The sequence below is a fragment of the Haloarcula sp. CBA1115 genome, assembly GCF_000827835.1.
Lineage (GTDB): Archaea > Halobacteriota > Halobacteria > Halobacteriales > Haloarculaceae > Haloarcula > Haloarcula hispanica.
Map to the genome: position 1 here is coordinate 1 of NZ_CP010529.1, position 57,671 is coordinate 57,671.

The window sequence follows — 57,671 nt, forward strand, 5'->3', positions numbered from 1 at the left end:
CTTTGGTCTGTTAGTGCTCGTGGGCTTAACGTCTCGTTACCTCGACGCGCACACCCCGAGTCTATCGACCGCGTCTTCTACGCGGGACCTCTGCGGTGTCTCTTTTCCAAGTGGGTTTCGAGCTTAGATGCGTTCAGCTCTTACCCCGTGTGGCGTGGCTACCCGGCACGTGCTCTCTCGAACAACCGGTACACCAGTGGCCACCAACCGTAGTTCCTCTCGTACTATACGGTCGTTCTTGTCAGACACCATAACACACCCAGTAGATAGCAGCCGACCTGTCTCACGACGGTCTAAACCCAGCTCACGACCTCCTTTAATAGGCGAACAACCTCACCCTTGCCCGCTTCTGCACGGGCAGGATGGAGGGAACCGACATCGAGGTAGCAAGCCACTCGGTCGATATGTGCTCTTGCGAGTGACGACTCTGTTATCCCTAGGGTAGCTTTTCTGTCATCAATTGCCCGCATCAAGCAGGCTAATTGGTTCGCTAGACCACGCTTTCGCGTCAGCGTTCCTCGTTGGGAAGAACACTGTCAAGCTATCTTTTGCTCTTGCACTCTTCGCCGGGTCTCTGTCCCGGCTGAGATAGCCATAGGGCGCGCTCGATATCTTTTCGAGCGCGTACCGCCCCAGTCAAACTGCCCGGCTATCGGTGTCCTCCTCCCGGAGTGAGAGTCGCAGTCACCGACGGGTAGTATTTCACTGTTGACTCGGTGGCCCGCTAGCGCGGGTACCTGTGTAGTGTCTCCTACCTATGCTGCACATCGGCGACCACGTCTCAGCGACAGCCTGCAGTAAAGCTCCATAGGGTCTTCGCTTCCCCCTGGGTGTCTCCAGACTCCGCACTGGAATGTACAGTTCACCGGGCCCAACGTTGGGACAGTGAAGCTCTGGTTAATCCATTCATGCAAGCCGCTACTGATGCGGCAAGGTACTACGCTACCTTAAGAGGGTCATAGTTACCCCCGCCGTTGACAGGTCCTTCGTCCTCTTGTACGAGGTGTTCAGATACCTGCACTGGGCAGGATTCAGTGACCGTACGAGTCCTTGCGGATTTGCGGTCACCTATGTTGTTACTAGACAGTCCGAGCTTCCGAGTCACTGCGACCTGCTCCGTTCCGGAGCAGGCATCCCTTCTTCCGAAGGTACGGGACTAACTTGCCGAATTCCCTAACGTTGGTTGCTCCCGACAGGCCTTGGCTTTCGCCGCCATGGACACCTGTGTCGGTTCTCGGTACGGACATCATGCTCGTCTTTTCATGGGCCCCAGGTTGAATCACGTTTCCCTATACCGCCGTTCGTCCGCTTCCTGCCATTACGGCTTCCACGGAGTTGGACGGTTCGACCGGGCGAATGCCCGGCGTGATCGACCCCAGGGCGTCAACTTTCACTGCATGATGGCACGGGAATATTAACCCGTTTCCCATTTCGTCTCAGTCGAGTTGCGGTGAGACTTAGGACCGGCTAACCCTCAGCTGATCAGCAGTGCTGAGGAACCCTTATCCATTAGGCCGTCGGGGTTCTCACCCGACTATCGCTGCTACTATGGCCAGGATTTTCGTCACTAATCGGTCCACAGGAGCTCTCGCCCCTGCTTCCACCCAATTAGAGCGCCAATCTACTCGATCACCCTGTAACGGGTGCGGACAGGTCTCGGTGGTGGATTTGAGTCCCGATCATTTTGGGCGCCTCAAACCTCGGCCGGTAAGCTGTTACGCTTTTCTTAGAGGGTAGCTGCTTCTAAGCTCACCTCCCGGCTGTCTAGGGCTCGAGACCACCTTCAGAGGATTACACTTAATCCACACTTGGGGACCTTAACCTATCTCTGGGTTGTTCCCCTCCTGGTACACAGGCTTACCCCGCGCACCGGAATCCCCGCGTCAAACAGCGTCTGTAGGTTTGGAGTTTGACAGGTGTGCCGACTCCTCTCGGAGGCGGACACACCAATCGGTCGCTCTACCCCACAGACTACCTCGGCGGAGGTCATGCTTCGACATGTTTCGATTGGAACCAGCTGTTGCCGGACTCGATGGGCCTTTCACCCCTACACATAGATCACGAGAGGGTATTGTAGGACACCAACTCTAACAGACTTCCACGTGCCTTTCGGCACGCTTCATCTTGTCCATGCGTAGATCGTCCGGATTCGGGTCGTGTCCACATGGCTCCCCGCGCTTGAACACGGCGGCCCTCGGGCAAAGCCCTGCGGCCATGTCGGTTTCCCTGTGCCTCCCCGGATGCTCCGGTTAGACTTGCCATACAGACACACTCCCTGGCTCGTTTTTCAAAACGTACGACAGAACATCGGCTTCCTGTAAGTCTTACTGGACGCTCGCGCGTCGGTCATTCGTTACAGGACCTTGTATGCCCTGTCGCTCGATCGCCAACTGATTTCATGCTCTATTTCGCCTCCCTTCTGAGGGTACTTTGCAGCGTTCGTTCACACTACTTGTTCACTATCGGTCTCAGGTTGTGTTTAGCCTTCGCAGTCGATGCCTGCGTTATTCGCGAGGGATATCCAACCCCCGCTACTCTGGCACTACCGCACAGCGTACTGGTCTTCAGTACGGGGTTGTCACCCTGTATCACGCTCTATTCCAAGAGACTTCGTGAAGACGGTCGGCTGATGAGAGGTAGCCCTGACACCACATTGCCCGTGAGGGCTTCGGTTTGGGCTGTATCGCGTTCACTCGCGGTTACTAACGACATCACGTTGCGTTTTCTTTTCCTCCCGATACTGAGATGTTTCAGTTCTCGGGGTTCCTCATTGCGCGAAGCAATTGTTAGAGAGATTCTCATTCGGAAATCTGTGGTTCTTCGCCTCCGTGCGGCTCCCCACAGCTTATCGCAGCTTGGCACGTCCTTCATCAGCGCCTGAGCCGAGCAATCCACCAGCTGGCATAGTAGCCAACGTCGTTGTGACTCGTTCAACTGAACGAGTCCAGTGGACGCCTGGATCGCACGTACACACGGTTTCATACTCGCCCCCAAGGTGGAGATGGTGGGCGAATCGACCCTTCCCAGGCGCGGTTTCACCCGACCTGGTGCATCTGTCGTCGTATCACAGTCGAACGCCGTCCCACACTTAAGGGGACGGATTCGAAGCGATACGGAGTACGGACCCGTCGGGAGTTGCACCCGACATCCCCGTGAGGGGATATCCGCCTCGGATAGGTCTTTGTGAGCCCAGCGGGCCCATGCAGTAGTCGGCGCTTGCCGACTCGCGGTGACTTGTGGTCACCAGTCAATGTAGGTGGGTCAGGCCAGAGGCCTGATCCCGGTCAGTAGGAGGTGATCCAGCCGCAGATTCCTCTACGGCTACCTTGTTACGACTTAAGCCCCCTTGCGGAGCCCAGATTCGACCGTCGCATGACGGCCTCATCCGGACCCCACTCGGGTGCTTTGACGGGCGGTGTGTGCAAGGAGCAGGGACGTATTCACCGCGCGCTTCTGACACGCGATTACTACCGAATCCAGCTTCATGCGGGCGGGTTTCAGCCCGCAATCCGAACTACGACTCCGTTTGGAGATTAGCTTCGCCTCTCGGCGTCGCATCCCACTGTCAGAGCCATTGTAGCCCGCGTGTTGCCCGGTCCATTCGGGGCATACTGACCTACCGTTGCCCATTCCTTCCTCCGCTTTAGCAGCGGCAGTCCTCCTAGTGTACCCAACCACCACAAGGGTGTTGCTGGCAACTAGAAGTGTGGGTCTCGCTCGTTGCCTGACTTAACAGGACGCCTCACGGTACGAGCTGACGGCGGCCATGCACCTCCTCTCAGTAGCGTCGAGTAAAGTCGTCAACCTGACTGTCATTACTACTGTCGGGACCGGTGAGATTTCCGGCGTTGAGTCCAATTAAACCGCAGGCTCCTCCGGTTGTGGTGCTCCCCCGCCAATTCCTTTAAGTTTCATCCTTGCGGACGTACTTCCCAGGCGGCTCGCTTATCGTCTTCACTACGGCACATCACGTGCTCATGGCGCGTGACATACCTAGCGAGCATTGTTTACAGCCAGGACTACCCGGGTATCTAATCCGGTTCGAGACCCTGGCTTTCGTCCCTCACTGTCGGGTCCGGTCTCTCAACGTGGTTTCCCCATTGGTGGTCCGTCCAGGATTACAGGATTTCACTCCTACCCCGGACGTACCCGTTGAGTCTCTCGGCCCCAAGCTGTGTAGTTTCCACCGGACGCCGACCAGTTGAGCTGGTCGATTTCCCAATGGACTTACACAGCAAGCTACGGACGCTTTAGGCCCAATAATATCGGCCATCACTTGGACTGCCGGTATTACCGCGGCGGCTGGCACCGGTCTTGCCCAGTCCTTGTTCCTGTACCACCTTACGGTACAGAAAAGCGAGGGCTATATGCCCTCACACTCGGAGTCCCCCTATCGCACTGTCGTGCAGTGTAAAGGTTTCGCGCCTGCTGCGCCCCGTAGGGCCCGGTATCTTGTCTCAGATACCGTCTCCAGGCTCTTGCTCTCACAACCTGTACCGATTATCGGCATGGTGGGCCGTTACCCCACCATCTACCTAATCGGCCGCAGCCACATCCTACAGCGCCGGAACGTTTCTAACTCTCGACACTCCAGTCTGAGAGTTATATCCGCTATTGGCCTCAGTTTCCCGAGGTTATTGCGGTCTGTAGGGTAGTTTGGCCACGTGTTACTGAGCTATATGCTACGAGTCTAAACTCGTGCAACTAGCATGGCTAAATCGGACTCCGATAGCAATGGCCTCCGGCAGGATCAACCGGAATGTGCTGATATACATCAGCGGCGGAAGTGGTTGCACTCCGTCGGAAGCTAACACACTGGTTCCTACACCAGTGTTGACTACTGCATGGGTCCGTGGGCTCACATCAGATTCCATCTTGACGGCGGACCGCAGGGGTGGAATCCTCATACACGAACACAAAGCCTCAGTGGCCTCGCGTTCTAAGCGAGTGACCCAGGCCACCACGACGGTGGCGTTGGGGTGTCGTTCCGAGAGCGCTGCCCGGCGCGACCTTCGCATTACATCCGATGGGAGGGGAGTATATAAATGGACGGTCTCGAATCCACCGTGTTTAGGCACCACACAGAACATGTGTCGCATACACACTAGAGAAATAGCCACATTGTCTAATCCAATACAACAATCATGTCATTCAAGTAGTATATTGAGCACATAGCTGGCGACGATGAGAAATCCTCGCGAGATCGGGTTACGCTGGCTCATGAAGATGTTGCGTTTTACGACCCGAACTACTACCAGATACAACTCATTCGAACTGCTGAGAGCGTTCTCTCATCACTTGGATTTGACCGGACGGACATCCAGCCACATTACAGAAACTCGAGATACGACCCTGAGCGAGTGGTCATAGTCCAAGAGAGAGCTACCAGTCCTGCAATACACCGTTAGTTCATGTGAAGACATACCGAAACACACCACTGTTTCCGGAGCTACACACCACTGTTTCCGGAGCTACACACCACTGTTTCCGGAGCTACACACCACCATTTCCGAAGCTATTGGTGAAAGCGTGATTCAGTAATTCGAAAGATTTGCTTGCAGCATATTCATATCCGATAGATGGTCACGGACACGCCGTTCGCTGACGCTATCGGCGTCGAGCCGGTCGCAAATTTTGAGGTACCGGTCGTAAAGGTCACGAGAACGGATAGGAACTTCGTCAAGCGCCTGTTGATATGCAAGCGCACACAAGACAGCGTGTCCCTGTGTCGTGAGTTCTTGCATACCCCCGTAGAGCTGGTTCTTTTCGAGTTCATCCTCACACCCTGTCTCAGAGCGTTACTGCTTCGAAAATGCGTCCGCCGAAAACCCGGCGACGAAGCGCTCAAAATCATCCTTGAAACAGCGCTATGACGCCACCAACAATCGCTTACCCAAGAGCATTATTTATTTGAAACAACCCGACGTCCGAGCAGTCGTCCGCCATACCGCTGCCCGAACTGCAGAGGCGACCGGTGACACCGACTTCGAGAGAGTCCGTCTAATCGGTGAACGAAATCAGTCTATGAAATCCTTCTCATAGATCTGAAAAATTGATGCGAACTCAGGTCTGGCTCTGATAGAGAAGAACTAAAATGGCAAGTCCGATAAAGAAGTCCGGGAGAAACACGAACGCGCCGATGTTTGGGCGAGGTCGGAAGCCGAAGACATTGTGTACTACTGGATTTGACGTACCCGCGTATAGGAGCAGTGCGAGGCTTAGCACAAGCAGGCTTGCTGTGTACTTGTTCGGAAGGTCGCGATAAAGCTGCATGTAGATGGCTGCGAGTGCCACCAGTAACACGAGGTTTAGGGTTGTAAAGAAAACCTCCATCCGAATGAGCAGTTCAACTTGGGAGGACAGCGCCCTCGACGGAGGGCCATGGGATGGAACTGATGTGAAGAGTGCGACTAAGAGTGCGATACCACTCGCGGCAGTCGCACTCGCTACTGTCGTTCCAAGTGGACTCTTGATCCAGTTACGAATCATCATCAACTCCGGCCTGTTCCGCCACGTCTTCCATGATGTCGAGGTTGTTCATCATTCGGTCTGAGAGAAAGTACATCTGCCCGTAATTGTCGCCCTCCGTGGTCACGATATTGCTCTCTTCGAGGACTTCGAGGTGGTGCTGCACTGTTTTGTAGTTCAAATCTAGGTCATTCGACAATTGGTTGGTGTTTCGTGGCTGGTCGTTGAGTGCGCGGAGGATACGAAGCCGATTGCGGCCTCCACGAGACCCACCAATGAGCCACCAGAGCAACTGCCGCATCTATTGAGTATTCATTTGGTCGGTGCAAATACATTCTGTCTCGGTCCGAACGATACTATACCCCGAATTAGTCACTGATCCAGGAGACAATTCGATCAGCGATTTCACCGTTATTGTCGTCTTGCATCATGAGATGTGTATTTCCGGATATCCCTTCATCCGGAAGGCTAAGTAGCGTCGATGCGGGACTTGTCTCTCCTGCGAACTCTGCAGTTGTCTGGGTCGCTTCCTTGCGACCAGTCTGTCCGCGCTCGTCGACATAATCGCCATACACACCCATAAACGGTGCATCACCACCCATCTCCGCTACAGTTTGCGGGTCAGTCGGCGCACCGACCGGCTCAACTGCGATGATCCGTTCAACGAGGTCTGGCACAGCTTGTGCAACCGTGAATCCGGAACTACCGCCCGCTGAGTGAACGAGCAGCACTGCCGGACCAACACGATCGAGAAGCGCCTCTAGGGCGGCAGTCTCTTGGGATGGTGTGAACCGGCTCCCACCGCCACCTCCAGTAGTCGACCCAGTCTGGGTTCCAGCTGTGGTCTCAGTGGAATCCGCAGGTGTGGAGTTCTGGTCGCTGCCACGTCCACCCGTCTGGCTTCCACTTTGTCTACCGCCACCTCCGCCACCAGTGCTAACGTATGCGGGGAATGACGCAACGAGTTGGTCGACCGACTCGACCGGGTATCGAACGTCCTCGTATGGGTCACCGGCTTCAGGTCCGAACCCCCACGTCGGCCAGGCTCGATCGATAGACCACCGGGAGAGTGACGCAGAGTCAGAGTTCTGGAGGGCAGCAGTGTCTAAGCCACCTGAATCGACGTTTCGAGGCGGGTTAAATACATACACTGGATGGCCAGCTTCGGCAAAGTACTCCACCCAGCCGCGTCGACCGTCAGGTGTCGTCCGGTAAATGTACGGTGACAACCCAAGGCCGGGCACCATTACGACGGGTGACTTGTCGGTGGCTGTTTCGGGCTGTGTATATACGACTTCAGCACGTCCGTCGATGACCGTACTACTGCTTGTATTTGCGTTGCCGACGTAGAAATTACCGAACGTCGGAGAGTCGTCATTCTGTTGTTCAGATTGCGGAGAGGCCTCAGAAGCGGACTGTGTATTGGTGTTCGGTCCGCTGTTGTCGGTTGTGCTATTGCACCCTGCGATAGTCGCAGCAAGTGCGACCCCAGTTGCGCGAAGAAACGCTTTCCGAGAGATACCCGATGACATACAGATCGTACTGGCCGGGGATCTGACTTAGTCGATTGCCGAAATCGGCCACAGGTTAGGCACAAATTCATTCCAGTTCATGCAGAACGCCCGATATTGACAGATGATAGTACGTTGAGGTAACTACTGTGTCGCTCAGAGCATATACATTGAGAGCACCGGTCTCAACTTCTGGCTCAGTTGTGATGTTGAGACTACAGCGAGTTTAGCAGGGCTGTGAAGCGTGAATTTGACCGATTCGGTCAGCGGAAACTGCCCAAATGGCTCTCCAAGCGGCCATTCTTGTCACACACCCATCCATATGGACAAATTTTCTAGACTTCCAGCAGCGTAGCCACTCAGACGGCGCGCTAACCCGAACAGAGTACCTCACTACCCGATCCCGGTTTCCTTCTTCAGTAGCGTCAGCGTGTTGTCCGCTGTAATCACCGGTGAGTGCTCATACTCGCCAGTCAATCCGGCTTGGACGAGGAGATCGATAGCGCGCCAGATCCAGTACGCTTCATTCCGTACGCAGGGCAAACAGGGGATTGCCAGTAGTGCCAGTTGCTCGATAACGAAGTCACATACATACTCAGAATCCACCTCGCGCTCTGAATCGATTCGATAGCCGTGCGAAAATTCGATGGTTGGACGCGAACGCCTTACTAAGCCTGTCTCAACCCTCTATCTGCAATGGCAGAATGCAACGACCGCCACGCCGAAGATAGCGGTTCTAAACAGAGGGGTAGCTAATTATGCGCGTTCCTGTCCCGAAGAACAAACTCGTCGCATTCACTCTCGTCGGTGCGCTCCTCACAGCTGGTGTCGCTGGGGCCCTTGCTCTGCCCGGCGGCGGCCTCGCACAGGCTGGCGAGCAACCTAACTCACCAGATACGCCTGCGTCAGACGACTCACAACAGGTTACTGCGGATGCGCCGACGCCGAATCAGGAGTTCACCCCAGCAGCCCAGACACAGTCCGGATACGAGGACGAAGAACACGAGGAGTATGAAGAGGGCGACGAGGATGAAGACGAAGAGGAACACGGGGACGAAGAACATGAGGAAGAACACGAAGAGGAAGAGTGACCGAGATGACGGGTCCGCTCGCATCGGTCTATGAACGGTTCGGGAACACCTACCGCGAGTTCGAGTGTTGTGACACGACGTTTCGGATTCAGGCGATGGGAATTCGGGACGAGGCTGGGGCAACTGCGGCCCGAAAAACGGCTGAATCACTCGAAGCCCAGCTGAACACCTTCGATGCGACGAGTGCCGTCAACCAGCTCAACCGTGAAGGAGAAGTCAGGAACGAACACGTTGTCCGAATCGTTCGCCGTGGAATCGAATACAACGACCGAACCGGCGGGGTGTTCGATATTCACCAGGGCCGCGTCGGACAAGGCCTCAAAACGTTCTTGCGTGGTGACAGTGAGACACTGCCAACAGAGTTTGATACCGGAACTGACGATTCGCATGCGACGATCACGTTCTCGGCGCCACGCGAGGAAGCTGAGGACGCTGAGGCCCCCAGCGAGGACGAAGATACCGAGACTGACGTACTGTTCGAGGAGTTGCGCGAGTGGCATGCTTCAGGCGATGGACGCTTCGAGTGTGAACTACTCGGAGGTCGATACAACCAAATCGAGGGAGCAGGTTGTCAAAACGATTGGCGTTCAACCGTCGAATCCAACGAGTGATGCTCCCCAACCCGATTCATCTGAACGCTCCAAGACGAATTGTCGTCGCACAACCCACTGAGCAGTACATTCATTTCAATTCAGCATCAAATAGTTTCTCATGCCTGTCAACGTTCTCATCGCCTTCGACGGCTCCCCGCTTTCAGAGCGGGCGCTCACATACGCTATCGAGACCTTCCCGGACGCTCCCATCACCTCGATTTACGTTATCAATCCTCTCGACTCCGTTATCGATGTGGAGGCTGGCGGCTTACCAGTTGCCGAGGACTGGTACGACAATGCCAAAGAACGAGCAACCAGAATCCACGCGACGGCCACGGACCTCGCGGCGGAACGTGATACCGAACTCGTTACCGTCACGGAAGTCGGAAAACCGGCACGAGCAATCCTCGAATACGCTGACGACCACGATGTCAATCAGATCGTCATGGGCAGCCACGGCCGCTCAGGAATCGACCGTGCACTTCTCGGGAGCGTTGCCGAGACAGTTACCCGCCGAGCGCGAATCCCGGTAACGATCATCAGCTGAAGCATTCGGACCGGGGGGCAGACGAGAATCCACCGTGTGAAACACCCGCTTCGTACGCAGTCAGACAGAAACACAATGACAGACCGACAATACAAAACCATAGTACATAGGGAGATCGCGTGACCGTTACTGAGTCGCCTCCGCTATCGACCTGTACCATCCAGATCGAACGACGAGGCGGTCGCGGCGAAGGGGGTGCGCGCGCTCTCGAACGCTACCTTGGAGACACACCCGGTGTCCACGATGTCGACGTCTCGTTCCGAACGGGGAACGTTCGAATCACCTACGACGAGAGCGTCACCTCGGGGGTGCAACTTCGAGAAGCGGTCCGCGACCGCAACGTCTCGATCGAGAACGAGCGCGACACGGCCCCCGACGAGGTGACCACACGCTCGGAACTCAGGCAGGAGGCCGTATTTGTCGGTCTAACCTTGCTCGGGATGGTAACCGGCCTCGCGACAGGATGGCTTAATGGCCCGCCACTCCTCATGTGGGGCGGCTACGGCGTCGCGTACGTCTTCGGCGGGTGGTACGGACTCAAAGGGGCCATCGAGACGCTCCGCCACCGTGCGGTCGACATCGACCTGTTGATGATCGTCGCCGCGCTCGGGGCGCTCTCGATCGGAGCACCCTTCGAGGGTGCGATGCTTCTCTTCCTGTTCTCGCTGTCGAACACGCTCCAACACTACGCAATCGGCCGCTCGCGGCGGGCGATCAAGTCGCTCGTCGAGATGCGACCGGACGAAGCGCAGGTCCTTCGTGACGGTGAGGAGGTCACAGTACCCATCGATGACGTCGATGTCGGTGACGTGTTCGTCGTCCGCCCCGGTGACAAGATTGCACTCGACGGCGTCGTCACGTCCGGCGAGGGAACGGTCGACCAGGCCTCGCTCACCGGCGAATCCGTCCCGGTACCGAAGGAACCCGACGACGAGGTGTTCGGCGGCACGATCAACGAGAGCGGGAGCCTTGAAATCGAAGTCACTCGGCAGGCCCACGAATCGGCGATCAGCCGCCTTATCACCATGGTCGAAGAAGCCCAGAGCGAGAAAGCCCCGACACAGCGGCTCATCGACCGGCTCGAACAACCGTACGTCCTCGGGGTGTTCGGGCTCACAATCGCAGCTATCGCAATTCCACTCGCGCTCGGAAGTGAGTTCACGGGGACGTTCTACCGCGCGATGACGCTCATGGTCGCCGCCTCGCCGTGTGCGGTCATCATCTCGACGCCCGCGGCAGTCCTCTCAGCAATCGCCTCCGGTGGCAGGCAGGGCGTGCTGTTCAAGGGAGGCGAACACGTCGAGACAGCAGCGAATATCGACGCAGTCGCCTTCGACAAGACCGGCACACTCACACAGGGCGACACGCAGTTGACCGACGTATTCGTCCGTGATAGTGCGGGGGACGAGACACTAACCGAGGACTCGCTTCTCTCGCTCGCGGCCGCAGTGCAGGCCCGCTCGGAGCATCACCTCGCTCGTGCGACCGTGGCGGCGGCAGACGAACGATCACTCGACACACCCGACGCCGCACGGTTTCAGTCGGTAGCCGGGAAGGGGGTTCGAGCTGACGTCGGCGAGGAAACCATCCATATCGGGAACCGGAGCTACTTCCAGACAGTTCTCGGAGACGAATCAGTCGACGGTCTCAAACCCGGCCTCAGCCGGCTCGAAACCTTAGAGGAAGAGGGAAAAACGAGCGTCCTCGTTGCCCGAGAGAGTCACGTCGACATCAGCGTCTTGGGGTGGCTTGCGTTCACCGATACCGTTCGCCCTGACGCGGCCGAGATGATCGACAAGCTCCGATCGCTCGGCGTGGAGCATATCGTCATGCTGACGGGCGATAACGAGCGCGTCGCACAGCGCATTGCCGACGAGGTCGGCATCGACGAAGTCCAGGCGGAACTGCTACCGGAAGAGAAAGTGGCGACTATCGAAGAGCTGGTCGAACAACACGAGAACGTAGCGATGGTCGGTGACGGTGTTAACGATGCCCCAGCCCTCGCCACAGCGACCCTCGGCATCGCGATGGGGGGTGCAGGGACTGATGTCGCGCTCGATACTGCTGATGTGGTACTGATGGGCGATGATCTCAGCAAGATTCCCTACGTACTCGGCCTCGGCCGCAGGACTCGCCGAACACTCACCATCAATCTCGCCATCGCCTTCGGCGCGATTGCACTCATGGTCGGTACGATCCTCCTCCGTGGAATCCCGCTCCCGCTTGCCGTAGTCGGACACGAGGGGTCAACGGTTCTCGTCTCGCTAAACGGCCTTCGGTTGCTCGGCTTTCGTGGATGAGAAATTGGCCGGTGGGCAAGAGACAGTCATCAACACAGAGGGCGAGTGAACAATCGAAAACGCCTGCATTCGATGGACATTATTACTTCAAAAGGAGTCTTAACCAACAGCCAATTGTAGCCGATCTTGTTGTTGGTTAATCCGGATCACGACAGAATCAGAACGAGTCTAGCGTCGTCGATGTCTCATCTGTAGCAAACAACTCCGCTAACCGCTCGTCCTCTTGAAGTACTTCCTGTGCCAAATCCGCGCGAATCGAAAATTCGTACTCATAGTATGAGCCGCCTTTGGGGCCCTTATTCTGTTCGTCTACGTCTAGGAACCCTTTCAACGTCAACTGTGACAACCGGTCATGAATCGTTCTGTCAGTCCGCACATCCGCATCGATACGCTTTGCAGCCATTACATACCGCTCGTAAATTCGGTTACGCTTGGACGGCGTTTCATCCTCCCGCTCCAACAGTAATAGGGAGTAGAGAGTCAGTTTGCTCTGTGTTGGCAAGCGAGTTAATTCGTCGCGAACTTTATCGCGCTCAACAATCTCGTCTGCCTGTCGCACATGCGCTTCGGTGATGACATCGGACTCCTTATCTCGTGCCAGATCTCCAGCCTTATACAATCGCTTCAGCGCCTGTCGGGCACTTCCAGAGTCTTGTGCGGCAAACGCTGCACACAACGGAATCACATCGCCCGCCAAAATGTCAGACTGTAACTCATAACTGCCATCATCAAGTCGCTGAGCCGAAGTATCGTGAAACGCCTCACCAGCACGCTGTTTCAAGATGTTCCCGAGTTCGTTCGCATCATACGGTGGAAAATGGATCTCTTCGTCAGCGAGACTGTCCTTCACACGCGCTGAGAGGTTATCGCGGAACGTGAAGTCATTCGAGATACCGATTACCCCAACCAGTGTATCTTCAACGTTCTCGTTATCGTTCGCCCGTGGAAGCTTATACAGGATGTCGTCATCATTCCCAATGGCATCAATTTCATCAAGTACGATCAAGCAATGTGTTGCATCGAGTGCTTCCAGCTCATCGAACAACATATTGTAGATCATTCCGCTCGGATACCCGGTCGGTTTGATTTGCTCGGTTGCCGGACGAAATTGATTAATGAGGTTTGCAGCCACCTGGTAACTGCTGTTCAGCGATTTGCAATTTAGCTCAATTACTTGAACGTCGACACCGTCGATATTTTGCTGATCCTCGATCAGTCGTTCAACGACCATCCTCAAGGATAGTGTCTTTCCGACTCCAGTCTGGCCATATGAAAATAGGTTTTTCGGCGGCGCACCGTTAATCACAGGTTTGAGCGCACTCTGGTACTGCTCAAGTTCTGTGTCGCGCTCAATAAGACGGTGCACCAACCCCCGCCCCCCAGATTTCACGAGAGTATCGTTGGAGAGGAGGGGAAGAGAGGGCAAAATGAAACTCTGAATGAGAAGAAGATTTAATATAAGTGGGTCAAAACAGCATCCGTAATACGTTAGGTTCAGTTTAATTCTCTAGTGGAAACTCAGCAAGAAGCGTCAGACATTATTTCTTCCCTCCCCTATAGCAACTCTCATGAAATATGGGGGGCGGGGGAGATATCTACCTGTCTCTTCTATTCAGCAAGGCAGAAAGGAGACCTCAACTTCTCATGGTCAGTTATCGTCGTCAACAAACAATATCCATCGCTAGTAGGTTATATCCATAGGAGTCTACGGTCGCGCTGCTCTGTATTTGATTCCCTGAGAGACCATCAATCCCTCTCCACTCACTGTCTAGACTCCGTGCTTTCTCTGAGTTACTACACAATTGATGACTTGCTCTGCTCAACTACACCCCACATTTCATGAGTTAGGAGCTGCTATTCTTAAACTCTCGTGAAATGTGGGGGGTGGGCAACAAAATGCCGGTTCACTGGCCGATATTAACTCTCGTGAAAACCGGGGGGTCCCACTTCTCTACGGCCGATACAGCAAGACACTATCAAAGTTGAACTACGCCGCCTGCGTAGCGTGTTTGCGTTGGAAATCTCATCTGGAGACTTTCCTGAAAAGAGACAGATCAAAGATAACATCGCAGCTGAAATTATTCAGGTCACACACCCTGTACCACATGAGAGATCTGTTTATCTAACCGAACTCAGGCATCTTGTTTGTTCTAATACATCATGTAGGCGATTGAGCTATTGCCCACAATGTTCGTTTTGTGCAGCCCTCGCAGCCGGCGGCTCCACACGATGTCCAAGCCTTCGTCGACGATATGCTCTCAGACGGCGAGGTTCGACCAGAATACGACGCGATGACTGACTGGGAAGCCCTGGAAGCGAACCACGGCGACACCGCCGACCAGTACCTCTAGATCGGACTTCGACCCAGCGCGATTTTGTGCTGCCTCGGTGGCTGGAGGCTTTCCAGTATGTTGCCGACAGCCGAACCACCGTTCGACCCGATCTTCGTCGATGAACCGCTGCTTATCCCAAACTATGAAGAAACGATCATCAGCACAGTCGGCTTGCCATTCTACGCCGACGTCACTCGCCCCGATGAAGTACCCGCTGACGAGCACGAGCGAACCATCGACCTTGCGGAACGTATCTTACGCGCCAGCGGCGTCCGAATTGGCTTCGGGCACCACGAGGAAGTCCGAACCTCGATGGAGTCGTGGGCTCCAAATGCTGACGAGGAATGCGATGCTGACTCCGGCTACTGGCGCTCTCATGTCCTCTTGATGTCTCCCCAAGAGATGAACTTCGGACAGCTGGACGGCGAACCCGAGGTGAGGTACAAGAAGGCCAAGACCGTGCTTGCGTGGGCCAGAGAGTGTATCGACAGCGACGTCCTTCAGGAGATCGAGCGGTCCCAAGCCGAGGATATCAAACAAGCGTGGTACGACGCCGCAGAAGCCGAACTGAGCCAGCGTGAGATCGAGCAGTTCGCCGAGGACCCACCGGAAGCGCTCGATGGGTGGACGAGACTTGACGCCGACCACGACGCTGTCAAGGTCGCATACGTCGCTGACAACCATGGGACGCCATCGGTCGCGGCCGTCTTTGAGGGTGCTGACAGCGAATTGGAGGCGCGTGAGTTCACGCTGGAGGAGTGGCAAGAGAACGACGGCAATCCTCGTGCGGCAAGGCCAAATCGGTTCTGTGTCACGACTGATGGCGACGGGGCCTACGCCCAACTCCGGTCCCACCTGTTGACCTTCGAGGTCGAGCCGATGGAGCCACTCGAAGTGTAGATCATTCCTGCGCTGAGCATGGTCATATCCCAGATACACCACACCGTGTTTCGAGTGTAAACACCACTGCTGTCTGGTGGTTTTTCACCGGAAACGGTGGTGTGTGCACGCGTGAGCAGTAGTCATTTGATGATGGCAGTCGCTGATATCCTCAATGCAAGGGTGTAACCGATGCTTGGGGGTGGTCCATTCTTAGAGGGACTCTGAAATTCTTCTCTGAAACATTACTGTCCTGAATGCTTTGGGGTAGGAAAATACTCTGTGCGGTATTATACAACTTCATCTTAGTTAACTAAACCACAATTGATTTACTGACTTCCCCTTCGTATCTATCATATGATGTCGAGATTTATACAATATTTCCCGGAAAGCAGCCGCATGGAATCAGATTCTTCTGTCTGTGTTGGTCCTGCCCTCATGCCGCTCAGCAGCAAGGTGAGTGCCAATGCCTAAACACTGTTCGAGACGGGAACTGCTGGGCGGCGCTGTGGCTGGAGCTGCTGGCCTGGTTGCAGGCTGTAGTAGCTCAAAGGCTGATTCGAAGGACTCATTTACTGTTGCGTTGGCACGGGACCCAACGCGGCAAAAATGGGACCTCTACAACGGTATCACACCGTATTATACGCATGTGTTTGAACCGCTCGTTGACACTACAGCAGAGATGGAAACCGCGCCGCTGCTTGCCACAGAATGGGAGGCCGTCGACGAGACGACGTGGGAGTTTTCCCTACGCAATGGTGTCACATTCCACAACGGAGACCCGCTGACAGCCGACGAGGTTGTCCGCTCCTTTGACCGTGTTTTTGAGCAGTGGTCGTGGGTCCCGGGCTGGATTGGTGTCACGTCTGATGGCGTCACGGCAGTAGATGACACCACTGTTCGGTTCGAGACAACGGACCCCTTCCCCGCGTTTCCTGGCACAATCTCACACCAGTATTTCGGCATTCAACACCCTGATGAAAACGAGACGCCGACTGGGACAGGCCCGTTTGAGGTCGATGAAGTCACGGCAGGACAGTCAATCACGCTTACGCCGTTTGCTGATTATCGAGACGGGACAGCTACCCCCACAGAACTCACTTTTGAGTGGATCAAGGATCCCAACACGCGCGTGCTGTCTCTTGAAAAAGGTTCAGTCGATATCGCACAACAAATCCCGAAAAGCCGGGCTACGGCGCTTGTCGAGGCTTCGGAGACAGGGATCGACACCTATCTCACACCTGAGGCTGGGCTCGTCGCAGTCAATCTGTATCGGTCGCCGACCGATGACGAGCAACTTCGAAAGGCACTCAACTGGGCTGTCGACCAGTGCCAGATCGTCGAGAATGTTCTCAACGATATTGGCAAGCCAGCATATGGACCGATTTCGTCTACTATTCCATGGTCAATTCACGATGAACTCCCGACCTACGGGCCAGACCTAGATCGGGCACGGGACCTCGTTGAGGCGTCCAGATACGACGGCGAAACGCTATCGGTTCTGATCAATAGCAAAAATGCCGACGATAGAACGATCGCACAGACGCTTTCCGGTTGGTTCAAAGAGATAGGCGTCACAAGCGAGATTCGACAGGTCGATCCGGCATCGTTCAACGATAGGTTCACCGCGGGCGAAGCGAACCTGACGCTCGTCGGTTTCGGATCGAATAGCGCTGCCTGTGACTATCTTATTCGGGCAATGTTCCACTCCGAAGGCAGTGACAATCGGAAACGCTACAAGCAAGACGGCACCGGCATCTACAATCCTGGTCCAGAAGTCGACCGCCTCATCGAGCAGGGATATCGGGCAGAAAATCTGGAAGCGAAACGGGACTACTACGGTGAAGTCCAGCGGCGCGTGGTCGATACCGGGGCGGTCATCCCACTGTATTACAACGAGTCCGTCTTCGGCCGGCGGGCGGATGTCTCCGGTATCGACGGCCACCCGGTAGACAACATGATCGAATGGTCTGGTCTCACGCGGGAACAATGAGCAGGGATACCGTGAGTCTCGATGTCCTGCGTTTCAACTCAGGTGTGAACCGTGCTGTTCTGCTGGCCGTCGATGAACGTACCGTCTCTATCCGGTGGTTCAGAGCGACTAGGGCAGCTGGTCTGGACGAGAACTCGAATGTTGCAGACGAAGTGTGATATATAGTATGTATAAATTCACGCGACGACAGACATTGTTTGCAGCTGCAGCCGGTATTTCGGGCCTCAGTGGGTATTGGCTACAAAGCGGTGATAGCGTAGACGATGACACGTTCAGGGTTGGCTCACCCTGGACGCCGGATGCGATAGATCCCGTGGCAAACGGCTGGCTCTGGCGACGCCTCAATGTGCTTGAGCCACTGCTTACCGTCGATTACGACGCGACTGTGTCACCGGGCTTGGCCACTGACTGGCACATGGTCAACGACAGGACGTGGGAGTTCACACTCCGTGAAGGAGTCACATTCCACGACGGGACTGAGGTGACCGCAGAAACTGTGCTCCCATCGCTCACACGAGCATTCGAATCAAGTTCGATGGCTGCAGTCCCGGTCGAATCAGTCGAAGCCGCTGCTGACCGGACGATTATAATTCAAACTGCAGTTCCGTTTTCACCGCTGCCAGCACACTGTACCCGTGGGATTACCTGCCCTGTTTCACCGTCTGCAATCGCCAACGATGGGTCAATCACTGAGCCGATCGGTACTGGTCCGTTTCAATTCGAAGACTGGGAGCCAGGCTCGACAATCACAACGACCGCTACCCCGGACTACCACGGGTCGACCGCACACATCGAGACACTAATCTACGAAGGGATCACTGACGACCAGACTCGGCGGCTAAAGCTCGAAAACGGGGAACTGGATATGGCACGTATTCTTCCGAACAAGGCAGCGGATACACTTGCATCCAGTCCCGATCTCACTGCTCACACGTACAAGATTCCGCGAGCCCGATACCTTGTGTTCGACCTCGACTCTGCACCGTTTGCGGACAGAGACGTCCGTAGAGCGGTGATGTATGCTATCGACCGGGACCACATCGTTGATTCGTTGCTGAATGGGCTGGGATCGAAAGCGGTCGGTCCGTTCCCAGCGGATGTAACGGAGTGGGCCGCAGAGCTCGAACCGTACGAATACTCACCTGATAAGGCACGGAGTCTGCTCGCTGAAGCAGGATGGGAACCGGATGGGGGCACCCGTACCCGTGACGGTGACACACTCTCGGTGTCGATCTGGACGTATAATACCCGTCCACTACTGCCCACGATTGCCGAAGTGATACAGACACAGCTTCAGGCGGTTGGCTTCGATGTCGATATTTCAGTCATGGAGTCCTCGACAATCAAAGAGCAAGCAACAAACGGGGAGTTCGATACCGTTCTGTGGTCGAGTTCAGTGCTATGGTATCCCGACCCGGACCGACTGTCTGACCTCGTTCATTCGGAGACGGAGACGATGTTCAGTGGCTACGAGAACGAAGCGGTCGATCAGCACCTCGAAGCAGCTAGGCGGACAGCCGACCATGACGAGCGGTTCGAGCGATACGCAGCGGTCCAGCGGCGTATGCAACGTGACCTCCCGCTCGGCTGGCTCACCTACTACGCAAACGTCATCGGGACTCGTGCCGACGTCGGGGGATACCAGCCCCATCCCATCGAATCCTGTTATCATCTGGAGGAGGTCACACAGCAGCGATGATCGGGGCGGAACTCTGCAAACGACTGCTGACGATGGCAATCGTTCTGCTGGGCGTGTCGCTGCTCACGTACGGGCTGGTCTTCGTCACACCGGGGGATCCGGCGCGAACGATTCTGACCCAACAGATGGGTGGACAGGCCCCATCTCAGGATGCAGTCGATCAGTTTCGAGCTGAAAATGGGCTTGACGACCCATTCATAGTCCAGTATGCCCGCTGGATGGGGAACGCACTGCAAGGCGACCTCGGTCAATCGTACTACAGCGACCGGTCTGTCTCTGATATGATTGTCCAACGGTTGCCGAATACAATCGCACTCGCTGTTGCATCGATGCTCGTCGCGCTTGTAATAGCTCTCCCAGCCGGAATTGCCAGCGCGAGTAATCCGGGGAGCCGGACTGACTACGCCGCACAGATCGGCTCGCTAATAGGGGTCTCAATGCCGAACTTCTGGCTTGGCTACCTGCTTATTATCGTCTGTGCGCTCCGTCTCAACCTCTTTCCGGTGGCCGGCGCGGCTGGACCGAAACATCTGGTTCTCCCCTCACTGACGCTTGGCTCTGGAATGGCTGCGGTTATCGCGCGACTGGTTCGAACAGCGATGCTTGATGTTCTGGATGACGCGTACATTCAGGCCGCCAGATCGAAAGGGTTGCGCGAACGGATTATCGTCTATAAACACGCGCTCCGGAACGCGCTTGTGCCCGTCGTGACGATTATAGGTTTGCAGTTGAGTTACGTCCTTAACGGCGCAGTTGTTATCGAAGTAGTGTTTCAACGGCCGGGCTTGGGGACGTTACTCGTTGATGCAATCTTTGCTCGTGACTACCCGGTCGTACAGGGCGTAACACTGCTAATCGGCGTCATCTTTGTCTTGGTGAACTTTGCAGTCGACCTGACGTATAGCCGACTTGACCCACGAATCGACCTCGGAGGTGAGCACACATGAGCGACCGAACCGCCGATAGAAGAAAGCGACAGGAAGCCAACAAGCAACAGAGGGGAACTGACGGACTCGCAACGGACCGCCTCGGACAATTCGGAATCGGAGTTGTGCTCACGTTGCTTGTCCTTGCGGCACTTGGACCAGTTGTTTCGCCCTACGATCCAGTCGAACAGGACCTTTCGAACAGGCTTGAATCTCCGTCACTGTCTCATCCGTTCGGGACCGACCAGCTGGGTAGAGACGTACTGACAAGACTCCTTCATGGTGCGCGATTCTCGCTCGGTATCGCCGTCGCTGTAACCACTGTACGACTTATTATGGGGACGGCAGTCGGCCTCCTCGCCGGCTACGCCGGTGGCTGGATTGATGAGACGCTGATGCGACTTGTCGATACACTGCTTGCGTTCCCTGGAATCGTCCTCGCACTTGTCATCGCCGGGATTCTGGGGCCGAGTCTGGTGAACGTGATGCTTGCACTGGCGGTCGTTGGTTGGGCATCGTACGCACGGTTAGTTCGGAGTAGCGTACTCTCGCTTCGAGAGCGTGAGTTTGTAAGCGCCGCACGATTGCTCGGCCGGTCACGAACGCACATCGCAACTCGCCACCTACTCCCGAACGTCGTTGCACCAGTTGTCGTTCTGGCAACGCTTGACATCGGCAGCGTCATTCTCGGCACAGCGGGACTTTCATTCCTTGGGCTGGGCGCACAGCCACCCACACCTGAATGGGGGACAATGCTTGCATCCGGACGCAGCTATCTCAGACAGGCGTGGTGGCTTGTCAACGCTCCGGGCCTCTGTATCATGCTCACCGTGCTCGGCTTCAATCTTCTCGGAGACAGCCTTCGAGATATGCTTTCACCTACGCAGACAGCCCAGATGGAGGAACTGTAGCAATGAGTGAACCACTGCTTCGCGTCGAGAACTTACAGACTCGTTTCGACACTGATCACGGGACTGTCGACGCGGTCAACGGGGTGTCGTTCACCGTCGACCGGGGCGAAATTGTCGGTATACTCGGCGAAAGTGGGAGCGGCAAGTCCGTTACTGCCAGATCAATTTGCCGACTTGAAGACCCGGGAAACATCGTTGGCGGATCCATTACCTTTGCTGAAAGAGAGCTAACAACTGCCACTGAAGCGACACTGCGTCGACTACGTGGAAATAAGCTCTCGATGGTCTTTCAGGACCCGACGGAAAGCTTGAACCCTGTGTTTTCGGTCGGCGAGCAGATCGCAGAATCGGTTCGGATACACGAATCGAGCGGGACACAACGTCTGCTAGATTTCCTCGGTGTGCCACCGTTCCGAGATCGGTCAGCGTGGGAGAACGCACGGGAGCGCGCTATCGAGTTGCTGGACCAAGTAGGCATCCCGAACCCGGAAGCAAATGTGTCGTCATTTCCACACGAGTTTTCTGGTGGTCTCCGGCAACGAGCAGTCCTCGCCATTGCACTGGCAAGTGAACCCGCGTTGCTGGTTGCCGACGAGCCAACAACAGCACTTGACACGACCACACAGGCAGATATTCTCAGTCGATTGCGCTCGCTACGTGACGAACAGAACATCGGCATACTGCTTATCTCCCATGATATCGGTGTGATTGCACAGACATGTGACCGTGTCGTGGTACTCTATGACGGACAGGTAATGGAGGCCGGTCCCGTTGAGCGAATACTGACCGCACCGGAACATCCGTACACGAGAGCACTCCTTTCGTGTTCGGTCCGAAACAGCGACGCTGACAAGCAAGTCCAGTCCGCCATGGCACGTCCACGAGACCCCAGCAGCAGCCACGAGGGCTGTCCGTTTGCCGACCGCTGCCAGTATGTGACCGAAACGTGTCGCTCGGGGCCGATTCCGACGACTGAGGCCGCGTCGGACCACCGACTCGCCTGCGTCGAAGCACCGTTCTCTGAAGCCAAGTTCGTGTCCGAACAGCAGGAGATTCCGGCAGCTAACGGAGGACAACAGAATGACACAGCGTAACCAAACTCCAGATGATGTGCAGTCTGGTACTCCTGTGGTCGAAGTACAAAACGTCTCGAAAGCGTTCTCATCGACACGATCCGTCCTCGGTCGGTTGCGTAGCAGCGACTCACCGGCGAAAGCGGTCTGTGATGTATCCTTAGCCGTCCAACGTGGCGAAACGCTGGGACTTGTTGGTGAGAGTGGCTGCGGGAAATCAACACTCGCGAAATTCATCACCGGGCAGCTCACCCCGGACGATGGGCAAGTTCGTCTCGATGGAACGCGCGTCGGTGACCTCTCAGAGCGTTCCACCGCGCAACGGCGGCGAGTTGGCGTCGTGTTTCAACACGCCCGGGGAAGCTTTGACCCCCGGTGGCCCATCGGTCGGTCAATTGCTGAAGCCAGTAGCGACGCCACCTCGGCTTCCCTACATGACACCGGCCCAGACGAGGTCGCTGAGCTGTTGTGCAGTGTTGATCTTGCGCCAGAAATCGCTGACCGGTATCCCCGGGAACTCTCCGGCGGCCAAATACAGCGCGTCGCTCTCGCCCGAGCTATTGCACACGACCCCGATATAATCGTACTCGATGAACCAGTCTCCGGACTCGACATGGCCACACAGGCGAGAGTTCTTTCGCTTCTCGCAGACATACAACAGCAGTTCGGTGTCGGCTACGTGTTTATTTCCCATGACCTCAATGTCGTCAGGTTCCTCGCTGATAGGGTCGCAGTAATGTATGCTGGCGAGCTCGTCGAAGTCGGGCAAGCAGGCGACCTGTTCCAGTCCCCGAACCATCCCTATACTGAAGCGTTAATCCGTTCGATCCCGAGTGATGACCCACGAGATCCCACGCCAGTGCCGCTTCAGGGTGCTCCTCCTGACCCAGCAGATAGACCGGAAGGCTGCCCATTCCATCCACGTTGTCCGGCCGTGACACAATCCTGTCAGGAACACCATCCATCACTCGAAGAGGTTCGAGAGACACACGTTCGGTGTCTTCATGCTCCGGAAGCGACAGGCGAAACAGACATAAATGAGTCCCATACTGAAGATGGCTCTGAAATGAGTAGATTCTGAGCCCATGAAAACCGATTATTCTACTCAAAGTCAACGTTTTTGTGGGTGCTTTCACCAGTCATCACTGACTTCACTCTCGTCACAGAAGATGTCCTCATCAAGATAATCAACGAGTTACCGGGCAGGTCATGCTCACAACCTCTTCCGTGTCGTCTGTATAAATATTGCCGCCGATCAGCGTGATGACGCCACACAGTGACGGACAGCACAGGGACGGATAGCCAACTCGTCCAGTTTCGCTCTCTGTCGGTTTGTGCTTCCCTCGGGGCCGGGGTTTAAATGCGATGACGACCGCAACCAAGCGTGTGACTGACCGGAATCCTGAGTACGACCCCGCGGATATCCCCGGTGCCGCGAGTTCCGATCCTGAAACGAGGGGGAACGGACGGGAACGAGTCCTCGACTCCACTGGATATCCCGACCGTACAGAGGATGATGCTCGCACCTGTCGGACCTGTGGACAGGCCATTCCACGGGATGAACGCCAGTGTCCGTTCTGTGCTCAAACCGGCATCTCAGAGACTTCGTTCGACGATCAGGATAGCAGCCCACTTGGGGAGTGGACGTTCGGGCGGGTAGTACTCGCGCTCGTCGAAGCGAACACTGACTTCCATGCACGAGCGCTCGGCGCTGCGGCCTTCTCCGTGTCTGATAGTATCGCGAGCGGTGAGGACGTCTCTCATGGAACCGTGAAGTGTCGAGCAGCCTTCGGAACTGAGCCAGCCGCCACTCTCACGAAAGGCTGGCCCGACCTGCCGACCGAAACCACGATCGGCGAGGAATCCGGACAGGCGCTCTTGGAGACAGCCGACGAACAGACCAACTGGGACGGGGATGGGGGCGACGTCCAGCCACGGATCTATCTCGAGGACGGGTCGCCAGTCACCGACCGCTCGGAGTTCCAGCAGCTCACGGATGAGTTCCGGGAGGACGACGGCACGTACTGGCTTGTGCCCGGCGTTGTGAAGCGCCATCAGGCAAGAGCCGAACCGGAGATAGTCGGAATCGGGTTCTACTGTCGCCAGTGTGGCGCCGTGACGGGACACGAATCGTACGGACTCGATGGCTTCGAGTGCCACCCACACCTTGACCGCATGATCTGGACCTGCAGGGAGTGTGGGCAGCACCGACACGAACCCGACCAAGAGGATGACACGGAGGACGTCACGGACTACGAGCATCTTCCCGACGGCGTCTCTCCCGAAGACATCCACGGCGACGAGCCAGACTTCCAGGAGCAGGAATTTCAGGACCAGATCAGTGCCTATCGCAAGCGGATTGGCTCCTTTCCGTGGGAGCGGTAACTATTCCGTTGCTTCAGAAAGAATTTTTGAGTACAGCTCATCAGAGATCCAGAAGCCAGCGTCACGAAGGGCGTCAAGTTCGTGTTTTAATTCAATGTCTCCAGCATTGGCTCCGCGGAGTAGTATCCCGATGACTCCCGTTACCGTCAGGCTGTGTCTCCGAGCGACCTGTCGACCGTCTTTTTCATCCAAAAGGATGAGGTCAGCATCGTGCTCGATGGCATGACAAATAGCAGCTGTTTCCCCGAGATCCAGCTCGTGGAAGATTTCAGTGAAGAGGTGCGACTGTTCGACCTCGGTGATCGTCAGGAACTCATCGTCACGCAACGAGCGAAGCGCGTCTACACCTGCCTCTCCATCAGTGAGTTCGTCCCACACCTGACGCGGAATGGTGATGCTCGAAAACTGCGATTTGAGAAGGGTGAGTTGGTCGATAAGTGCAAGATTCAGCAGCGGTGACGTGTCCGAGACTACAAGCTCGTTATTCGGCATAGTCGAGGTCTTCGGCAAGTTCAGTGTCGGTGTAATGGCGTGGGATTTCGCGGTCTCCGAGTAATGTCTGGAACTCTCGGTGAGACAGTTCTGCCAATGCACGCGCTTTCCCGAACGAAAGGACATCACGCGCGTAAAGCGAGACAGCCAATTCTTGTTTCATTGCCTGCGGCCGCTCTCCCTCAGGAATCTGGAGCGCCTCATACACCTCTTCATCAATTTCGATAGTAGCCATACTCGTCTGTTGGATAACCCGATTATTGAGTGTTTGGCTGCGCTATCCGAATGTGACGTCGTGTAGTCTCACCTGTGTGGTCGAAAACCTCTGTTTTCGTAGATGGGAGTGCAATTTGGTACGATACGATTCGTGTTCGACGTGCATGACCGACCGGTGAACGGCTGAGGTTTTGTGTCTCCCCCGAAGCCGGAGGAGATCATGAGTACCACAGCACCTTCCTTCGAGGAGTATGACTTCGACCGCGGTGACCACGTCAGAACTGACTGGACCGACGGAGACGGCCCACTCGATGCAGTCGTCGGAACCGGTGCAGAAATTTCGTGTTCCGGCGGCAACGTGATCGTCTCTGTCGAGGCTGCCGACGACCAGTATCCCGAGCGCTCGATCTACGGCGGCACACACGATTGCGCTCCCGAGTGGGTCGAATTGCTGTGAGTGACTCCCCCCTCTCGTGAGAGCAATAGCTCCGCTCGCTCGTTGAGAGTGGGGCCTCCACCTCGATTACGGTGGATTACTCGCAGCATTCAGCGGGTCGTAGGAGTCTGCATGATAGGCAACACGCCAGAGTTTGAGAACAGCACGAGTGACGAGTGCTTCGACAGACTGCTTGATGCAGGACTCTTCGATATCGTCTGGATCGGAAGTGGCGTCAGGGGGCGGATGATAGTATTCGAGACCTGGAACGGAGATGTAATCACCGCCATGTGGATGACTGTCCCAGCGGAAATTCACACCGTCAGTGTCCGTATAGTGAAATTTGTAGTCCGCTCGAGTCGTCCACTGAACATCAATTCGGGCGGAGTCAGCACTACGGCGGCCGTCACCGAGTGGGACTTCCAGAACCGTCGGGTTGAGATAGCCGTCTAGCGTTGGCGCTGCGAGCGGCTCTTCTCTCTCGATGATGTCACGAACCGTGAGGAGCGCTGATCGGTCGATCGATCCTCGTAAGGAGTGGAGTTTGTCTGTTCCGTTTCTCTCCACCATCTGCTAGGCGAGAATACTATCGTCAGTTGATCGTGAGTCCCCGTCGACAAACTGTTTGGCATTCGCAATCGAGAGTGATTCCGAACACATGATTGCACAAGCCATCCGCGAGGCAGTTGACGAGCGTGATCTTAGCGCACCTGACGCGACCGACTTCGAGGCGATCAAAGGCGAGGGGTTCGCGCGAGCGTCGAAGGAAACGAGGTGTACGTCGGCGGGCCGAACTTGTTGACCCAACTCGATAGCGATGTCTCCGATCACCTCCAGCGTTTCGCTGATGAGACCGGCGAGAACGCACAGACAGTGGTGTATCTCGTTCGCGAAGGAGAGTTGATCGCTGCCTTCGCGATGGCCGACGTGATCCGCGAGGAAAGCTACGCTGTCGTCGACGCACTCCACGATCTGGGCATCGAGGTGGCGATGCTGACCGGCGACTCCCAGGACGTCGCCGGAGCGGTCGCCGATGAACTGGGCATCGATACGGTGTTCGCAGAAGTCCTCCCCGAGGACAAGGACGAGAAAGTCCAAGAACTCCAAGACCAGGGCAAGCTTGTGGGGATGGTCGTCGACGGCGTCAACGACGCGTCGGCGCTGACGCGAGCGGACGTCGGCATTGCGATCGGGAGCGGTACCGACGTTGCGGTCCAGTCGGCCGACGTCATCCTCGTCCAGAACAACCCGATGGACGTGGTGCGACTCGTGAAGCTAAGCAAGGCGAGCTACCGGAAGATGCAGGAGAGCATCGTCTGGGCGGCCGGCTACAACGTCTTCGCTATTCCGCTTGCAGCAGGCGTATTGGCACCGTCGGAACTCTGCTGTCCCCCGCTGTAGGTGCGCTTCTGCTGTCTTTGAGTACAGTAATCGTCGCGATCAACGCACAGCTACTCCGCCGCGTGGACCTGTCCATTCCCGAGCTTCCAAGCGGGACACCAGCTACGGAGGCACAGCCCGCGGACTGAGGCCCTTTTGGCTACTACAGGAGGGATTCCTTCGGGATGACCATCGCTTCCGACAGACCGGTGGGTGCTACGCAGGAACCGATTCTTTGCTCTCCAAATACTGGCTTTCCCACTCCTGTCGTGCCTCTATTTCACGCTTACCACGCTGTGTGACTGTGTATACGCTCGTCCGCTTGTCGAGTTCACCCTTCTCGAGCAGTCCTTTGTTGACGAGATCGTCGTGATTCGGATAGAGACGGCCGTGGTTGCTCTCTTGCTCGTGATGGGCCCATGCGGACTTTTCAGTCGCCCCGTCCAAGGACATCGCATGGACGACTCCCCACTCGACGACGTGGACCGGAGCATCTTGCACCAACTTCAGCTCAATGCCCGCCAGACCGATACGGAGATCGGTGAGAGGGTGGATGTGACCTCCACGACGGTCCGAAATCGCCTCGACAAGCTCGAAGGGAAGGGCGTAATCCGGGGCTACCACCCCGAGATCAACTACGAGGAAGCGGGCTACCCCCTCCACGTCATGTTCGTCTGTACAGTCAATCCGAATAAGCTTGACTCGTTGGCCGATCAGATCCTCGATATTCGCGGTGTGGTAACCACCCGCGAGTTGCTTGGGGGCGAACGGAATGTCCACGTCGAGGTCGTCGCCGGCACGGTTAGGGAAATCGAAGAGATCCGCAACGAACTGGCGGACGTGGGCATGACAATCACCAGCTCCGAGATCATCTCCGAGACACAAGTCCAGTCATGGGACCACTTCTATCCACAGTCGGGGCCCGGCGCGCGGCAGGATGACGGCACCGACGACGGGTCGGTCACCGATCAAGGATAACCGGGAGACCGATTGAAATTTTCAAATATCTCCGCGTCTACCGGCACTGAAATCACATTCTAATTTCAAAATATCCACCGATAGCCAGTTTGAGTTGGAATTTCCAAATATGACAACTGTGTGGGTAACCGACTTTATTCGTGTCGGCGTCCTTACTACGGTATGTCCGAATCGACCGAAACGGTGACCAATTCCGTCACTATATTGACAGGTTCTGTCGTTGGTACCTCTCTCAGTCAGTCAAACTTGACAGGACCACCTAATGACAGCTGAACAACTCAAAGCCGAGACGGTAACTCTGCTCCAGGACCTCGGGCTGAAGGAGTACGAGGCGCGGAGTTTCTTGACATTGACCCAACTCTCGACGGGGACGGCCAAGCAAATCAGTGAGGCTTCGGAGGTTCCGCGGACCCGGGTGTACGACGCTGTCCGAGTGCTGGAGTCAAAGGGGCTGGTCGAAGTGCAGCACTCCAGCCCTCAACAGTTTCGCGCGGTCAGCATCGAAGAGGCGACCGCGATCCTGCGTCAACAGTACGACACGCGGATCGACAGCCTCCAGTCACACCTCGAAGCGCTCGACCCCCAGCCGGAGGGCGAGAACAACGACCGAATGCAGGAGGTATGGGCGCTGTCCGGCCACGATGGCATCGAGTCCCGGACACACACGCTGCTTGAGGACGCCAACTCGGAGATCGTCCTGCTGGTCGTCGAGGAGGAACTTCTGACGGAGGCGCTGTACGACCGACTCCACGATGCAGTCGACCGCGGCGTCGACGTGATCATCGGTGGCCAGACGGACGCAATCATTGCCAAACTCGGTACCGAGCTGCCATCCGTGAAGGTGTTCGAAACCGAATTGGACTGGCTCCTGGGTCCCACGAGTAACGACGAGATTGCCATCAGCCGCCTGCTGTTGGTCGACCGCACGACGTTGCTGGTCAGTTCCTTCTACCCGGACGCCGACCCCGACGAATCACACGAACAGGCGGTCTTCGCCAACGGCCTGGAGAACGGTATCGTCGTCCTCCTTCGCCGGATAATCTCCTCGGGTCGGCTCCCCGTGGTGAACCCGGTGAGGTAGCCAGTCAGCGCTGCTCTGGCCAGACTGCGCGAACAGAGTGAGTATTACAGACACTGTACTGAGGGATTGCATTGTCAACGCCTTGGAAAAATCACATACTGTACTCGCATCCTGTATTCAACACGGCCGGTGAAACCTATCACCGGCAGAGACTTTCAAAAGTCCGTTGCTGAGTAGAAATCATTCCTTCTGAATCCCCGTCGAGCAATTTCTGAAACTACAGCATTATCACGGGATTTCTCGGGATGCCTTCTACGCGCTCAAATCGGTACGACACGGCTCATCTGCTATTTGAGGGTGTCATTTCGGCTTGCAGATCGCGGTTTTCGTCCAAAGAGAGAGGCGATATGCTGTGTGCGAAGGCCGCCGGTTCTCTTCGGCTGAGGGGATGTCACAGGGAGAGTGGACTCGCGAACCGATCAGTTTTAGTGTATGAGATGGACGGGTGCGTTTCGGTGTGTCTGTTTCCCCCGCGAGATGGTGGCGGGGCGCATCACATGCCCCCGATTGACAATGGCTTCGGAACAACGCAGCGAAACACGAGCAGCGCATCAAGCGGACAGAACTCCTGACGGTGAGCCGACGATCTCGACCGATCGACCGGGATCACACGCCGGTCGTCACCCTCGTGGAGTGTACTCTCGGCGAGCTCACGCACGAGGCCGTGGGCGCCGTCAACTCGCACAAGACCGAGATAATCACCGAGTACAGACAGTCGCCTTCTTCTCGAATGTCCCGAACCGCTCGTCCTCGTAGGTTTCGGGGTTTTAGGCGTGTGCGGCTTCGACCGACTCGTCATCCATTTCGTTTTGGTACGGTAGCTGTGAATATAATCACACTGGTCGTAGGTGGTATCGGGTCGTCGTGTGGAATCCAGAGATCTATTACCGTGAGTGGCCTGTTTCAATCAAGAAGCATGGGGAACGATTTTCGCGAGACCACTGGAACGACGGAGAGAGTGACGGAATTGGTCGCCGCTTTCGAGGACGGGCGGGCGGGCGATGCCGAATTCGAGGCGTTGCGGGAGTTGCTCGCGACCGAAGACGCCAGGGACCGAGACGTCGCCATGTCTGGCATTCGTTCGGTCGGCATCGTCGACGAGGAACGAACCGAGGCGGCCGTCGACGTGTTGCTGGGGCACTGTTTCGACCAGCCCAGGCGAGTCCGCGAACCCGCCGCCGAGAACCTCTCGGACGTCGGTCGCGAGCAGAACCCGGCAGTGCTCCGCCCCGCCGTCGACACCCTTCGGGAGCGGCTCCACGACGCCCACGAGTCGACCCGGAGAGAGGCACTGTTCGCCCTCAGGGAACTGTGCAAGCACCACGCCGAACTGTTCGTGCCGCTCGTCGACGATCTCCGGGTCCGTCTCGACGACGGCGAGGCGTGGGTCCGGGAACACACACTGGCCGTTCTGGGGGAGATCGCCGCAGAGCGACCCGAAGCTATCACCCCGCCGTTCGACGATTTCGAGGCGTGCCTGGACGACGACGTCCCGAAAGTACGGTCCAAAGCGGTCCTGCGGCTCGGCTCTCTCGCGGAAACGCATCCGGATGCGGACCGTCCTTCCATCGATGACTTCCGGGCGTGTCTGGGCGACGACAGCTGGACGGTCCGTTCCAGCGCGGCCAGTGCGCTCGCTTCGCTCGCGGAGACGCGCCCGGATGCGGTTCGACCCGTCATCGACGGCATCCTCGCATTGCTGTCGCCACCCGCTGCGTTCGTCGGACCCGGTCCCAGGGGTGAACAGACATCCATCACACTGGCGCTCGGGCGGCTGGGTGTGACCTTCCCACGCGAGGCACCCCGTATCGCCTCGACACTCCAGAGCATCTTCGACGAAGAAGGTGCTGGAAACACCACGTTCGAACCCATATACGAATCGATCACCCGTGAGCTAGAGACGATTGCACAAGCCCACCCGGAGGCGGTCGTGCCCGCCATCGATGACCTTACCGCCAGCCTCGACGCGTCGAGGATCGAACGCCGTCGTTCTGCGGCCAGGGCACTCACGGCGGTCGGACGGACCCACCCCGACGAGGTTCGCCCCGCCGTCGAGAACTTAGAGGCCCGTCTCGAAGACGAGGATCCGTGGGTGCGTATGGAGGCGACCGAGGCACTGCTGGCGCTGGACGTGGTGGACTCCGAAACGGAATCGGCGGCTGAGGAGATCTGCGCGCTCTTTCTCGCCGCCGCGGACTCCCAGGAGGCGATCGACCGGTTCGTCGCCGCAGAGCCTACCGTGGGGGCGCTGGTGGTCACCGAACTACGATCCCGTGTCGGCGACATGGATTCGGTCGACGAGAAGCCCTCCGTGGCAGCGGCATTCCGGACGATCAGTACCATCGACGACGCCTATCGCTATCTGAGTCCTATCTCGATCTGAGCTTCGGTCTTCGTCACTGCACTGGCTCACTCGGATATCGCATTGCGGGCTGCCGTCTCATGGATGTCGTCCACTTTCCAAGACTTAATCCTCTATTCAGTCAGATTGGTATCTTTATCTTGTATTTGCAACCCTTTAGTTCATAAAATTGATTTTGTATTTCCAAACTCGGGTTTTTATTGTTAATATCTCTCGTTTTCACTCTAACTTATGCACTCTAGTTCCATTACCGATGATGTCGATAAGGCACATTATAACCTCCCAAAGGTCGTCACCACGGGCGACAGATTGGTGCCCTCGTTGGTTTCGAGAGGAACAAATTGAAGCTCTTGGATACCAGAATCCAGCACGAAGAATAACACTGATCAATTAAATCTTTAAACAAAGCACCAGTATTCAATCTGAAGGGCGTTATTTTGTATATAATACATGCGTAATTATAACTATTTGATCTCGGTTAGATACACCTTTTATTCCATCTCTTTACTTTTCTATTCCTTTTAGTAATAACATACGTACAGCTGTTATCGGTTGGTATCTCTTCGTCAGATAACCTCTTGTCACGTCGAACCGACGTGCAACCATGGCGTTCCCAATTCGCGTCAACGACGTGATGAGCAGTCCGGTCGAGACGGCGTCGCCTGAAACAACTGCCAGTACTGCCGCCGGCCGGTGTCACGCGGGCTCAATCGGGTCACTAGTCGTCGTCGAGGACGGAGAGGTCCTCGGCATCGTCACCAGCGACGACTTCGTGCGACTCCTCAGCGAGGAGTCGAGCCCGGAAGAGCGCTCGCTTTCGGAGTTTATGTCAACCCACGTTGTTTCGGTCGATGCGAGCGCCACCCTCGGCGCCGCGGTCGAAACAATGTTTGAGCATGATATCGCCCGGTTGGTCGTCTTCGATGGAGACGAGCTAGTTGGGCTGGTCAGCACTGACGATATCGTCCGTCACGTCCCGCAAATCCTCCAGCGGCGGGAAATCGAAGGCCACGAACAACAGACTGCCAACTACTACCGACATCAGGAGACTGCTTACGAAAAAAACGACTGGGACGTTGAGGGTACGGGACTCGACGACCACCACGTCAACGTCGGTGACAGAGTCGAGTTTTCGAAGACGATCAGCGAACAAGACGTGAGGACCTTCGCTGCCGCCAGTGGCGACACAAACCGGCTTCATCTCGACGAGGAGTACGCCAGCCAGACGCGGTTCGGCCGGCGAATCGTCCACGGGACGCTTGTCGGTGGATTGATCAGTGCTGCGTTGGCTCGTTTCCCCGGTGTAACTATATACATCTCACAGGACCTCTCGTTCCTAAAACCGGCCGACATCGATGTTCGCCTTACCGCAGTCTGTGAGGTTGTCGAGGACCTCGGCAGGAACAAATACCAGCTCACGACGGACGTGCTCAACGAGGACGGCGAACCGATAATTGAGGGCCAGGCCGCCGTCCTGATCGACGAGACGCCGGAGACAGGTCAGGTCACCGTCGAGGCCCTCGCCAGCGGGTGACCGAGCAGTTATAGTAACAATTAAACGATTTACACACTGATCGCACTGCTGCCATGCGATCAAGTGTGCATTGATTTCCAATGGCTACTATAGCAGACGCCTCCATCTGTTGTCTATCGGGAAACTATGAGACAGCACACGGAATTATGTCACTCGATATCATACTCTGATATGGAATGACTATCGACGAACTCACCGACTTCGGGTTGCACAAGATGACCGACGAGGAGGTAGAGGGGTTTCTCTCTAGCCAGAGTATGGGAACGCTGGGACTCCCAACAGACGTCGAACCCTACCTGATTCCGATGACCTACGGGTATAATGGAGGGGGGCGTCTCTACTTCTACTTCATCGGAGACAACGGAAGTCGGAAAATGGAGTTGGCCAACCAGGCAGAGTCGGCGGCATTCCTCGTGTACAGTGCGGAGACAGCGTTTAACTGGGAGAGCGTCGGACTCATCGGGACGATTCAGAAACTCCCGGAAGACAGACGTGGTGAACTCGACGAGACGACGACGCCAACGTGGCGCCCGGAACTGTTCGAGACCGCGAGTGACTCGCTTGAAACACAGATATACGAGTTCCAGATCGAGGAATGGACCGGCGTTCGACACACTGGTCTCCCGCCGGGATTTTATAACTGAATGCGTCCCCTCCTCGGAATGAATCGGGCTGCTCGGAGATAACGTCCTCCCCGGCGTGAACGCTGGGATGCTGTCGCTTAATTAAGCGAGAATTCACAGGAGAAAGCCCGCTTCGTGGCGGAGAGCGCGACTGAGGGTCTGCCAGATTTCCCGCTCTACGCCTCCTTCTCGCGAGTTTTCGAAGAGGTCTGTGACGCTCTCTCCGAGCGCTTAGGGTACCGCATCTTCCAGCTCAGTTTGTGCAGCTCGATAGCGACGGCGATGGTCAGGGCAATCCCACCGAGAACGAGCCACTGTTCCAGACTGACAGGTGCGGTTCCAAGGACTGCCTGAGCGGGCGGAAAGTACATCGCTCCGAGGTGGATCAAGAACGCAGTAATCGTCCCGGTAAGCAAGATGGGGCTCTGCAACGGTGATAGACGGAACAGAGAGGCCGTCTCGGAGCGGGCATTGCCGATATTGACCATTTGGAACAGGACGACCAGCAGGAGCAGGTGATTGCGGACAGCCGCCTCCGAAAGCCCCTGCTCCAGTAACCAAATGAACGTCCCGAACCCGATCACACCGATCACCATCGCGGCGACGAGTGTCCGTTCGATCATGATTTGATTGAAGATTCGCTCGTCAGGAGAGCGTGGTGGCCGATTCAACACGTCTCCTTCCTTGGGTTCGAATGCCAGGGCGACGTCCTGAATCCCGTTCGTGACGAGGTTCAACCAGAGAATCTGGACGGGCACCAGCGGGAGTGGTAGTCCGGCCGCTAAGCTCAACAGGACGAGTGTAACTTCTCCAGCGCCGGTGGAGATGAGCAGGAAAATGATCTTGCGGATGTTGTCGAACGCGATCCGGCCCTGTTCGATGCCCGCGACTATCGTCGCAAAGTTGTCGTCGCTGATCACGAGTTCGGCCGCATCCCGGGCCACGTCGGTCCCCATCTGTCCCATAGCGATACCGATATTCGCCTGCCGAAGCGCCGGTGCGTCGTTGACACCGTCACCCGTGACGGCGACGTAGTGTCCCATACCCCGGGCAGCTTCGACGATTCTGAGTTTTTGATCGGGCGAGACGCGTGCAAACACCCGCGTCGTTTCTATGATTTCCACAAGCTGTTCTTGGGAGGCGTCCATGAGCTCGGTTCCGGTGGTGACCTCCTCCGGAGACTCGGCCAGTCCGAGGGCACGGGCGATAGCAAGGGCCGTCTCTCGATGATCTCCCGTAATCATTGTGACAGTGATGCCAGCCTGCTGTGCTGACGTAATCGCCTCCTCGACACCGGATCGGAGCGGGTCGATCATCCCGATAAACCCGAGAAACGTCAACCCGGTCGGTTCTGACGGGGGCTGGCCGAGATCCTCGGTAGTCTCCAGCGTTCCTTCGGCGACGGCAAGCACGCGATATCCCTCGTGAGCCATCTCGGTCGCCTGCTGTTGCAGTTCTTGCCGCGAAAAGTCGCCCTCGCTTGCATCCGAACACATCTCCAGAACGCGCTCGGGCGCACCCTTGACGAATACCTGTTCCTGGTCACGGGTTTCATGAAATGTCGCCGCATAGCGCTGTTCGGGTTCGAAAGGGATCTCGTCAATCTGTGGGTTCGCGTCGAGCGCCGCCTCGCGGGACCACCCCAGCTTGTGACCGAACGCGAGAAGCGCGATGTCGGTCGGGTCACCGCGCCACGTCCACTCGTCGTCGCGTCGGGACAGGTGCCCTTCGTTACAGAGCACAGATGCGCGGGCGAGACGAGACAACTCGTTTGCGAGATGAGGCTCCGGAGGGTGCCCGTCTCTGAGGACACTCCCTTCCGGGGCATACCCCTCGCCGGTCACCTCAAACGTCCTTCCATCGGGGAGTTGAGCCTGTTTGACCGTCAATTCGTTTGCAGTCAGCGTTCCCGTCTTATCCGACGCAATCATCGTACAACTTCCCAGTCCTTCCACAGCCACTAGACGACGGACGATGACGCCTACCTTTGCCATTCTCCGGCTGGCGACGCCTAGCGCGACAGTGATTCCCACGGGGAGCCCTTCAGGGATCGCCGACACGGCTAACGCAACGGCGAACAGGAACATTTCGACGGCGTCGTACTGCTGGACGAAGATTCCGAGGAGGGCGGTGATTGCCGCGGCGGCGAGTACGACGAGGCCGACAATGCGGGTAAATCGCTCCATACGCGTCACGAGGGGAGGCTGTCCGCCCTCAACGGCCGTGACGTCCTCGGCCAATCGGCCGACAACCGTATCGGCACCGGTTTCGACGACGACACCGCGCCCCCGCCCACGGTTGACCACCGTTCCCGCGTAGGCCATATTGCGCCGATCTCCGAGTGAGGCCCGGTCGTCGCCTGCCCACTCTTCGTCTTTCAGGACGGGGGCTGATTCGCCGGTGAGTGGCGACTCGTCGATCTCTAGACCATGTGTAGAAACGAGTCGAATGTCCGCAGGAACACGGTACCCAGATTCTAGAAGCACGATATCACCAGGGACGACCTCTTCTCCATCGATGTCGCGTGTCTCACCATCTCGAATGACCGTCGCCCGGGTCCTGATGAGTTGCTGCAGTGCCTGACTGCTGCGTTCTGCACGCCATTCTTGGATACCGCCGACGAGCGCGTTGATCAACAGCACCAGGGCGATGAATCCAGCGTCAGTCTCCTCACCGATGGCAAACGAGACAATTGCCGCGGTGGCGAGAATGTAGATAAGTGGGTTTTTGAACTGACGGAGGAAGATTTGCCACACGGTGACCGGCTTTGTCTTCGGCAGGCGATTTGAGCCGTGTTCAGAGCGCCGGCTTTCAGCGTCCTCGGTTGAGAGACCATCTGAATCGGCGTCAAGGGCGTCGTATATCTGACTTAGCCCCCGTGAATACCAGGATTCGGTGTTCGTCGAAGCGGAGACAACCATTAGTTACGGGGTGTACACCGGGGGACGACTTAGTGGTCAGTGTCGAGTACAGAAGCAGGGTGTCGTTTAACCAGAGGGGCGATTCAGGGCGGGATCCGCGTTGAGAACGATAGGCTGCTACATCTGGTACCACAGGCGATTCGTCACGTTCGTCGCCGTGGGCGTCTACGAGGAGCTCCTATTTCGGGGATATCTCATCACCAACATCACAGAGGAACGTACGTGGTTCGAGCGGGTTCGGGGTACGGCTGCGGTCGGACTTGCCACGCTGTTTACGTCGGTCGTCTTCGGGGTGGCACATGCCGGGAACCCGAACGCAACGCTGGCAAGAAGCGTTCCCCCTCGTGGAAACGAAAGAAGACGACATTATCAAACCGCTCATCAACTTCGAATAGTCCGTTGCCTCGTTTCTGACGTACTCTGAGGAAATACTCCCTTTTTCGATAACGAAATAGAGAGAGGGCACCGTCGGGCAAGTATAAGTCTTTCAGGAGTGACAACTCAATAACGATGCCCGATCCGCCGACTATAGTAACAATTGAAACGATGTACACACTGATCGCACTGCCGTCGTGCGATCAGGTGTGCATTGATTTTCAATGGCTACTATAGCATGTTGGTAGTGTTCGGGCTGATAACCGTCCTGTGGTGCTGTTCGTAACCGAGCCGATACCACCGACATCACCGCAATCGGGATCGTGGCTGCACCTGTCACGTTCAGTGGAGATATGAATCTGTTCGTATTCGCAGCGACCAGCGCGTTCGGTCGCGTACCACACGGACACACCTGAGGGTTACTAACCAGTGCAGTTGCTCAAAGCTATCAGCAATCTTCCGGAAAGAGCGGCGGTGATCGTTCCGATAAAGTGCTGCTTGGGAGAGTACGCTCACCGCGAGCTACCACTCATTTGGGGCAGTCAGGGTGTGTCGCAACGGTTTCTGTCCCACAAGAGTTGCACTGGTAGCAGTGGCGGTTGTCCTGGGTGACTTCTGGGGGCTCCAGATCAGGGATCACCTTGACGAATCGGTGAGCATCAGCCCCCGACTGTTGCTTACTGGACGATGTATTCGGGTTCTCGTATTTCCAAAGGCGTGTTTCTATTTCTTCTATCCGCTCGTATTTCTGGTTAAATTGGTCTTGTAATTGCCGATATTCTTGTACTTTTGCTTGCTTTCCTTCTCAAATCTTTCGATTTGCAGCTCAAACTGAAGCAACCGAGAGTACAAGCCGATTCGTGAGCGATACAATGGCGCTTTCTCTGTCCTGTGGACACTGCTCGCGAGCAGTCAACACTTGCACGGAGGTCTCAGTGACCGAAATCCAGCCCAAGGCAACGGCTGAGTACTGTCGGTTCTGTGGAGACAGGACAGCCGATATCTCCGGCGAGGCGTACACGTATGTCCGGTTGCCCGACGAAGTGGGGCGAGAAGACGGCGTGTTCTGGTTCACGATTTGCCGGGAGTGTACGCTTCAGGACCGCGACAACGTCGAGCAGGCCGCCTTCGCTCTTCCACGAGGCAGATCGAGACCATCTCGTCACCTGCGATGTCTGCGGGGCTGTTGGCTGCCAGTCTGCCAGTACTCGCCAGCCAGCAGCGGAGACGTATCGGCTCGCGAGCGTTATTTCTTAGTCGGTCACAATCAACGGCTTCGACGGGGCAACGCACTCTTGTAGTGAGTGCAGTCCTATCATCACGCTCGACTGTGTGAAACGCCCTGACCGGACATACGACGATGAAGTGCCGCGTCTCGTCGAGCCCCCTTTTGATGCAGTTGCGAAGACAGCAGGCGCTGCTCCGGCAGACAGTACACAGGTCGAGATCGGCGGGTGGATTGGGTAGCCGGCGGTAGTTCCACGAAACTGGTGGGTCTGCTCCGCTAATGAGCAGTACAGGGGAGCTACGAATCGTTTGATAGAGAAATCCAAATAACACCCCCAAAGGCACTGTCTAGTTGAGCGAGTTTGAGAAGCGAGGAGGTCGTAGCGAGAAGTGTCCATGCAACTCGCAGACCTCCTCAGAGGAACGTTAGATGAGGACAGCCAAGACGTTTGGGAGAATGAGCGCACCCCGCACCCGTCCGCCGGTTTGGGGTGCGTCTCCATACTGCGGGGCTGTCGATCAGGAAGACGGTCGCTATCTGGGACTTGCTGGGTGTCGATCGCTCTCACGGGGCGGTCTGGAATTGGGTGCATACACTGGCTGAAGCACAGAGCGACCCGCCGACGGCGGAGCCGTCGCGGGTCGCGGTCGATGAGAAACAAATCGAGATCGATGGGGAGAAAAAGTGGTTGTACGCCGCTGTCGACACTGAACCAAAGTTACTTCTCGAAGTTGACGTGTTCAGCCGCTGCGGGACTGACCCCGCGGCGGCGTTCCTGCACCGGCTCACTCAGAAACACGATGTTGCCGAGACAGAGTTTCTCGTTGATGCTGGCGGCTATCTGACTGCCCTCTCGCGTCACGATTTGAGCGGTCGGCTCGACTATCGAATCCGGAACCACTTCGAAAAGTGGTTCCAGACTGTGACCGTGCGAATCGACCGCTTTCACTCCTTCTGGAGGGACAGTCAATCCAGCGCGAAACAGTGGCTACGACGCTTCAGACACCACTACAACCACGAACGACCCAACCAAGAACTCGACGGACGAACGCCAGCTGAGGTCGTCCAGAACTAGACAGTGCCCTTCTGGGTAGTTCGCATCCAGATTGAACAGTTATTCCAGCCAAGATTCCCTTGAATCTCATTTCGTATGCATTGAGACTGCAAGTCTCAACTACTGACAAACTTCCGTGGTTGAGACGGTCCGTTGCGTGACGACTCACCTGCTTGGGCGTCGATATACTCCTCGATGAACTCGCTGGACACGTCGCCCGCAATTGAGGCGAGGTGCGAGCGCGTCCACAGCGACGGCAATCCGAAGTCGAACTCATCACGGAGGTGGCGGGAGGAGTGGCCAAGTTGTCGGCTTCATCCCACGACTGAAGTCGTGGGTTTTCGCCTCACAATCACTGTAATTCCACGTTCTTGGATGTAGTTCTTAACGATCGAAGCCACGGCCTGAACCGAAACCCACTACACACGACGATTGGTACACCCTAATCTATGCTGGCCTTGCCAGCCTTGGATATGATATCAGCAGTTCTAGTACAGCTGAGTGAGATCAGCATCACAAGTGGCTACGGACTGGTCGTGTTTTTCATGATTGGCCTTTTCGGAGGTGCACACTGTCTTGGAATGTGCGGCCCGCTCGTTGCAACCTATGCCGAGCGTATGGAAACCCAGGACCGGTGGGCGAGCGCACTCACACTCTATGAGGTGCGTCAGCACACACTGTTCAACCTCGGCCGGACGGTGAGCTACGCCATCATCGGATGCGTCTTCGGAGCTGCCGGCGCGCTACTGTACGGAACCATCGGGCTCGCTGGATTTCTCCGGCCAGCTCAGGGTGTCGTCGGAATCTGCATTGGCGTAGCAATTATCGTTATGGGACTCACCCGGTTAGCCGGCTACCAACAAGGAGCCGTTGAAGGAGTTGTTGCCGGTACTGGGTTCGGCTCACTATTCGCGCGAACCTACACAGTCATTTCAAGACGGGTCGACCGCTGGGTCAACGGTATCGGCATTATCGGCCTCGGCGCGCTTCATGGGTTGTTGCCGTGTATGCTTCTCTATCCGGCATTCCTGTACGCGTTTGCCCAGGGCTCACCCGTATATGGCCTCCTCTCGCTCGGTGCGCTCGGGGTCGGGACGATCCCCAGTGTGTTTCTCTACGGAACGGTTATCCAATCAGTGAGCACCCGCCAGCGGCAGGTAGTCCATTACGGACTCGGTGTATTGTTCGTTGGGCTCGGATACATACTGGTAGCGATGGGACTTATGCGGTTTGGCGTCATGCTTCCGTTACCAGATATCCCGTACTATCAACCGATCGCCGAATCGGAGGCGGTTGCGTAATATGTCCACCTGTACACTCTGTGACCTCCCCGTCAAAGACCCGATTACCAACGATGACATTGACGGCGAGTTCTGCTGTCGAGGCTGTTTAGAGGTCGCACAGTTAGTTGACGACGGTGAGGATGTCGACCTTTCGATTGCGGCCGTCCGTGACCGTGTCGAGGCCGAGGAGACCAGGCCCGATGGCCCCGAGGGTGCCGAAACAGCCTACCTCTCGATTGACGGGATGCACTGTCAGACTTGCGAGGGATTCATTGAACTCCTTGCCGAAGAGGAGGAAGGCGTTCACGAGGCGCGTGCGAGTTACGCGACTGAAATGGCACAGGTGGTGTACGATCCTGACTGCATCGATCGAAACGCGATCGCTGCGGCACTCAGTCGACTGGGCTACCAAGCTCACGGTCCTGACGAAGAGAACGACTCACTACGTTCACGCGTCGAGTTCGGCAAATACCGTGCGGTGCTCGCGGCAGTTCTGATGATGCCTGTGTTGGTTCTCTACGTCCTGTTCATATACCCGGTGTATCTCGGCATCTATCCCGAGAGTTTCCTCTATGGGAGCACTGTCGAGGCGATGGTGTTCTGGCCACTAATTGTCTGGAGCACACTCATACTCGTCGGACTTGGATACCCGGTCTTCCGTGGGGCCTACGTGAGCCTGAGAGTCGGTCGCCCGAACATGGACGTGTTGATAGCTATCGCGGTACTTGCAGCGTATCTCTACTCGCTGGCAACCTACCTCACGGGCGGGCGTGACCCGTACTTCGACGTCGCAGTGATGGTGCTCGCGATCGTCACTATCGGCAATCATCTGGAGTCACAGGTCAAACACGCTGCACTCGGTAACCGTGCCGACCTCACGGATTCACGCGTCGATGAGGCCCGCCGACTCGACGACGACAGTGAGACCAGTGAAACCATCGAAATTGCGAAGTGTGAGCCTGGCGACCGGCTGTTAGTCAAACCCGGCGAGCGGATCCCGGTCGACGGCCAGATCGTCGACGGGACTGCCGCGATTGATGAGGCACTTATCACGGGTGAATCTCTCCCGCAACGAAAATCGGTCGGGGACAGTGTCCTCGGCGGGTCGATCCTTACTGACAATGCGATTATCGTTGAAGTTGGTCCCGAAAAAACTAGCACGATGGATCGCCTCGTCGAACTCCTCTGGAACGTCAAGAGTTCTGCCACGGGTGTGCAACATATTGTCAACCGCTTTGCGGTACTGTTCGTTCCATTCGTACTCGGACTTGCCGCGCTGACCGCCACCGGCTGGTTCGTCCTTGGTAACGACCCGAACACAGCTATAATGGCCGGGGTCGCCGTGCTAGTAGTCTCGTGCCCATGCTCGCTCGGCATCGCTACTCCGCTCGCTCTCGCAGCGGCCACCCGCGATGCCACCGACAATCGCATGCTCATTCTCAACGAGACAGTGCTTGAACGGATCGACGACTCTTCGGTCGTCGTATTCGACAAGACTGGGACGCTCACCACTGGGGAGATGGAGCTTGTGGACGTCGTTGGCGACGATCCCGACGAAGTGCTCGCGATGGCGGCCGCCGTCGAACGTCGGTCAAGCCACCCAATCGCCGCTGCCATTGACGAGGCTGCCCCGCCGACCACGCGATCGGTGTCGAGTTTCGAGAGCGCCGACCGTACCGTGTCAGCACTTGTCGACGATACTCGCGTCGTTATGGGCCACCCGGGCTCATTCGATACTGACGAGTGGACAATCCCCACGGAAATCGAGGCAGCTGTCACGGACGCTTACGAGTCGGGTACTCATCCAACGGCGGTTGCTTGGGAGGGGGCCGTCAAAGGAGTCGTTACAGTCCAAGATACGCCCCGTGAGAGTTGGGAACGCGTGGTTTCCGAGACCGCGGCCGCGGATCGGGATATCGTCGTGCTGACTGGTGACGACGAGCGGATGACTGAGACGTTTGCAAACCATCCCGCAGTTGATCACGTCTTCGCAGGCGTGCGCCCCGAGTCGAAGGAAGTGATCGTCCAGGGACTCCGCGAGCGCGGGACGACGACAATGATCGGCGACGGAACGAACGACGCGCCCGCACTCGCTAGCGCCGACCTCGGGATCGCAGTCTCGAGCGGCACCGATCTGGCGATCGAGGCGGCCGATGCGGTAGTGCTTGACGACCGTCTCGACGCCGTTCCAGAGGTCTTCGAGTTGGCGAGTGAAACTCGAGGCCGGATCAAACAGAACCTCGTCTGGGCGGCCGGCTACAACGCGATTGCACTCCCATTGGCGATAACCGGTGTGATCACACCGTTGATCGCCGCCGTTATGATGGCGATCAGTAGCCTCATTGTCGTCTTTAACTCGAAACGTCGACTCCTTCCGGCGGACGGAGATTATTTGGCTGAGCCCGACTCTGGCGAACGCACCGAACAACTCGACGCTCCAGTCCAGTCGGACTGAGCGCTCGAACGCCAGGTATTGCCCCTGACACTCCGGCTGAAACTATTGCCGAATCTAGAAGCGGCGTGAGGTCAGAAGCAAGCCCAGAGGAGACTCACCTTGCTTACTGTAGCGGCGGTCTCGGCTTGGTCAAGGACCATAGGATTCGTCGACAACGGGTCCGCTGAAGACGCCATAGAGGAACTTGAAATACCAGAGCACGAGCAGTAGCACCGGCAGCCCCATCACGGTGACAAGGTTGAGCGCGAGTGGTGAGACGACGGCCTCTCGGACGGTCAGTCCGGTCGCAGGGTAGATAACTGGGTACAGCAGAAGCGCAACGAGGAGGCTCAACAGCGCGGGAAGAGTTAGCGCACTCACGAGCCATCGCCGATACTGCTCGCGGCGAGCGAAGCCTATCCCAGCCAGGCCTGAGAGGGCAGAGAGAGCGACTACCACAGCAATCGGGACAGAGAGAACGGCGTCAGCTGTGCCGCCGGCGTCTGTCACGACGACAGTCGTCAGAAGGATGGCGACACCACCGAGATATGATACCGTTCCGGCGATACCGTACCTGCGCAGGTCGGCGGCAAGGGAGGAGCCAGTCTTGGCCGAGATGAAAGCCGCGCCCGTGACGACTGATACCGTGGTCAGTCCGACACCTGTCAAGAGCGCCGGCACCGACAGCGTCGGAACATCGAAGATCCAGCGCCCGGCGAGGACGCCAAACAGCAGTGGTGCGAGCGTGCTGCCCCCGACGAAAGAAGCGTCACACATCCGTTGCCACCGATCGTCCTCGCATTGCTCGCGCAGTTCCGGTGCTATGCCCCGGAACAACAGCGCGAGAACAAACCCGATAACGAGCAGATAGTTGTCAGCGAGCAACCGAGAGTACACGCTCGGGAACGCGGCTAACAACATTGTTCCGAAGGCGACCAGCCACACCTCGTTGGCGTCCCAGACCGGCCCAAACACCGACAGGAGTGTCTCCCTGTCGTCTTCGTCGCTCCGAGTGGCGTACAGCATACCGATGCCGAAGTCGAATCCGTCGAGAACCACGTACATTGCCAGCGCGAACATGACGACGCCAAACCACACCTCTGGGAGCGCGTCAAGGAGGTAGCGATCCACGGAGAGCAACTCAGTCATCGCCACCCACCCACGGAATGCGTCCGTGTCCGGTTTCCTGCGACGGGGCAAGAACGCCGAGGTCCTGCAGTTCCTCTCTCACGAGCCACCGTAAGACGAGGAGAGCCGCGGCAATTAGCCCAACATACACGATGAGAAACACTGCCAGCGTCGCCATCGCTTCCCCGGCGGTCAGCGACTGCGAGACTGCATCACTGGTCTTCAATTCGCCCTGAATGACCCACGGCTGCCGACCGATCTCTGTGACGTACCAACCGGTGAGCAAGGCGGCGTACCCCAGTGGCGTCGCGGCCATCATCGCCTTCAGGAATCGGTCGCTGTCGGCGAGTTTGTCTCTGTATGTGAGGGACCCTCCCCACATTGCGAGACCGATGAAAAGGAAGCCGAGTCCGACCATAAACCGGAACGACCAGAACACCAGCGCCACCGGGGGGTTGTGTTCGTACTCGTTCAACCCGAGTACCTCAGCGTCAGGGTCACCGCCGGTGGCGAGGTAGGAACCGAGGCCAGGTAGACTGACGGTGTAGAGGTTTTCCGCGTGTGGGTCGGTCAGCGCACTGAGATCTTTCGGAAACGCGAGTAGGTGAAGGTCGGCCTGTCCAGTCTCGTAGTGGGCCTCCATAGCGGCGAACTTCTGGGGCTGGGTGTCCGCGACGTGGCGACCGTAGGCATCACCGTGAACGGCCTGCAGTGGTGCTGTAACCAGCAATAACAGGACCGCGATCTTTAGAGAGGCTTGCCAGGCCGTCGAGTCGTGGGTCTTCCAGACCAAGTACGCCGAGACACCACCGACCAGCAATGCGACAGAGATGACGGAGGCGTTGACCATGTGGACGTACATCCACGGGAGTCGCGGCGTGAGAAAGGCAGCTACCGGGTCGGTCAGCCTGGCGACCCGCATTCCGTTCTGGGTTATCATATCATAGCCTTGAGGTGTCTGCATCCAGGCGTTGACCACTAGAATCCAGAACGCCGACAGCCATGCACCGATCCCGACCAGCACCGACGAGAGGACATACGTTCGGTCGCTCACCCGCTCACGTCCGAAAAGCAAGATGCCGAGGAAGACGGCTTCGAGGAAAAACGCTATCTTCGCCTCAAAGGCCAGCGGACCACCGATCAATTCGCCAGCGATTGTCGCAAACCGCGGGAAGTTTGTCCCAAACTGGAAGCTCATGGGGATGCCTGTTACCGTACCCATCACGAAGCCGACTGCGAAGACCGTCACCCAGAAAGAGCGCAACCGACTGAACCGTTCATCGTCGGTCCAGACGTCTTTCCAGGTGAAATAGATGATGAACGGTGCCAGCCCGACCGAGAGCGCGGCAAAGAGGATGTGAACAGTAATCGTCCAGCCAAATTGTGCACGACTCGCGAGTTCTGGGGAGAGGAAAATCAGCCATTCCGCGTTGACAGCACTGTACGTTTCGAGTGGGAGCACACCATGATCTATCCTCTCGACAGTAATACCGGACTAGCATGGTTTTCACTTTCGAGTACCGTACTACAGTGTTTGATGTTATCGGAGTCGTAGTTCTTTAGCAGTCGGAACCGCGGGTTAGTGGCACACATCGAAATATCGCCGGTAACAGGATTGAAACTATAGTAGCCATTGAAAATCAATACACACCTGATCGCACGACGGCAGTGCGATCAGGTGTGTAACTCGTTTCAATCGTTACTATAGCTGTACTGATCGATCAACTACTGTCGCGCCTCCACTTCCGTAGCGAAATAGCTGTCTGTGATATTTTTATGGACAGCGGAGTCCGTCGTGTTTAGTTGAGCGTGAAAAGTGATGCAGACTGATTTCTTGGTACCTATGCCAGAAATCAGCCGCCTCAGTGGGCATAGAGACTGGATTGAGTTGGGTTTTGAGGAACGCGAGCGGACACCCGAGTCGGCGATGGCGTTGGGCATTCAATCGCACGTTGTGGCATTGTCACTGTCGAATACCATCGAAGTACTCGAAGATCTGGGTGTCCAACGCAGTCGCAGAGCCATCCACGATTGGGTTTGACGATGGTTTCTATGCCCAGAAGTAATATTATGTGTCGTGGTAACTCCTCGTAATCATCAAAAAATTAATTACTATATTATGAAATGGTTCTATCTGACGTATGGAATTCACACGGCAGGAGTCCCTTGATCGACTTCAGGAAACAGTATCGGGCGGCGATCCGATCATCGGCGCAGGTGCAGGGACCGGTATCTCGGCGAAGTTCGCCGAGCGCGGTGGCGTCGATCTACTGATCATCTACAATTCCGGTCGCTATCGGATGAACGGTCGGGGGTCGCTGGCTGGCCTCCTTCCTTACGGTGACGCCAACGAGATCGTCGTCGAGATGGGCCACGAAGTGCTTCCAGTCGTCGAGGACACGCCAGTTCTCGCCGGCGTCAACGGGACCGACCCGTTCCGACAGATGGATGTGTTCATCGAGAGCCTGAAACGACGTGGGTTCTCGGGCGTCCAGAACTTCCCGACGGTGGGTCTCATCGACGAGGACAGCGGGTTCAGACAGAATCTCGAGGAAACGGGGATGGGCTACGACAAGGAAGTCGACATGATCCAAGAAGCGGCCGAGCAAGGAATGCTCACCTGCCCATACGTCTTCAGCGAGGAGCAGGCTCGCGAGATGGCCGAGGCCGGAGCGGACGTGGTTGTCTCACATATGGGACTGACTACATCTGGGGATATTGGTGCCGAGACGGCACTAGATCTCGATGCCGCAGCCGAGCACGTTCAAGCTCATCACGACGCCGCAAAAGAGGTAAACGAGGACGTACTGGTGATCTGTCACGGCGGCCCGATCGCATGGCCCGACGATGCCCAGTACGTACTGGAACACACCGAGGGTGTCGTCGGATTCTTCGGTGCGTCGAGCATCGAACGCCTCCCAACTGAGGAGGCAATCGAAGCACAGGCCCGCGAATTCAAGGAGATTAGTCTCGAAGATGACTGATAGCGAATACTTCATCACTCCTGATGACGTCGAAAGTCAGCTCTTCGATTGGGGCGTCCTGAAGTGGCTGAGCACGCCTGACGTGACGGGTGGCGAGCGCTTCAGCGCTGGCGTCGTCAAACTCGAACCCGGAAAGGGCCATGAGCGCCACTCGCACCCTGACAGCGACGAGATCCTCTTCGTCATCCAGGGCGAGGGTGAACAAGAGGTCGCCGATCAGACACGCGATATCTCGGCCGGCGAGATGGTGTTCGTTCCTGAAGGCGTCGAACACGGAACCGTCAACACCAGCTGGGAACCGTTGTTACTGCTCGCGGTCTACGCACCACCGGGTCCTGAAGAGGTACTCCGGGATCTTCCTGAGTGTGAGATCGTCCCGCCGGGCGAACTGCCGACACCCGAGAACGTGGAGGAGTGAGTATGGCCGTCACAATCGTTGGGACCCTCGATACGAAAGGCGAAGAGATAGGTTTCGCTCGAGATGTCCTTCGCGCGCAAGGCGTTGACGTACACATCATCGACACGGGCGTGGTGGACGACCCGGAAATCGATCCGGACACTGCTGCAAGTGCAGTCGCCGAAGCGGGCGGCACCACGCTGGGGCACCTCCGGGACGATGCCGACCGCGGTGAGGCGATCGAAGCGATGGGCAAGGGCGCAGCGGCGATCGTCCAGCAGCTACACGATGCTGGCGACCTCGACGGTGTGCTCGGACTCGGCGGCTCGGGCAACACCTCGATCGCGACCACGGCGATGCGGGCGCTGCCGGTTGGTGTCCCGAAAGTGATGGTCTCGACGATGGCCTCCGGCGACATTGAACCGTATGTCGGTGCCACTGACGTGATGATGTTGTATTCGGTGGCTGATATTGAGGGACTCAACCAACTCTCCCGGAGGGTGATTGCTAATGCTGCCCTCGCGATGGTCGGGATGGTCACGAACCAGCCAGACATCGAAGTTGAAGACCGCCCCACTATCGGGATCTCGATGTTCGGTGTCACCACACAGTGCGTCCAGACGGCTCGGGAGTATCTCGAAGAACGAGGCTACGAGACGATCATCTTCCATGCGACTGGGACCGGTGGGAAGGCGATGGAGGACCTCGTGAGACAAGGCGTCATCGACGGTGTGTTGGACGTGACGACGACGGAGTGGGCCGACGAGCTTGTAGGGGGTGTGCTGGCTGCTGGCCCCGACAGGCTGGACGCCACCGCGGAGACGGGCACGCCACAGGTCGTCTCGACGGGCGCGCTGGACATGGTCAACTTCGGGCCACGAGACTCCGTCCCAGAGGAGTTCGAGGGGCGGGACTTCCACATCCACAACCCACAGGTAACGCTGATGCGGACAACGGCCGAGGAGAACGCTGAGCTGGGCGAGGTCATCGCGAAGAAGCTCTCGGCAGCGAACGGACCAACTGCCCTATACATTCCACTTGGAGGTGTTTCGATGCTCGACGTCGAGGGAGAGGATTTCCATGATCCCGACGCCGACACAGCCCTGTTCGAGGCACTCAAAACAAATCTGGCTGAATCGGTCGAATTGGTCGAGATGGAGACCGACATCAATGACGAAACGTTCGCCCGGGCACTGGCCGAACAGCTTGACGCGTATATGCGGGCGGTAGATCTCGCTCCGGAGGGGTGATTACTGCTTCGTAGGAATCTCCGACACCGGACTGGTACGCCTGCTCCCAGCGTTGGTCACCGTCGGACCGTCAGTCATCGCGCACCGCCGCGAGCAGTCACGTCGGATTCGAGGAGAGACATACCGATACGGGGGACGAACGGCCGCAAAAGGCTTCGCCCTGTCGGAACTGTTTAGCCCGCGTTGCTCCTCGACCGACCAATGCGAGTCCTCGATCGGCAGCCTTACTCCTACGTCCTACTGGCCCGCGACGGCGAGTGGATTCTCACCTTCCTCCTCGGCGGACCGGTAGAGCGCGATGTCTCCGTGCGCTTGACGCCCGCGGAGGTCACTGCAATCGAAGACGGCGAGTCCTCGGCCACGGACTTGGTCGAGACCGTCCGCACCGACCTCTCAGCGTACGATGACAGACGGATCAGGCCGACAGTCTGGCCAGGGAAAACGGACGACGAATGAGCATAGCGGTCCCGCCAGTTTCGTCAGTGCTCTTCCGTTGCGAACGTGGCGTGTCGGTTCAGCGTCCGGACGAAGTCCGCCTCGTCGATAGCAGTCAGCGACTCGTGTCTGGATAGTTCCTCGCGGAGCCAGTCACCGGCGCAGGCGTCGACGAACTCGGCCCACTCGTCGAGGCGGAAGTCCTCGAAGTCGTAGACGGTACCGCCGAGACCGTGCCCTTTTCCCTGAAAGAGTCGGATCTCACGGTCGTCGAAGGACAGTCCGAGTTCCTTGGGCCACTCGGAACTGTGGTTGCTGTCGGGAGTGTGCTCCGGACTCGAGAGGACGTAGTAGGTTGCCATACGGTGGATTCTGCCAGTGGGTCACTCCGAGTAGTCCCCGGTTGGACGGTCGCCGCCGAAGACGGCCGCTTCGAGGGTCTCGCCCCCGGTCGCCCGGAGTGCCCGACCGAGCAAGTGGGTACAGTCTGCCTGTGCTCGGGGATTACCCGTCGGGAGCCTGTCGACGGCCCGCGAGAAGGTTCGTACCACGGCATCGTCGGCCCGGAATACGTTCTCCTCACTCGCACGCTCGACGGACTGAGACACGGCCTCGACACACGCCTCGACCTCGGCGGCTAGTTGGCTCTGCGTCGTTCCCGCGACTACGACGTCGGCGTAGACTCCTTCGAGAAACGTCGCCGGGTCCTCGACGTGGCTCTCCAAGGCGAACGCCCGGAGGGCGGCATCGAGACGCCGACGCCACGCTGGCGTCTCGGCTTCGACTGCGTCGACGTACGCCCGGGTGTAGACTCCCGCAACGAAACCGGCGGGATCGTCGGGGAGTTCCCGCGTCGCAGTTGCTTCCATCCGCTCCGAGCAGACGGCCAGCCACGCCTCGGTGTTGTCGTGGTCGGCATTCGTCCGACCGACTTCGGCGAGAGCCGCCGCATACACCCGTTCGAGGATGCTCGCCCGCGCCATCCCGACCCACGCGAAGTCAGTTCGCTGTTCGGCGGCGACGACTTCGGTCACGCCGAAGCGAACTTCCGCAGGGTCGGCCTCGACTGCCAGCGCCAGTGCGGTCCCGAAGACCGAAGCGACGTAGTGTACGGGATGCAGTGGGTACTCCGTCGCCGTTGCAGTGGTTTCGATCTGGGAGAGTACCGACTCCACCAGGCGATCGTGCGTTCGCCCGCCGGCGTCAGTCCGAGTCAGCACTGCCAGAAGAACGGCCGCGTCCGCTTCCGCGAACGCGTCGAACCACTCCGTCTTGCTCGGTCCCTCGATCCCTTCTCGCGCTCCGCGGAACGCCCGGACGAGCGACCCAAGCCACTCTCCGGCCAGGTTCGCCTCGCCCTCTGCGGCCCACCCTGTAGCTGCGTCGCCGTAGACCGAACGCAGGAACGCGACCGGATCCGAGACTAAGTCACCCGTGGCTGCCAGGTCCTCAATGCGCTCTGTCAGGCTGTCGAACCACATACTCTCGCTGTGTGGCGAAATCCCGTCGGCAGGCTCGGTGTCGTATCCCCGGACCTGCGTCGAGAGCGCCCCACGGTAGACCGCCCGAAGGTACGGCTCGACCACTGCTGTCGGTGCATCGCCCGCTACTCCGCGGGTCACGGTCGCGTCGTAGCGGTCGATCCAGTCCGCGAACCCTGGCGAATTCGGGAGTCTGAGGGCTCCTTTGCCGTAGGGGCCCGACTTGGCCACGTCTCCCTGTTCCACGATGGCTAGGGTCGCGAGCGCGCCGGCGTGGAGTGACGCACGGCACTCCCACTCGTCGTCGGGGACCTCCGAGTCAGCGATCGTATCGACCAGCCGGTGACACTTCTCGAACAGTCGCTCGGCACGGTCGAGGTCGCGGTAGTGAACGACGTGCCAGATTGCCCAGCTGTACGTGTCGACCACGAAGGATTCGGGGTGATCGACGAACGACGACTCGGCCGTGCTCCGACAGAGTTGTTCGCCGGTCGCCACCAGCCACGGCTCGAATCGGTCCGCCGGACAGTTGTGGTCGAACACCCAGAAGCCGATTGCGCTCACGGACGCGACGTGTAACAGCTCGGCCCGGTTCTCGTCGTGCTGGAGCGACGTGGCCACGTCTCTCGCAGCAGCGTCGACCGCGTCAATCCAGACGGGGAGGTCGTCGGTCGGCATCTCCACACTCCCGAGGGCCCCGAGCATCGATCCGAACACGTTGCCGAGGAGGACGGACGCGTGACCGTCCTCGTACTCGGACGCTGTCTGGTCGACGAGCGCGATCACCGGTGCGAGCACCGCCTCGGCACTCGCCGACTCCTCGGCTCGTTCTACGAGCCGTCCGACAGTCTTCCCGTAGATCCGACAGAGCGGATACAGGCCGGGTTCGGGATCGATGGCGTTCCCGTCCACCATCTCGTGGAGCAGATGGTCGACCGTCGCGAGTGCCCCCTGATTCGGCTCTCCTCCGGCTTCTGGTCGGGCAAGCGTCGACAGGGCCGTCGTGACGGCGGTCACGATAGGTTCGACGTCGCCACCGACCGAGTCCCGACCGTGGGGAGTCGCGGTCTCGTTGGTCAGTGCCAGCGCACGAACTGCAATGGCCTCGACCCACGCGTCGGCTGTCGGGTGCTCGCTCGCCACAGTCGCCATAGCAGTGCCCGCGACCGTTCCCCGGTACCTGATCGCCGCGTCCGTGTCACAGCGGTTCCCTGCGACGTCTCCGACGAGGTCGTCGACCAAGAGCAGCCACTCCCGTGCGGCGCTCGGCTGGGCGGTCCGTGCGACGACAGCGACGGCCTCGGCAACGACCTGCCCGACGAAGGCCGCATCGAGAGCACTGTCGGGCATGCCAGCGATCGCTGCCAGCGTACTCTGGCCCGCGACCGAATCGACCGCGAGTGACCGACGGGAAGGAGTTCGATTTTCGGGCCACTCCAGCGCGGACAGCAGATCCTCGGCGACCGCCTCTGGCGTCCGATCGGCCGTCAGGTCAGCGTCTCCAAGGTCGAACTCGATACGGTCGCACCAGGCCTCGACGTCGTCACAGCCAGTCCGGTCGGCGAGGGCGTCCAGATGCTCCCGTCGGTCGTTATCACAGAGCAGCACTGCACCGGAACAGACCCCTGCCTCGACCCAGTCAGCGAGCGCCCGAACGCCAGCGTCGCTCACGATCCGTGCTGGCTCGGCCCCGTACGTCGCGACTACGACTGCGTTGGGCGTGGCGTCGATTCCCACCCTGCTGTGGTTTGGCTGACGGAGGTCAGAGAGTCTGACCGTCGCTCCCCGCATCGTAAGTGCCGTCGCAACGCTCGCTGTGAGCCGTCGCTTCCCGCTGGCTTTCGGTCCCGAGAGGAGCACGAGCCCGCCATCGAGTGCGTCGACGACCTCGTCGACGCCGACCCCAGCAACGTCCCCGTCGGCTGCAGAGTTCTTGTCCGAGTTCGGGAACTCTCGGTCCGCCGCAGCCGCGTCTAACGCTGTTAGTCCGTTCCAGTGCCAGGAACCGACGAGGGGATCGGTTCCGTACTCGTCGGGCTCCATCGCGGCGGCGTCCAGCGACGACCCGATTGCTCGCATGGCTGTCAGAGCTGCATCGATTGGGGCACTCGCGTCGGCGATGGCTGTCTCCGTTTCGGACTGAGCCGTCAGGCGCTGACTGATCCTCGCTCGCATCGGTTCGGACCCGAACACCCGAAGCCGCTCGACCGTCCCCGGCGGGAGATCGACGGCGATTTCGAGGGATTCGGCAGCCCCGGCCAGCGGCCGATGTCGAACGAACGGTTCGAGCCACTCCGTGTCGTCATCAGCCAGCGACCTCGCGACGAGAGCGAGTGCGGTGGCGACCGCAGGCGACATTTCGACCGAGCTACAACTGCCATCCACGGCACAGGGATAAAGGGACGCGATGAGGTCGAGGGCGCCCTCGTCAAACGGTTCGACCGTGATGTCGCGGTCGGTAACCACCGCCCTGACATCGGGACCGGCCAGAACCGTTTCGGACCCATACTGCGAGAGCGAGAGGAAGGCTGCGGGCGTGACTGTCTCCTCGACGGTCCCGATCTGTTGCTGAAGCCGCTCGTCCTCGAAGTCATAGCCTGGATAGGTGACGCGTTCGACGAGGGACGTGCGCTCCCCGTCACCCAGTTCTGGTGGACGTCGCTGGCTGGTGAGTTCGCGGATTTCGGTGATTGCATCGTGGCTCTCTGCGGGGGGCGTCCGAACCACGAGCACGGAATCGACTCGGTCGTGGAACGCAACGGGCGCGAGGTGACCGTGTCGGCAGAGCCAGTCGAGGCTCCGTGGCCGCGTCACGATTACTGCACCCCCGGAACGATCGAACAGGACATTCAGCCTGTCCCGGTCGTCACCGAGGTGCAAAACCGCCGAGACAAAATCGTCGACGACCACGAGTTCGTCGTCGTCGATAGCTGTTGTTTCTGCGAGCCGCTCGACGGATGGACCGACCCGCCGCAGGTGATGTGACTTTCCGACACTGGGTGCCCCGAGGACGAGTGTAACCTCACACGGGTCGACCGCGTCGCACAATTCGCTAGGCGTGACTTCTCGAACCGTTCCTTCCATGTAATTCCCCACGACCGACCCCGCCGACGACCGCGTCTGGATGGCAGACCCTGCCGAGTATATCTGTTCAGTACGCTTGCTGGAGAATATAACTGTTTGCTGTTGGGACAGATATCCCCGAAGCCGATCCAGCCACCACTCCCCCGACATCACCCGACGATTAGCCCCCGGTGTCTTCGTCGTTGGCAGACCGTCCCTGTCGGCTCTGCTTCGGGTCGCTTGTCTGCGCCGTTATCAGGGCTGCGCATTCTCAATCACCCCACGCTCAACTCTAATCTTGCCTGTGGGAGGACTCGGTCGCCCGACGAAACGAGAGCGATTCGCTCTTCCAGTGGGAGGAACACTCGCTGTAGTGGTTCTATAGTAACAATTGAAACGAGTTACACACTGATCGCATTGCCGCCATGCGACCAGCTGTGCATTGATTTCCAATGGCTACTATACTGAAAGTTCAACTCTATGTTTGTGAGCGTCGCGTGTTCAGTCACGGAATCCCATCGACGGTTGCCGAGGGGACGTGTTGCATACAGAATAGTTATTTAACGAATTATCAGATAGTGATAATATAACGGTGCGCCTCGTGGCCACCGTATTTCCGTATTCCGTCGAACTGAGTAGCGCAATGAGCCGCATTGCGTGGAGAATTCAATTTGAGCGAGTGCGCTCAACTAAGACGATCCTGCTGCTCAGTCAGATACCTGTTTGAAACTCTGAATAGCGACTACGGTCTTGTTTTGCGACGGGATATCCCGGACACTGTACTCGTGTGGGTGCTGCTGGTCGTGTGGATATTCGGCCGGTTGTGGGACATCATACGTTTTGCTGTCTCGGAAATCGCTCAGGAACTCTCGGGTGAGCATCGGTTCAACGAACGCCAGCTGTGACCCCTCTGTGTCACCGATAAACCCTTGAATGAGTGTGTTGCTGAAGCTAGTAGGATCACCTCGGTCGTCGGGGCCACTTGGGAGTTCAGGCGCATCGTTGGGAGCTACGTGTTCACCCATGTCTGTGATATACCGCTCGTCAGCGACGGGCGGAGGTGATCGCGCATACCCTTCTGGAAGTTGAGCGAAGTCGAAGTTTGTCTCGATTCCGTCCGCTGTTTTGATATCGTACGGCGGAAGCTGAGGCCCCTCGACGTTATCCACTGTTGCAGGGTCACGCATGTGAAAGTGGATATCGAAGTGTGGCTTCTCCCACGCTCCTTTGCCACCGAAATGGCCGTCCGGATTCCAGTTGAGTCCTAAGAAGGTAAACGGCGTGCCAGCCGCATCTGGGAACGGCACAAAGAACTGGAGTGACTGTTTGAAATGGATCGTTGCCGCTTGTCCACTAAATCGATACTTATCAGTCTCTACAGGATCGTTTACCTCACTTATCTCTGTCTCGCTTGGAAGCCCTTCGAGTGCCGTGTGGTCGAACTCGACCCCGTGATACCTCGGCTCTCCTGACGGTGTTTCACTCGTAAATGTTCGCACCTCCCCGTTTCCGAGGGAGACTTTCCGTCCATACTCAGTGATGCCACTCGGCGGAAAGCCCGCTGAGCGATTGTTGCTATCTCCAGAACCCTTCTCGTCGGACTGCACCTGTCTGGCAACTGGTGTGGCCAGACCGACTCCCCCCAATATCGCACTTCCAACAAGGGTCGACTGAAGTAGCGTCCGCCGATTTAGCGTGAACGTCGACTGTGCTGCCGACTGACCCTCCTCTTTTCCTTTCGGGCCGGACTCTTCCACCATACTGGTTAAATATAGTCCTATTTACACTTTAAGCTGTGCGCGAATAGAACCGTCGTGTTTAGTTAAACGTATTCGGGCAAATCACACATGATGTCCAGTAACGACACGGACAGCCGAACAACGGAAGGGGACTCAGAGCTTCTTCACGGCAGAGAAGGCTGCAAAGAGGGTGAATAATCCGCCAAGTCCAATAGCGATGATCGGTGCGTTCGACGTTTTGTTTTTCAAAAACGCATCTCCTGGCTCGTCTGGAGACACGTATGCAGTTGTCTGTGTCCCCTGTTCGTAGGATTCGATCGCTGATTCGGCTGCTGACCGTCTCTCATAGTTCCGCTCAATATTCGCTGGGTATAGTTTTGTCCCGGTGTATGTCGTTCCATTATAGGTGTATTCAAATTCGACGTTCGGTTCGTACTTTACGCCCGGATTTGACGCTGTTCCGCTATCCGTTTCGATACCGAGTTCCGTAATGTTCGCGTCCACTTCAACCGAGTTTCGAACTGCTTCAGTCTGCTGAACGTAATCGAATCCCCCGTAGCTAGCGATAGCGATACCGACAACGAGATACAGTACTGCGCCACCCAGAGTATCTGGACCAGTAACACGAAGCCCTGAATCGTTGGCCATGCTACCAGTCTCCTCCGGAAAATTTGATGGCTAACGACAGCCAAGTGTCTTTGAGAAGCTCAAGTAATTGAGGACTGAACTGTTTATTCAGATGAATGTGACGGGGCAAGCAGGTCATAGCCACAGTTCGGGCGCTATGTCGTGGGAGTGTACGATGGTACTCCTGGAGGGCGGAATACACAAGATATCATCATAAGGGCTGGCCACTAAAACCTATATAGCCACTACCGCAGTGAGATATTCGCTGTGTTCACAGCATTCGAACAGTCGCTATAGTAACAATTGAAACGAATTACACACTGACCGCACTGCCGTCGTGCGATCAGGTGTGCATTGATTTTCAATGGCTACTATAGGTTGCTCAAAAATCACGGTACTGTTGATTGTCGCGTAGTACAGCAGCAACAGGTGACCGGTCTAGTGTTTCAGTCAGTGTTCGTAGTTCGGGGACTCGCTGCGAGAGTTCTGCAGGCGTGTGGCTGTCCGATCCGAGGACGAACTGGATTCCATACTCGGTAAACAGATCTAGCATCGCTGGGTCGGGATGTACCCGGCCGAGCGAGCGATGGACGCGGCCGGCGTTTACCTCAGGCACTGTCTCGGAGTCAACAAGCGCTCGTGCGACCCGGTCGTAATCCGCTCGAGTTGTGTGCCGTCGCAACGTTGGAATGCGTTCTGGGAGGTCGAGGTGCCCGACTACGTCGAAGAGTTCAGATTCGATAAGCGCAACGACCGCATCGTAGTACCGCTCGACGGCCCGCCGGCGTTGCGTTGCGGACGCAGTAACGTATTGTGTCCTACTGGTGTAGTCGTACTGGTCGGCGAAGTGGACGCTCCCGATAGTGTATGCGAAGTCGGCGGTGTCGAGAAACGACGCAATACGCGACTCGGTGCCTTCGACGTAGCTTACTTCGGCAGCATCGTACAGTTGGAGGGCAGTCGTGTCTCTGGCAGCACGAATGTCCTCCCGGCGCTGTTGATACGTTTCGACGAGGTCGTATTTCGCACGTCGCCCGAAGTCGTCTTCAGTGACGATACAGTGATCAGTCAGCCCGAGTGCAGACAAGCCAGCCTGTTCGGCCGCGGTAATCATTGCGTCGAGATCCGACCCATCCGAGTACGTGGTGTGCGTGTGGATATCGGTCCGCATCAGATCTCGGTCTCGCCACTCACGTCATAGAGTCGTTGCCCGTCCAGTTTCGGAACGACGTCACGGCTGTCGAACGCGAGTGTGTACTCGTAGAGGTCCGTACGCTTGATCTGTGGTTTCTCCTCGTACTTCGGCCCCTTCCCGAACTGAACGACTTCCCGATAGATATCGCGTTGCTCCGGTGTCAGTGGCTTCCCGTGCAGTTGCCGAGCAATATACAGCGCGCCAACGAGGTCCTCAGGCGAGGGTTTCCCTCTCGAGCCGGCAGCAACGAAATACGTCTTGCGGTC

The 57,671-nt window shown here is 57.4% G+C and carries 42 protein-coding genes, 2 rRNA genes and 9 pseudogenes (1 of these 53 running past the window's edge); 31 read left to right on the forward strand and 22 right to left on the reverse strand.

All coding sequences use genetic code 11. The features are described 5' to 3' along the window. The 3 genes and pseudogenes from SG26_RS00005 to SG26_RS20545 all read right to left on the reverse strand — a co-directional run. Positions 1 to 2,919 (reverse strand): 23S ribosomal RNA (locus tag SG26_RS00005). Positions 2,920 to 3,289: 370 nt separating this feature from the next. Next, positions 3,290 to 4,761, reverse strand: a 16S ribosomal RNA gene (locus tag SG26_RS00010). The 16S and 23S rRNA genes sit together here, the layout of an rRNA operon. Before the next feature lie 797 nt (positions 4,762 to 5,558). Next, a pseudogene (locus SG26_RS20545) lies at positions 5,559 to 5,780 on the reverse strand (cell division control protein Cdc6); the annotation flags it as partial. Here SG26_RS20545 and SG26_RS20975 point away from each other — a divergent pair. After that, positions 5,778 to 5,873 (forward strand): annotated as a pseudogene (locus SG26_RS20975) (IS1595 family transposase); the annotation flags it as partial. The pseudogenes SG26_RS20545 and SG26_RS20975 sit on opposite strands and share 3 nt — an antisense overlap. 190 nt (positions 5,874 to 6,063) lie before the next feature. Here SG26_RS20975 and SG26_RS00020 read toward each other — a convergent pair. From SG26_RS00020 to SG26_RS21790, 3 genes are all read right to left on the reverse strand, one after another. Next, on the reverse strand, positions 6,064 to 6,294 hold the full coding sequence (locus SG26_RS00020; protein ID WP_014030570.1) for a hypothetical protein: 231 nt from the start codon (positions 6,292 to 6,294) through the stop codon (positions 6,064 to 6,066). 184 nt (positions 6,295 to 6,478) lie between these two features. Further along, positions 6,479 to 6,769, reverse strand: a complete 291-nt coding sequence (locus SG26_RS00025; protein ID WP_008308706.1) for a winged helix-turn-helix domain-containing protein — start codon at positions 6,767 to 6,769, stop codon at positions 6,479 to 6,481. Positions 6,770 to 6,836: 67 nt separating this feature from the next. Further along, the gene (locus SG26_RS21790) at positions 6,837 to 7,145 is read right to left on the reverse strand and encodes a hypothetical protein (protein WP_225306838.1); all 309 of its coding nucleotides are present in this window, start codon (positions 7,143 to 7,145) and stop codon (positions 6,837 to 6,839) included. Positions 7,146 to 8,737: 1,592 nt separating this feature from the next. Here SG26_RS21790 and SG26_RS00040 point away from each other — a divergent pair. From SG26_RS00040 to SG26_RS00055, 4 genes are all read left to right on the forward strand, one after another. Further along, positions 8,738 to 9,070 carry a hypothetical protein gene (locus SG26_RS00040; RefSeq protein WP_050036493.1) on the forward strand — a complete coding sequence of 111 codons (333 nt, stop codon included), beginning with the start codon at positions 8,738 to 8,740 and terminating at the stop codon, positions 9,068 to 9,070. Positions 9,071 to 9,075: 5 nt separating this feature from the next. Further along, positions 9,076 to 9,681: an FAD:protein FMN transferase gene (locus tag SG26_RS20550; RefSeq protein WP_079980838.1), complete on the forward strand. Its 606-nt coding sequence runs from the start codon at positions 9,076 to 9,078 to the stop codon at positions 9,679 to 9,681. 100 nt (positions 9,682 to 9,781) lie between these two features. Then, positions 9,782 to 10,210, forward strand: coding sequence for a universal stress protein (locus SG26_RS00050; RefSeq protein WP_050036494.1), 429 nt, complete (start codon positions 9,782 to 9,784; stop codon positions 10,208 to 10,210). 119 nt (positions 10,211 to 10,329) lie between these two features. After that, the gene (locus tag SG26_RS00055; protein WP_050036495.1) at positions 10,330 to 12,510 is read left to right on the forward strand and encodes a cation-translocating P-type ATPase; all 2,181 of its coding nucleotides are present in this window, start codon (positions 10,330 to 10,332) and stop codon (positions 12,508 to 12,510) included. 157 nt (positions 12,511 to 12,667) lie between these two features. On the opposite strand, the gene SG26_RS00060 is transcribed toward SG26_RS00055, so the two are convergent. After that, entirely contained in the window at positions 12,668 to 13,876 is a 1,209-nt protein-coding gene (locus SG26_RS00060) for a Cdc6/Cdc18 family protein (RefSeq protein ID WP_014030565.1), read from the reverse strand. 832 nt (positions 13,877 to 14,708) lie between these two features. On the opposite strand from SG26_RS00060, the gene SG26_RS20980 reads away from it, so the two are divergent. From SG26_RS20980 to SG26_RS00100, 9 genes are all read left to right on the forward strand, one after another. Beyond that, positions 14,709 to 14,861: a hypothetical protein gene (locus SG26_RS20980; protein ID WP_154020777.1), complete on the forward strand. Its 153-nt coding sequence runs from the start codon at positions 14,709 to 14,711 to the stop codon at positions 14,859 to 14,861. Between the two features lie 57 nt (positions 14,862 to 14,918). Next, entirely contained in the window at positions 14,919 to 15,743 is an 825-nt protein-coding gene (locus SG26_RS00065; protein ID WP_050036496.1) for a hypothetical protein, read from the forward strand. A gap of 661 nt (positions 15,744 to 16,404) precedes the next feature. Beyond that, a complete protein-coding gene (locus tag SG26_RS00070; RefSeq protein ID WP_369804307.1) occupies positions 16,405 to 17,715 on the forward strand; it encodes an ABC transporter substrate-binding protein in 1,311 nt (436 codons plus the stop codon). Between the two features lie 166 nt (positions 17,716 to 17,881). Continuing rightward, positions 17,882 to 19,414, forward strand: a complete 1,533-nt coding sequence (locus SG26_RS00075) for an ABC transporter substrate-binding protein (protein WP_050036497.1) — start codon at positions 17,882 to 17,884, stop codon at positions 19,412 to 19,414. After that, complete coding sequence (gene nikB, locus SG26_RS00080; RefSeq protein ID WP_014030993.1) at positions 19,411 to 20,361, forward strand: nickel ABC transporter permease; 951 nt, start codon at positions 19,411 to 19,413, stop codon at positions 20,359 to 20,361. The genes SG26_RS00075 and nikB overlap by 4 nt, the downstream gene beginning before the upstream one ends. After that, entirely contained in the window at positions 20,358 to 21,251 is an 894-nt protein-coding gene (gene nikC, locus SG26_RS00085; protein ID WP_050036498.1) for a nickel transporter permease, read from the forward strand. The genes nikB and nikC overlap by 4 nt, the downstream gene beginning before the upstream one ends. Positions 21,252 to 21,253: 2 nt before the next feature. After that, positions 21,254 to 22,345, forward strand: a complete 1,092-nt coding sequence (locus tag SG26_RS00090; RefSeq protein WP_050036499.1) for an ABC transporter ATP-binding protein — start codon at positions 21,254 to 21,256, stop codon at positions 22,343 to 22,345. Next, positions 22,332 to 23,405: an ABC transporter ATP-binding protein gene (locus tag SG26_RS20555; protein ID WP_079980781.1), complete on the forward strand. Its 1,074-nt coding sequence runs from the start codon at positions 22,332 to 22,334 to the stop codon at positions 23,403 to 23,405. The genes SG26_RS00090 and SG26_RS20555 overlap by 14 nt, the downstream gene beginning before the upstream one ends. Positions 23,406 to 23,689: 284 nt before the next feature. Beyond that, on the forward strand, positions 23,690 to 24,709 hold the full coding sequence (locus tag SG26_RS00100) for a hypothetical protein (protein WP_050036501.1): 1,020 nt from the start codon (positions 23,690 to 23,692) through the stop codon (positions 24,707 to 24,709). Here SG26_RS00100 and SG26_RS00105 read toward each other — a convergent pair whose 3' ends face one another. Together SG26_RS00105 and SG26_RS00110 are read right to left on the reverse strand one after the other, a co-directional pair. Next, positions 24,710 to 25,201 (reverse strand): DUF3368 domain-containing protein, encoded by a 492-nt coding sequence (locus SG26_RS00105; protein ID WP_050036502.1) that lies wholly within the window; start codon positions 25,199 to 25,201, stop codon positions 24,710 to 24,712. Further along, positions 25,191 to 25,436, reverse strand: a complete 246-nt coding sequence (locus SG26_RS00110; protein ID WP_050036503.1) for a UPF0175 family protein — start codon at positions 25,434 to 25,436, stop codon at positions 25,191 to 25,193. The genes SG26_RS00105 and SG26_RS00110 overlap by 11 nt, the downstream gene beginning before the upstream one ends. Before the next feature lie 201 nt (positions 25,437 to 25,637). Between SG26_RS00110 and SG26_RS00115 the strand changes: the two genes are divergently transcribed. Further along, positions 25,638 to 25,874, forward strand: a complete 237-nt coding sequence (locus SG26_RS00115; RefSeq protein ID WP_050036504.1) for a hypothetical protein — start codon at positions 25,638 to 25,640, stop codon at positions 25,872 to 25,874. A 66-nt stretch (positions 25,875 to 25,940) separates the two neighbouring features. On the opposite strand, the gene SG26_RS22125 is transcribed toward SG26_RS00115, so the two are convergent. Then, positions 25,941 to 26,423: a hypothetical protein gene (locus SG26_RS22125; protein WP_014030985.1), complete on the reverse strand. Its 483-nt coding sequence runs from the start codon at positions 26,421 to 26,423 to the stop codon at positions 25,941 to 25,943. Positions 26,424 to 26,478: 55 nt separating this feature from the next. Here SG26_RS22125 and SG26_RS00125 point away from each other — a divergent pair. Continuing rightward, positions 26,479 to 27,382 (forward strand): annotated as a pseudogene (locus tag SG26_RS00125) (HAD-IC family P-type ATPase); the annotation flags it as partial. A gap of 67 nt (positions 27,383 to 27,449) precedes the next feature. Here SG26_RS00125 and SG26_RS00130 read toward each other — a convergent pair. Continuing rightward, positions 27,450 to 27,686: a helix-turn-helix transcriptional regulator gene (locus tag SG26_RS00130; protein ID WP_023842948.1), complete on the reverse strand. Its 237-nt coding sequence runs from the start codon at positions 27,684 to 27,686 to the stop codon at positions 27,450 to 27,452. 3 nt (positions 27,687 to 27,689) lie between these two features. Between SG26_RS00130 and SG26_RS00135 the strand changes: the two genes are divergently transcribed. The 5 genes from SG26_RS00135 (at position 27,690) to SG26_RS00155 (ending at position 33,832) form a co-directional block, all read left to right on the forward strand. Continuing rightward, positions 27,690 to 28,211: an Lrp/AsnC family transcriptional regulator gene (locus tag SG26_RS00135; protein ID WP_023842947.1), complete on the forward strand. Its 522-nt coding sequence runs from the start codon at positions 27,690 to 27,692 to the stop codon at positions 28,209 to 28,211. Positions 28,212 to 28,473: 262 nt separating this feature from the next. Then, positions 28,474 to 29,292: a TrmB family transcriptional regulator gene (locus SG26_RS00140; RefSeq protein ID WP_050036505.1), complete on the forward strand. Its 819-nt coding sequence runs from the start codon at positions 28,474 to 28,476 to the stop codon at positions 29,290 to 29,292. Positions 29,293 to 30,208: 916 nt separating this feature from the next. Then, entirely contained in the window at positions 30,209 to 31,675 is a 1,467-nt protein-coding gene (locus tag SG26_RS20990) for a HEAT repeat domain-containing protein (protein WP_050036506.1), read from the forward strand. A gap of 583 nt (positions 31,676 to 32,258) precedes the next feature. Beyond that, positions 32,259 to 33,188, forward strand: coding sequence for a CBS domain-containing protein (locus SG26_RS00150; protein WP_014030980.1), 930 nt, complete (start codon positions 32,259 to 32,261; stop codon positions 33,186 to 33,188). A 176-nt stretch (positions 33,189 to 33,364) separates the two neighbouring features. Next, positions 33,365 to 33,832: a pyridoxamine 5'-phosphate oxidase family protein gene (locus SG26_RS00155; protein ID WP_014030979.1), complete on the forward strand. Its 468-nt coding sequence runs from the start codon at positions 33,365 to 33,367 to the stop codon at positions 33,830 to 33,832. 155 nt (positions 33,833 to 33,987) lie between these two features. Here the strand turns inward: SG26_RS00155 and SG26_RS00160 are convergent, their stop codons facing one another. Then, complete coding sequence (locus SG26_RS00160) at positions 33,988 to 36,732, reverse strand: HAD-IC family P-type ATPase (protein WP_050036507.1); 2,745 nt, start codon at positions 36,730 to 36,732, stop codon at positions 33,988 to 33,990. A gap of 157 nt (positions 36,733 to 36,889) precedes the next feature. Between SG26_RS00160 and SG26_RS22130 the strand changes: the two are divergent. After that, positions 36,890 to 36,985: pseudogene (locus SG26_RS22130) on the forward strand (hypothetical protein); the annotation flags it as partial. Positions 36,986 to 37,463: 478 nt separating this feature from the next. On the opposite strand, the pseudogene SG26_RS21795 reads toward SG26_RS22130, so the two are convergent. Beyond that, positions 37,464 to 37,932, reverse strand: a pseudogene (locus SG26_RS21795) (hypothetical protein); the annotation flags it as partial. Positions 37,933 to 38,042: 110 nt separating this feature from the next. On the opposite strand from SG26_RS21795, the pseudogene SG26_RS22135 reads away from it, so the two are divergent. Next, positions 38,043 to 38,574 (forward strand): annotated as a pseudogene (locus SG26_RS22135) (hypothetical protein). Between the two features lie 156 nt (positions 38,575 to 38,730). After that, positions 38,731 to 39,410, forward strand: a pseudogene (locus SG26_RS00165) (IS6 family transposase). Positions 39,411 to 39,505: 95 nt separating this feature from the next. Here the strand turns inward: SG26_RS00165 and SG26_RS20580 are convergent. After that, positions 39,506 to 39,691, reverse strand: a pseudogene (locus SG26_RS20580) (hypothetical protein); the annotation flags it as partial. A gap of 171 nt (positions 39,692 to 39,862) precedes the next feature. On the opposite strand from SG26_RS20580, the gene SG26_RS00170 reads away from it, so the two are divergent. Next, positions 39,863 to 40,690, forward strand: coding sequence for a sulfite exporter TauE/SafE family protein (locus SG26_RS00170; protein WP_050038214.1), 828 nt, complete (start codon positions 39,863 to 39,865; stop codon positions 40,688 to 40,690). 1 nt (position 40,691) lies between these two features. Further along, entirely contained in the window at positions 40,692 to 43,127 is a 2,436-nt protein-coding gene (locus SG26_RS00175) for a heavy metal translocating P-type ATPase (RefSeq protein WP_050036508.1), read from the forward strand. Positions 43,128 to 43,256: 129 nt separating this feature from the next. Here SG26_RS00175 and SG26_RS00180 read toward each other — a convergent pair whose 3' ends face one another. Continuing rightward, entirely contained in the window at positions 43,257 to 44,255 is a 999-nt protein-coding gene (locus tag SG26_RS00180; protein WP_023842943.1) for a cytochrome d ubiquinol oxidase subunit II, read from the reverse strand. Next, positions 44,248 to 45,696: a cytochrome ubiquinol oxidase subunit I gene (locus SG26_RS00185; RefSeq protein ID WP_050036509.1), complete on the reverse strand. Its 1,449-nt coding sequence runs from the start codon at positions 45,694 to 45,696 to the stop codon at positions 44,248 to 44,250. The genes SG26_RS00180 and SG26_RS00185 overlap by 8 nt, the downstream gene beginning before the upstream one ends. A gap of 381 nt (positions 45,697 to 46,077) precedes the next feature. Between SG26_RS00185 and SG26_RS00190 the strand changes: the two are divergent. From SG26_RS00190 to SG26_RS00210, 5 genes and pseudogenes are all read left to right on the forward strand, one after another. Continuing rightward, positions 46,078 to 46,272: pseudogene (locus SG26_RS00190) on the forward strand (IS6 family transposase); the annotation flags it as partial. 103 nt (positions 46,273 to 46,375) lie between these two features. Then, positions 46,376 to 47,218: a phosphoenolpyruvate hydrolase family protein gene (locus tag SG26_RS00195; RefSeq protein ID WP_050036510.1), complete on the forward strand. Its 843-nt coding sequence runs from the start codon at positions 46,376 to 46,378 to the stop codon at positions 47,216 to 47,218. Beyond that, entirely contained in the window at positions 47,211 to 47,636 is a 426-nt protein-coding gene (locus SG26_RS00200; protein WP_014030968.1) for a cupin domain-containing protein, read from the forward strand. The genes SG26_RS00195 and SG26_RS00200 overlap by 8 nt, the downstream gene beginning before the upstream one ends. A 2-nt stretch (positions 47,637 to 47,638) precedes the next feature. Beyond that, a complete protein-coding gene (locus SG26_RS00205; RefSeq protein WP_050036511.1) occupies positions 47,639 to 48,865 on the forward strand; it encodes a Tm-1-like ATP-binding domain-containing protein in 1,227 nt (408 codons plus the stop codon). 201 nt (positions 48,866 to 49,066) lie between these two features. After that, positions 49,067 to 49,321 carry a hypothetical protein gene (locus SG26_RS00210; protein WP_014030966.1) on the forward strand — a complete coding sequence of 85 codons (255 nt, stop codon included), beginning with the start codon at positions 49,067 to 49,069 and terminating at the stop codon, positions 49,319 to 49,321. Between the two features lie 23 nt (positions 49,322 to 49,344). Here the strand turns inward: SG26_RS00210 and SG26_RS00215 are convergent, their stop codons facing one another. From SG26_RS00215 to SG26_RS00240, 6 genes are all read right to left on the reverse strand, one after another. After that, on the reverse strand, positions 49,345 to 49,662 hold the full coding sequence (locus SG26_RS00215) for a hypothetical protein (protein WP_050036512.1): 318 nt from the start codon (positions 49,660 to 49,662) through the stop codon (positions 49,345 to 49,347). Positions 49,663 to 49,683: 21 nt separating this feature from the next. After that, positions 49,684 to 53,865, reverse strand: a complete 4,182-nt coding sequence (locus tag SG26_RS00220) for a hypothetical protein (RefSeq protein ID WP_050036513.1) — start codon at positions 53,863 to 53,865, stop codon at positions 49,684 to 49,686. Between the two features lie 686 nt (positions 53,866 to 54,551). Further along, entirely contained in the window at positions 54,552 to 55,604 is a 1,053-nt protein-coding gene (locus SG26_RS00225) for a hypothetical protein (protein ID WP_079980783.1), read from the reverse strand. 132 nt (positions 55,605 to 55,736) lie between these two features. Then, a complete protein-coding gene (locus tag SG26_RS00230) occupies positions 55,737 to 56,231 on the reverse strand; it encodes a DUF3592 domain-containing protein (RefSeq protein ID WP_014030962.1) in 495 nt (164 codons plus the stop codon). 361 nt (positions 56,232 to 56,592) lie between these two features. Beyond that, a complete protein-coding gene (locus SG26_RS00235) occupies positions 56,593 to 57,381 on the reverse strand; it encodes a histidinol-phosphatase HisJ family protein (RefSeq protein WP_050036514.1) in 789 nt (262 codons plus the stop codon). Beyond that, a protein-coding gene (locus tag SG26_RS00240) for a 2-phosphosulfolactate phosphatase (protein WP_050036515.1) crosses the window boundary here: on the reverse strand, positions 57,381 to 57,671 show its end. The gene runs 456 nt beyond the window's last position; the window shows 291 of its 747 coding nt (coding positions 457–747); its start codon lies off the right edge, out of view — the gene reads right to left on this strand; its stop codon occupies positions 57,381 to 57,383. Before SG26_RS00240 ends, SG26_RS00235 begins: the two co-directional genes overlap by 1 nt.

Coding starts and splice junctions, on each gene's coding strand:
- SG26_RS00025 (WP_008308706.1), bottom strand. CDS start 6,769: ATGCGGCAGTTGCTCTGGTGGCTCATTGGTGGGTCTCGTGGAGGCCGC.
- SG26_RS00040 (WP_050036493.1), top strand. CDS start 8,738: ATGCGCGTTCCTGTCCCGAAGAACAAACTCGTCGCATTCACTCTCGTC.
- SG26_RS20550 (WP_079980838.1), top strand. CDS start 9,076: ATGACGGGTCCGCTCGCATCGGTCTATGAACGGTTCGGGAACACCTAC.
- SG26_RS00050 (WP_050036494.1), top strand. CDS start 9,782: ATGCCTGTCAACGTTCTCATCGCCTTCGACGGCTCCCCGCTTTCAGAG.
- SG26_RS00065 (WP_050036496.1), top strand. CDS start 14,919: ATGTTGCCGACAGCCGAACCACCGTTCGACCCGATCTTCGTCGATGAA.
- SG26_RS00070 (WP_369804307.1), top strand. CDS start 16,405: ATGGAAACCGCGCCGCTGCTTGCCACAGAATGGGAGGCCGTCGACGAG.
- SG26_RS00075 (WP_050036497.1), top strand. CDS start 17,882: ATGTATAAATTCACGCGACGACAGACATTGTTTGCAGCTGCAGCCGGT.
- nikB (WP_014030993.1), top strand. CDS start 19,411: ATGATCGGGGCGGAACTCTGCAAACGACTGCTGACGATGGCAATCGTT.
- nikC (WP_050036498.1), top strand. CDS start 20,358: ATGAGCGACCGAACCGCCGATAGAAGAAAGCGACAGGAAGCCAACAAG.
- SG26_RS00090 (WP_050036499.1), top strand. CDS start 21,254: ATGAGTGAACCACTGCTTCGCGTCGAGAACTTACAGACTCGTTTCGAC.
- SG26_RS20555 (WP_079980781.1), top strand. CDS start 22,332: ATGACACAGCGTAACCAAACTCCAGATGATGTGCAGTCTGGTACTCCT.
- SG26_RS00100 (WP_050036501.1), top strand. CDS start 23,690: ATGACGACCGCAACCAAGCGTGTGACTGACCGGAATCCTGAGTACGAC.
- SG26_RS00105 (WP_050036502.1), bottom strand. CDS start 25,201: ATGCCGAATAACGAGCTTGTAGTCTCGGACACGTCACCGCTGCTGAAT.
- SG26_RS00110 (WP_050036503.1), bottom strand. CDS start 25,436: ATGGCTACTATCGAAATTGATGAAGAGGTGTATGAGGCGCTCCAGATT.
- SG26_RS00115 (WP_050036504.1), top strand. CDS start 25,638: ATGAGTACCACAGCACCTTCCTTCGAGGAGTATGACTTCGACCGCGGT.
- SG26_RS22125 (WP_014030985.1), bottom strand. CDS start 26,423: ATGGTGGAGAGAAACGGAACAGACAAACTCCACTCCTTACGAGGATCG.
- SG26_RS00130 (WP_023842948.1), bottom strand. CDS start 27,686: ATGTCCTTGGACGGGGCGACTGAAAAGTCCGCATGGGCCCATCACGAG.
- SG26_RS00135 (WP_023842947.1), top strand. CDS start 27,690: ATGGACGACTCCCCACTCGACGACGTGGACCGGAGCATCTTGCACCAA.
- SG26_RS00140 (WP_050036505.1), top strand. CDS start 28,474: ATGACAGCTGAACAACTCAAAGCCGAGACGGTAACTCTGCTCCAGGAC.
- SG26_RS20990 (WP_050036506.1), top strand. CDS start 30,209: ATGGGGAACGATTTTCGCGAGACCACTGGAACGACGGAGAGAGTGACG.
- SG26_RS00150 (WP_014030980.1), top strand. CDS start 32,259: ATGGCGTTCCCAATTCGCGTCAACGACGTGATGAGCAGTCCGGTCGAG.
- SG26_RS00155 (WP_014030979.1), top strand. CDS start 33,365: ATGACTATCGACGAACTCACCGACTTCGGGTTGCACAAGATGACCGAC.
- SG26_RS00160 (WP_050036507.1), bottom strand. CDS start 36,732: ATGGTTGTCTCCGCTTCGACGAACACCGAATCCTGGTATTCACGGGGG.
- SG26_RS00170 (WP_050038214.1), top strand. CDS start 39,863: ATGATATCAGCAGTTCTAGTACAGCTGAGTGAGATCAGCATCACAAGT.
- SG26_RS00175 (WP_050036508.1), top strand. CDS start 40,692: ATGTCCACCTGTACACTCTGTGACCTCCCCGTCAAAGACCCGATTACC.
- SG26_RS00180 (WP_023842943.1), bottom strand. CDS start 44,255: ATGACTGAGTTGCTCTCCGTGGATCGCTACCTCCTTGACGCGCTCCCA.
- SG26_RS00195 (WP_050036510.1), top strand. CDS start 46,376: ATGGAATTCACACGGCAGGAGTCCCTTGATCGACTTCAGGAAACAGTA.
- SG26_RS00200 (WP_014030968.1), top strand. CDS start 47,211: ATGACTGATAGCGAATACTTCATCACTCCTGATGACGTCGAAAGTCAG.
- SG26_RS00205 (WP_050036511.1), top strand. CDS start 47,639: ATGGCCGTCACAATCGTTGGGACCCTCGATACGAAAGGCGAAGAGATA.
- SG26_RS00210 (WP_014030966.1), top strand. CDS start 49,067: ATGCGAGTCCTCGATCGGCAGCCTTACTCCTACGTCCTACTGGCCCGC.
- SG26_RS00215 (WP_050036512.1), bottom strand. CDS start 49,662: ATGGCAACCTACTACGTCCTCTCGAGTCCGGAGCACACTCCCGACAGC.
- SG26_RS00220 (WP_050036513.1), bottom strand. CDS start 53,865: ATGGAAGGAACGGTTCGAGAAGTCACGCCTAGCGAATTGTGCGACGCG.
- SG26_RS00225 (WP_079980783.1), bottom strand. CDS start 55,604: ATGGTGGAAGAGTCCGGCCCGAAAGGAAAAGAGGAGGGTCAGTCGGCA.
- SG26_RS00230 (WP_014030962.1), bottom strand. CDS start 56,231: ATGGCCAACGATTCAGGGCTTCGTGTTACTGGTCCAGATACTCTGGGT.
- SG26_RS00235 (WP_050036514.1), bottom strand. CDS start 57,381: ATGCGGACCGATATCCACACGCACACCACGTACTCGGATGGGTCGGAT.